Origin of the sequence: Dietzia sp. UCD-THP, from assembly GCF_000349585.1 — a bacterium.
GTDB lineage: Bacteria > Actinomycetota > Actinomycetes > Mycobacteriales > Mycobacteriaceae > Dietzia > Dietzia natronolimnaea_A.
This window is the reverse complement of the sequence record NZ_AOSR01000031.1, coordinates 1-54,722: the sequence shown is the minus strand read 5'-3', so window position 1 is coordinate 54,722 and position 54,722 is coordinate 1. Positions and strand designations below refer to the sequence as shown.

General features: G+C 63.8%; 45 protein-coding genes. 16 read left to right on the top strand and 29 right to left on the bottom strand.

What is annotated here, in order from left to right; translation table 11 throughout:
• Positions 1-91 precede the first annotated feature (91 nt).
• On the bottom strand, positions 92-430 hold the full coding sequence (locus H483_RS24375) for an Lsr2 family protein (protein WP_017835892.1): 339 nt from the start codon (positions 428-430) through the stop codon (positions 92-94).
• A gap of 295 nt (positions 431-725) precedes the next feature.
• Here H483_RS24375 and H483_RS24370 point away from each other — a divergent pair, with 295 nt between their 5' ends.
• From H483_RS24370 to H483_RS24355, 4 genes are all read left to right on the top strand, one after another.
• Positions 726-1,106, top strand: a complete 381-nt coding sequence (locus H483_RS24370; protein ID WP_017835891.1) for a hypothetical protein — start codon at positions 726-728, stop codon at positions 1,104-1,106.
• 101 nt (positions 1,107-1,207) lie between these two features.
• Positions 1,208-1,972 (top strand): RES domain-containing protein, encoded by a 765-nt coding sequence (locus H483_RS24365; protein WP_152427866.1) that lies wholly within the window; start codon positions 1,208-1,210, stop codon positions 1,970-1,972.
• A gap of 201 nt (positions 1,973-2,173) precedes the next feature.
• Entirely contained in the window at positions 2,174-2,743 is a 570-nt protein-coding gene (locus H483_RS24360) for a DNA-binding protein (RefSeq protein WP_017835889.1), read from the top strand.
• Positions 2,744-2,886: 143 nt separating this feature from the next.
• Entirely contained in the window at positions 2,887-3,210 is a 324-nt protein-coding gene (locus H483_RS24355) for a hypothetical protein (protein WP_017835888.1), read from the top strand.
• 80 nt (positions 3,211-3,290) lie between these two features.
• Here H483_RS24355 and H483_RS0119155 read toward each other — a convergent pair whose 3' ends face one another.
• Both H483_RS0119155 and H483_RS24350 read right to left on the bottom strand, forming a co-directional pair.
• Positions 3,291-3,707 carry a hypothetical protein gene (locus H483_RS0119155; RefSeq protein WP_017835887.1) on the bottom strand — a complete coding sequence of 139 codons (417 nt, stop codon included), beginning with the start codon at positions 3,705-3,707 and terminating at the stop codon, positions 3,291-3,293.
• Positions 3,708-3,861: 154 nt separating this feature from the next.
• A complete protein-coding gene (locus tag H483_RS24350; RefSeq protein WP_017835886.1) occupies positions 3,862-4,158 on the bottom strand; it encodes a hypothetical protein in 297 nt (98 codons plus the stop codon).
• Between the two features lie 306 nt (positions 4,159-4,464).
• Between H483_RS24350 and mobF the strand changes: the two genes are divergently transcribed.
• Entirely contained in the window at positions 4,465-8,001 is a 3,537-nt protein-coding gene (gene mobF, locus H483_RS24345) for a MobF family relaxase (protein ID WP_031264584.1), read from the top strand.
• Positions 8,002-8,029: 28 nt separating this feature from the next.
• Here the strand turns inward: mobF and H483_RS24340 are convergent, their stop codons facing one another.
• A complete protein-coding gene (locus H483_RS24340; RefSeq protein WP_152427865.1) occupies positions 8,030-9,331 on the bottom strand; it encodes a helix-turn-helix domain-containing protein in 1,302 nt (433 codons plus the stop codon).
• Between the two features lie 1,400 nt (positions 9,332-10,731).
• Here H483_RS24340 and H483_RS24335 point away from each other — a divergent pair.
• The gene (locus tag H483_RS24335) at positions 10,732-11,307 is read left to right on the top strand and encodes a ParA family protein (protein WP_007633959.1); all 576 of its coding nucleotides are present in this window, start codon (positions 10,732-10,734) and stop codon (positions 11,305-11,307) included.
• Between the two features lie 875 nt (positions 11,308-12,182).
• Here the strand turns inward: H483_RS24335 and H483_RS39090 are convergent.
• The 15 genes from H483_RS39090 to H483_RS24275 form a co-directional block, all read right to left on the bottom strand.
• Positions 12,183-12,689 carry a hypothetical protein gene (locus H483_RS39090; RefSeq protein ID WP_152427864.1) on the bottom strand — a complete coding sequence of 169 codons (507 nt, stop codon included), beginning with the start codon at positions 12,687-12,689 and terminating at the stop codon, positions 12,183-12,185.
• Positions 12,690-12,946: 257 nt separating this feature from the next.
• Complete coding sequence (locus H483_RS24330; RefSeq protein ID WP_071934950.1) at positions 12,947-13,588, bottom strand: helix-turn-helix domain-containing protein; 642 nt, start codon at positions 13,586-13,588, stop codon at positions 12,947-12,949.
• A gap of 125 nt (positions 13,589-13,713) precedes the next feature.
• The gene (locus H483_RS24325) at positions 13,714-14,145 is read right to left on the bottom strand and encodes a VOC family protein (RefSeq protein ID WP_042329013.1); all 432 of its coding nucleotides are present in this window, start codon (positions 14,143-14,145) and stop codon (positions 13,714-13,716) included.
• 8 nt (positions 14,146-14,153) lie between these two features.
• Positions 14,154-15,140 (bottom strand): isopenicillin N synthase family oxygenase, encoded by a 987-nt coding sequence (locus H483_RS24320; protein WP_017835881.1) that lies wholly within the window; start codon positions 15,138-15,140, stop codon positions 14,154-14,156.
• 36 nt (positions 15,141-15,176) lie between these two features.
• Complete coding sequence (locus H483_RS24315; protein ID WP_017835880.1) at positions 15,177-16,223, bottom strand: isopenicillin N synthase family oxygenase; 1,047 nt, start codon at positions 16,221-16,223, stop codon at positions 15,177-15,179.
• A 116-nt stretch (positions 16,224-16,339) separates the two neighbouring features.
• Positions 16,340-16,900: an isopenicillin N synthase family oxygenase gene (locus H483_RS0119150; RefSeq protein ID WP_017835879.1), complete on the bottom strand. Its 561-nt coding sequence runs from the start codon at positions 16,898-16,900 to the stop codon at positions 16,340-16,342.
• 335 nt (positions 16,901-17,235) lie between these two features.
• Positions 17,236-18,207 carry an exonuclease domain-containing protein gene (locus tag H483_RS0119145; RefSeq protein WP_031264575.1) on the bottom strand — a complete coding sequence of 324 codons (972 nt, stop codon included), beginning with the start codon at positions 18,205-18,207 and terminating at the stop codon, positions 17,236-17,238.
• Between the two features lie 8 nt (positions 18,208-18,215).
• Positions 18,216-18,824: a hypothetical protein gene (locus H483_RS24310; protein ID WP_017835877.1), complete on the bottom strand. Its 609-nt coding sequence runs from the start codon at positions 18,822-18,824 to the stop codon at positions 18,216-18,218.
• A gap of 72 nt (positions 18,825-18,896) precedes the next feature.
• Positions 18,897-19,817: a restriction endonuclease gene (locus H483_RS24305; RefSeq protein ID WP_017835876.1), complete on the bottom strand. Its 921-nt coding sequence runs from the start codon at positions 19,815-19,817 to the stop codon at positions 18,897-18,899.
• On the bottom strand, positions 19,814-24,694 hold the full coding sequence (locus H483_RS24300; RefSeq protein ID WP_031264574.1) for a DEAD/DEAH box helicase: 4,881 nt from the start codon (positions 24,692-24,694) through the stop codon (positions 19,814-19,816). The genes H483_RS24305 and H483_RS24300 overlap by 4 nt, the downstream gene beginning before the upstream one ends.
• Before the next feature lie 87 nt (positions 24,695-24,781).
• A complete protein-coding gene (locus tag H483_RS24295; RefSeq protein WP_017835874.1) occupies positions 24,782-25,396 on the bottom strand; it encodes a PIN domain-containing protein in 615 nt (204 codons plus the stop codon).
• A gap of 63 nt (positions 25,397-25,459) precedes the next feature.
• Positions 25,460-25,894 carry a helix-turn-helix domain-containing protein gene (locus H483_RS24290; RefSeq protein ID WP_017835873.1) on the bottom strand — a complete coding sequence of 145 codons (435 nt, stop codon included), beginning with the start codon at positions 25,892-25,894 and terminating at the stop codon, positions 25,460-25,462.
• A gap of 201 nt (positions 25,895-26,095) precedes the next feature.
• On the bottom strand, positions 26,096-26,872 hold the full coding sequence (locus tag H483_RS24285; RefSeq protein WP_017835872.1) for a DUF1883 domain-containing protein: 777 nt from the start codon (positions 26,870-26,872) through the stop codon (positions 26,096-26,098).
• 9 nt (positions 26,873-26,881) lie between these two features.
• The gene (locus tag H483_RS38445) at positions 26,882-27,127 is read right to left on the bottom strand and encodes a DUF2188 domain-containing protein (RefSeq protein WP_081615104.1); all 246 of its coding nucleotides are present in this window, start codon (positions 27,125-27,127) and stop codon (positions 26,882-26,884) included.
• Positions 27,128-27,531: 404 nt separating this feature from the next.
• The gene (locus tag H483_RS24275) at positions 27,532-27,945 is read right to left on the bottom strand and encodes a hypothetical protein (RefSeq protein ID WP_017835870.1); all 414 of its coding nucleotides are present in this window, start codon (positions 27,943-27,945) and stop codon (positions 27,532-27,534) included.
• A gap of 198 nt (positions 27,946-28,143) precedes the next feature.
• On the opposite strand from H483_RS24275, the gene H483_RS0119140 reads away from it, so the two are divergent.
• The 3 genes from H483_RS0119140 (at position 28,144) to H483_RS24265 (ending at position 29,935) form a co-directional block, all read left to right on the top strand.
• On the top strand, positions 28,144-28,905 hold the full coding sequence (locus H483_RS0119140) for a recombinase family protein (protein WP_017835869.1): 762 nt from the start codon (positions 28,144-28,146) through the stop codon (positions 28,903-28,905).
• A gap of 359 nt (positions 28,906-29,264) precedes the next feature.
• Positions 29,265-29,615, top strand: coding sequence for a multidrug efflux SMR transporter (locus H483_RS24270; RefSeq protein ID WP_017835868.1), 351 nt, complete (start codon positions 29,265-29,267; stop codon positions 29,613-29,615).
• A complete protein-coding gene (locus tag H483_RS24265) occupies positions 29,612-29,935 on the top strand; it encodes a multidrug efflux SMR transporter (RefSeq protein WP_017835867.1) in 324 nt (107 codons plus the stop codon). The genes H483_RS24270 and H483_RS24265 overlap by 4 nt, the downstream gene beginning before the upstream one ends.
• A gap of 178 nt (positions 29,936-30,113) precedes the next feature.
• Here the strand turns inward: H483_RS24265 and H483_RS38440 are convergent, their stop codons facing one another.
• The 7 genes from H483_RS38440 to H483_RS38420 form a co-directional block, all read right to left on the bottom strand.
• Positions 30,114-30,611 (bottom strand): Lrp/AsnC family transcriptional regulator, encoded by a 498-nt coding sequence (locus tag H483_RS38440; RefSeq protein ID WP_193746846.1) that lies wholly within the window; start codon positions 30,609-30,611, stop codon positions 30,114-30,116.
• 809 nt (positions 30,612-31,420) lie between these two features.
• A complete protein-coding gene (locus H483_RS38435; protein WP_152427862.1) occupies positions 31,421-32,875 on the bottom strand; it encodes an APC family permease in 1,455 nt (484 codons plus the stop codon).
• Positions 32,876-33,364: 489 nt separating this feature from the next.
• The gene (locus H483_RS39990) at positions 33,365-34,060 is read right to left on the bottom strand and encodes a PDR/VanB family oxidoreductase (protein ID WP_256378838.1); all 696 of its coding nucleotides are present in this window, start codon (positions 34,058-34,060) and stop codon (positions 33,365-33,367) included.
• 248 nt (positions 34,061-34,308) lie between these two features.
• The gene (locus tag H483_RS38425; protein ID WP_081615100.1) at positions 34,309-35,394 is read right to left on the bottom strand and encodes an aromatic ring-hydroxylating dioxygenase subunit alpha; all 1,086 of its coding nucleotides are present in this window, start codon (positions 35,392-35,394) and stop codon (positions 34,309-34,311) included.
• A gap of 1,353 nt (positions 35,395-36,747) precedes the next feature.
• Positions 36,748-38,073, bottom strand: coding sequence for an NAD(P)/FAD-dependent oxidoreductase (locus H483_RS24255; RefSeq protein WP_031264571.1), 1,326 nt, complete (start codon positions 38,071-38,073; stop codon positions 36,748-36,750).
• A 447-nt stretch (positions 38,074-38,520) separates the two neighbouring features.
• Positions 38,521-38,856: a cupin domain-containing protein gene (locus tag H483_RS24250; protein ID WP_017835864.1), complete on the bottom strand. Its 336-nt coding sequence runs from the start codon at positions 38,854-38,856 to the stop codon at positions 38,521-38,523.
• A gap of 404 nt (positions 38,857-39,260) precedes the next feature.
• On the bottom strand, positions 39,261-39,980 hold the full coding sequence (locus H483_RS38420; protein ID WP_202959094.1) for a TetR/AcrR family transcriptional regulator: 720 nt from the start codon (positions 39,978-39,980) through the stop codon (positions 39,261-39,263).
• Between the two features lie 719 nt (positions 39,981-40,699).
• Here H483_RS38420 and H483_RS24240 point away from each other — a divergent pair.
• The 3 genes from H483_RS24240 (at position 40,700) to H483_RS24230 (ending at position 45,837) form a co-directional block, all read left to right on the top strand.
• Complete coding sequence (locus tag H483_RS24240; RefSeq protein WP_017835862.1) at positions 40,700-42,217, top strand: helix-turn-helix domain-containing protein; 1,518 nt, start codon at positions 40,700-40,702, stop codon at positions 42,215-42,217.
• Between the two features lie 131 nt (positions 42,218-42,348).
• Positions 42,349-43,872 carry an aldehyde dehydrogenase family protein gene (locus H483_RS24235; protein WP_017835861.1) on the top strand — a complete coding sequence of 508 codons (1,524 nt, stop codon included), beginning with the start codon at positions 42,349-42,351 and terminating at the stop codon, positions 43,870-43,872.
• Positions 43,873-44,187: 315 nt separating this feature from the next.
• Positions 44,188-45,837: an AMP-binding protein gene (locus tag H483_RS24230; protein WP_017835859.1), complete on the top strand. Its 1,650-nt coding sequence runs from the start codon at positions 44,188-44,190 to the stop codon at positions 45,835-45,837.
• 269 nt (positions 45,838-46,106) lie between these two features.
• Here the strand turns inward: H483_RS24230 and H483_RS24225 are convergent, their stop codons facing one another.
• Together H483_RS24225 and H483_RS38095 are read right to left on the bottom strand one after the other, a co-directional pair.
• The gene (locus H483_RS24225) at positions 46,107-47,342 is read right to left on the bottom strand and encodes an MFS transporter (RefSeq protein WP_017835858.1); all 1,236 of its coding nucleotides are present in this window, start codon (positions 47,340-47,342) and stop codon (positions 46,107-46,109) included.
• Positions 47,343-47,556: 214 nt separating this feature from the next.
• Positions 47,557-48,426: a hypothetical protein gene (locus H483_RS38095; RefSeq protein ID WP_017835857.1), complete on the bottom strand. Its 870-nt coding sequence runs from the start codon at positions 48,424-48,426 to the stop codon at positions 47,557-47,559.
• 108 nt (positions 48,427-48,534) lie between these two features.
• Between H483_RS38095 and H483_RS24220 the strand changes: the two genes are divergently transcribed.
• Together H483_RS24220 and H483_RS39525 are read left to right on the top strand one after the other, a co-directional pair.
• Positions 48,535-49,242 carry a TetR/AcrR family transcriptional regulator gene (locus H483_RS24220; RefSeq protein ID WP_238556227.1) on the top strand — a complete coding sequence of 236 codons (708 nt, stop codon included), beginning with the start codon at positions 48,535-48,537 and terminating at the stop codon, positions 49,240-49,242.
• A gap of 72 nt (positions 49,243-49,314) precedes the next feature.
• On the top strand, positions 49,315-49,485 hold the full coding sequence (locus H483_RS39525) for a hypothetical protein (protein ID WP_017835855.1): 171 nt from the start codon (positions 49,315-49,317) through the stop codon (positions 49,483-49,485).
• 495 nt (positions 49,486-49,980) lie between these two features.
• Here the strand turns inward: H483_RS39525 and H483_RS24210 are convergent, their stop codons facing one another.
• Positions 49,981-51,132, bottom strand: a complete 1,152-nt coding sequence (locus H483_RS24210; RefSeq protein WP_017835854.1) for an acyl-CoA dehydrogenase family protein — start codon at positions 51,130-51,132, stop codon at positions 49,981-49,983.
• Between the two features lie 142 nt (positions 51,133-51,274).
• On the opposite strand from H483_RS24210, the gene H483_RS24205 reads away from it, so the two are divergent.
• Positions 51,275-52,924 (top strand): AMP-binding protein, encoded by a 1,650-nt coding sequence (locus tag H483_RS24205; RefSeq protein WP_017835853.1) that lies wholly within the window; start codon positions 51,275-51,277, stop codon positions 52,922-52,924.
• Between the two features lie 274 nt (positions 52,925-53,198).
• Positions 53,199-54,398: an acetyl-CoA C-acetyltransferase gene (locus H483_RS24200; protein ID WP_017835852.1), complete on the top strand. Its 1,200-nt coding sequence runs from the start codon at positions 53,199-53,201 to the stop codon at positions 54,396-54,398.
• The last annotated feature ends 324 nt before the right edge of the window (positions 54,399-54,722 follow it).

Below are 54,722 nucleotides of genomic sequence, written 5' to 3'. Positions count from 1 at the left end.
GCAGATTTTAGCTTGTCATAATCATTATTATCGGCGTTAACATGCCGCCAGTCAGGAGGCGGTTTTCGCGCCTGTGGTCGTTGTTGTGTGGCTAGTTGGCGGCTGCGTACGCGTCCATCACGTCGGCGGGAATGCGCCCGCGGTCGGAGACGTCGTAGCCATTCTCGCGAGCCCATTCGCGAATCGCCTTGGTGTCTGTAGGCGAGGTCTTTCCCGTGGTCTTGCGCGCAGCTTTGGTCTTAGCGCCGGTCACTCGGTGGCCAGCCTCGATGTACGGCGCAATGGTCTGGCGAAAAGCCTCGGCGTTGTCGTCGCTGAGATCGATGGAGTATTCCTTGCCCTCGAAGGCGAACGAGAGAGTGTTCGCGGTTTCGCCTAGGTCGGACCCGTCGATGTCGTCGGTGTATCTGACCTGGAAGTGCTGAGCCATAGATCTGTCCAATCTTGATGCGTCAACTGCTGGGGTGAATTATGCCCGCTGCGGCAAGTCGCGTCGGTGAACCCTGAAAGCCCCAACCGCCCAGTCCGAACGCAAAGAGGCGCGGTAAGCCGCCTACGAGCCGACCGCGGGTCGTGGCTGCTGGTGCGCTAGCAACCACGACGGCCGTCGGGGGTTGCTGAATGGTGGCATTTGAGTAGCATTGGTGGTGCTGGGCAGTGTGCCCGTAGTCGTCTACCGCCGTGATTGGCGGTACTTGCGAGTGCTGTTGGAGGAGGTTCGGGCGATGGCCGTGGTGGATCAGGCGATCTTGGCGCATACCGAGACCATGAAGCTGTCGAGCGCGGAGTTGGCGCGTCAGCTGGTGCAGCATCTCGGGCCGACGGTGGTGGCGGTGGCCGCGGGTGTGCGCGACAAGAAGCTGCCGTACAAATGGTCGGCCGACGGCGGTCCGGTGCCGCGGGATGGCGCGTTGCAGCGGCTCCAGGTGGCCCACCGGGCGTGGGTGGCGATCGCGACGTCCGAGGGCGCCGACGTCGCCCGGGCATGGTTCATCGGCGCGAACCCCAGGTTGGATGAGCAGCCGCCGTTCATGGCGATCGCGGCGGGCAAGTTCAAGCCGGTGATGAGTGCTGCCGCGGCGTTCGTCGACGGTACCGACAACTAAAACTCGCCCCGTGGCCCTGGCCTGCGGGCCGGCCCGACGAGCGGTGAAGGGCCACCTAAGGTGGTCCGGGTGAGTATGAGCACCGGTAGAGGATGCCGCCTGTGACAGGCGAGGTCACGGTCTGCGAGAACACGGGACTGGCGCTGCGCCCGGCCGGCGGCCAGTGCGTTTGTCGGTTGGCTAAACCTTCCTATGGGGTGCTCAATCCGCCGGCCAGGGGCGTGAGTAGCAGCGAGGACCGGGCGGGGTGGAACCGTTTCGATTTGCCCGGCGAGCAGACCATCTATTGCGCCAGTAGCGCCGAGGGCGCGTACGGCGAGTTGCTGGGCGCGTTGAAGGTCGGTGGCCCCTACCGGGCGCAGGAGTATCTCGATGATCCGGGCGCCGATGATCTCTACGCCTTGATCGCACGCGACTGGAACGATCTGGGGGTTCGGCCACCCGGCGTGGTCGACATCCACTGGTTGTACGCCCACCGCCTGTACACGGTGGCACTGCCGGCATCGGGATGGTTCGTGGAGATCGAACACGCACGCACCATCACCTACCTGGCCTCGCATATCCCGCTGTCACTGTGGGAGCGAGGGATCGACGAGATCACCGTCGCGCAGACGCGAAGCGGGGACCGTTATCTGACGACCGAACTGGCCGCCACGCTGGCAGCCGCCCCCCTCGCCGGCGGCGTACAGGCGCTGGGTATCCACTACTACTCCAAACACGGCACGCACTGGTCCTGCTGGGCGGTGTGGCTGCGCGAGGGCGTCGCCGGGGCTCTGGACGCAGGCCCGGGCCAGCCGGTCGCGCCGCCGGCCGACAATGCCGCATTGGCAGCCGTGCTGGACATCTACAACCTCACCGCCCGATAGCCTCAGCCCCACGCGCCGCCCGCCGCCCGCGGCCGCATCTGGCTCGTCGCCGCAGGCGTCCGCACCGACGGACACCCCTCCCCCACGGCCGCCGCGCCACCCCTCGTATGGACTACCCACCGAACGCGGGCTGCGGTAACGTCGGTAACTAGAAACGGTACCGGTTACCCGTTACCGTGTACCCGAACCGGAGGGACTGTCATGTCGACGTCGGAGAAGATTGCTCGCGCCTATGGGGTGCTCCTCGCGCGGGGCGAGAAGGTCACCGTGCGGGCCGTGCAGCGCGAAGCGGGGGTGCGGATCGGCGAGGTGGCCGCGTGGATGCGCGAGCATGCCGGCGGGGCGGCCGGGGATGTGCCGCCGGCGCCGGATTTGTCGGAGGCAATGTCGGCGATGGTGGCCTCGGTGTGGGCTGCGGCGTGGAAGCGGGCCGCGGAGCAGGCGGACGAGGCGACCGCGGTGGCGCTCGATGCTGCTCGCGCGGGCGAGGCCCACGCCCTAGAGGCAGCCGAGCAGGCTGCCGCAGAGCGTGACGAGGCAGTCGCATCCCGCGACCGCGCACTCGGCGAGCTCGAGGGAATGCGCGGCGAGCTCGAGCAGCTGCGCGGCCAGCTCGAGGAAACGCGCCAGGACGCCGCCGTCGCACGCACCAAGGCCGAGGAGTCCGACCGGGCACGGGTCCGGGCGGAGGCAACCTCAGACACACTGCGGGAGGTCCTGGACTCGCTGCGCGAGGCCGCCCGCACGCCGGACCGGCCGGGCGAGTCCTAGCGGAGCTCGCCAGGGCACGTGGGGCACTGACTGTCGGGGGGAGAAGTCACACTGACAGTAGGTCGACCGAAAACAGGTCGGCACGAGCCGCGCCCACGAATGGGTGCTCTGCTGCGAGCAGACGACGGCAAGGAGGAGTCCTGATGTGGGATCTGACCACGGCGCTGCAGGCTACCGCGGTGGTCGCTGGCGGCGCCTTGGCCGTGCCTCCGGTCGCGCGCGGGGCCGGTGGGTTCTGCGCATTGATTGGGCTGCTCGGTGTGCTGCAAGGCCGTACGTGGGCGCCGACGGTCGCGGCGCTGGGGCTGTTGGCGTGGTTCGTGGGTCATTGGTCGTTCGCGGTGCGACACGATGTGCGCTATCGGTCGGCGATGGCGCTGTGGGTGATCGATAGGACCCCGCTGCGGTGGACGATCCCGCGGTACTGGCAGCTGCGCCGGCAACGTCGAAAAACAGTGGCCTGCTGACACATCCTGACCGGTCCGCCAACGACATATGGCCCCGCCGCCTGCGAGGCCATCTCTGCGGACGACTGTACTTCCAAGCTCTAGAACAGCGGCGGCGTGTTGGGGGGCGCGGCGTTGCCACAGGCGCGGGAGTACGCGCGCGCGTCCCAGCCGGAGGCGAGTGCGTCTCGCACGGCTAGGGACCGGGCGTGGCGGTTGGTGTGTTGGTCGGGGTTGCGGATGGCTCCGGTGCGACCACACGCGACGGCGTAGCGCAGGTTTGCTGACTGGGTAGAGGCGACGACATGCCCCGGGTCGACACGCACGCACAGGGGTTCGTTGCAGCGGTGTTCGGCCACCACGCCATCGGCCAGTTGGCCGGCGAGCAGGAGTGCGAATCGGTGCCCGGACTCGGTGCGACTGACCCCACCCGACCTCCACGTCAGGCGGGTGTAGCCGTCGACGCCACTGATCGCTGCAATGTGAAACCAGCACCCGTCTCCGGGTGCTTTGACCACGCGGGACCAGAACGCGTCGATCGCTGCCTGAGTGGGTGGCAGGGTCGCGCTATAGGGACGCGACCGCCGCGCCGAGCCAGCCGGGACGGGAGCCGGCGCGATCAATTCCAGGCCCGGCAGAGGAATGTCCACGTCTGCGGGACTGGTGCGCGGGTCAGTGTGACTGGGCACCGTTGTGGTCCGAGGTCGTGTCCGACGGCTGCTCGTCAGTCGTCTCCGGCGTCTCGACCCCGGTGGCGGTGCGGTCCTTCGCGGCGCGGATCGCCGCGCCGACCTCACGGGCGGACAGTCCGGTCATCTCGGCCAAATCCGCCTGGGCAACGCCGAGGTCCTTCAGCTCGATCAGCGCCTCCCCCAGGGCGACCTCTGCATCCTGGCGGGCGTCGATCGCGGAGAACACCGCCACGAGCTTGGACTCGCGCTTGCGCGCCCGCTCCAACTCGTCCGCCATCGCCTGGCGGGCACGAGCCCGCGCGGACTGGGAACGCGAATCAGTCTTCGTAGCCATGGGCCAAACCCTAGAGCACCCCTACGACACCCGCGAGCACCAACCACTCCCCCATCCCACCACCTCGTCGCTCACACTGGCCCCCGTAGATCCGCCACCGTCGTGGCCAGACCCAACACTCGCTGGCGCTCGCTCAAACCGCCACACACAGTAGGCACTACGAGTGAACGACGGGAACCTGCTGGTCACAGCGCCGTGCGCTGTGACGCATAGACGCGCGGATTCGGTCCGCATACGCTGGTGGGTGTGATGAGCCTTCGAGCGGTGCACGCCGGTACTGGATACCAGTACCTGCTGCGCTCGGTCGCCACTCACGACGCCGACCCGCAAGGCATGGCCCTGTCGGACTACTACGCCGCCAAGGGCACCCCACCCGGCGCATGGATCGGGCGCGGGCTCGACGGATTGGAATCGGACAACGCGATCGCGGGGGCGGTCGTCACCGAAGCGCAGATGGCGGCTCTGTACGGCGAGGGCCTGCACCCAGATACCGACCAGATGATGGCCGACGGCCGCAGCCTGTCGGCCTGCAAGCTCGGCCGATCCTTCCCCATCTACACCGGTGGGGTCGACGTCCTGGAGGCCATCGCTGCCGCGGAAAAGACGTTCCTCGCTGTCGAAGGGCGGCGCCCCACCGCCGATGAACGAGGACAGATCGCCGAGGGGGTCGCGCGCCCGTTCTATACCGAGAAGTTCGGTTACGAACACGCCTCTGGCAAGGATGTCATCGCCTGGGTCAACCGGGAACGCGACCAGGTGCGCCAGGCGGTTGCAGGGTTCGATTTCACGTTCTCTCCGGTGAAAAGTGTCAGCGTCCTGTGGGCGCTGGCCGACGAGCAGACTGCCTCCCAAGTGGCCGCCCTGCATCACGAAGCCGTGGCCGAAGCACTGGCCTGGGCCGAGGACAACGCGATCTACACGCGCGTCGGGACCGGCGGTATCAAGCAGGTCACAACCGGCGGGATCATCGCCTCGGCGTTCACCCATTTTGATACCCGGTGCGGGGACCCGGACCTGCACTCCCACGTCCTTGTGGCCAACAAGGTCCAAGGCCCTGACGGGCGGTGGCTGTCGCTGGACTCTCGCGCGATCCATCAGATGCACCAAGCCATTTCCGCTCGGTATGACGCGATCCTGCACGACAAGCTCACCCGCCGAATGGGCGTGGAGTTCCAGGCCAACTACCCGCACCCGGACAAGGCGCCCATCTGGGAGATCTCTGGCATCGACCGCCGCCTGATCGACGCCTTCTCCTCCCGCCGAGCCCTGGCACGACCGGTCTATGACCGACTGGTGTCGGAGTACGTGGCGGCCAATGGCCGGCAGCCTTCCCAGCGGGCGTCCTACGCCCTGTGGCAGAAGGCCATCCTCGACACCCGCGACGCCAAGAAGCCCGCCCAATCTCTGGCCGAGCACCGCGCCACCTGGCGTGAGATGGCCGAGAAAGTCGTCGGCACGCACGCGGTGGACCGCGTGGTTGGCGAGGTCACCGGGCAGGGCCGGAGCCAGGTGTCGCGGGAACTATTCGACGCCCAGGTCCACTCCCGGCAGGTGGCCGAGCAGGCGGTGGCGGCAGTGACCGCACGCCGGGCTCAGTTCCGCCGTTCCCACATCGACACCGCCGTATCGACCGCGCTCAAGGGCTACCGATTCGAGGGCCCCGAGGCCCTGGACCGGGCGCACGAGGAGGTCATGTCCACCGCCATGGGAGAACTCGTCGTCGAGCTGACCCCGCCGGAGATTCTGGACCTTCCCAGCCCTCTTATCGGGCCAAACGGGGCTGGTGTGGACCGGCACGCCAACGCCGAGAAGTACACCACCCAGGCAGTGCTGGCCGCCGAGACCGCCACCCTGGAGGCGACTCGAACCCCGGTTGCTGTGATCGCCACCCGCGCCGACCTCGACCGAGCGCTGAAGACGCACGAGGACGCCGAGGGTTGGTCCCTCAATGCCGGCCAGACCGCTCTGGCGCAGCACCTCATCGGTGCCGGAACGCTCCTGGCCGCCGGGGTGGGGCCGGCCGGGACCGGCAAGACCGCATCTATGAAAGTCGTGGCCCGCACCTGGCAACAAACCGGCCGGTCGGTTATCGGCCTTGCTCCCTCCGCGGCAGCGGCCAGCGTCCTCGCAGGCGACATCGGCACCGACTGTCACACTATCGACTCTCTGACCTTCACCTGGATGGGCAAGCACCCCACCCTGCCCGGAAAGACTCTCGACGCGTTGCCCGTGATGATCCGCCCTGGCGACATGCTTCTGGTCGATGAAGCGGGCATGGCCAGCACCGAAAACCTGGCCGCGCTGACTGAGATCGCCGCCGAATCTGGGGCCATCCTCCGCCTGATCGGCGACCCCAAGCAGCTCGCTGCTGTCGAGACTGGCGGTCTGTTCGCCGACCTGGCCCGCACCCCAGGGACAGTCGAGCTCCGAGAGGTGATGCGCATGGGCTCAGACACCGACCAAGCCGACGCGACCCTCGCCCTTCGCGAAGGCGATCCCGGCGCGCTGGCCCTCTACAACGAGCGCGGATGGATCACCGGAGGACACCGGGAGCAGATGCTCACCGAAGCCGCTCAGGCGTTCCTGGCCGACACCAAGGCGGGCCGCCAGGCACTGATCATCGCCTCCACCAACGCCGACGTCGACACCCTCAACGAAGTGATCCGAGCCGATCGCATCGCCGACGGACTAGTCGACGACGCACACACCACCAGGGTCGCTCGCGGCGACACCGTTGGTGTCGGCGACACCGTCATCGCCCGCACCAACTCCACGCTGTATTCCGATGACCGCACCTACCTCGGACGGGTCATCAACGGACAGTTGTTCACCGTCACCGGCATCACCGATGATGGCTCACTGGCAGTACGGGACACCTCCACCGGCCAAGACATGCTCATCCCCGCCAGCTACGCCGACAAGAGCATCCACCTCGGCTACGCCGCCACCATCCACCGCGCCCAGGGCGCCACCGTCGATACCGTCCACGCCGTCATCGACGCTGGCGTGGACCGTGCCGGCCTGTATGTCGCCATGACCCGCGGCAGACGAGAAAACCGCGCCTACGCCGTGTGCGAACCCACCCTCGACACGGGCGCCGAAGACGCCCACATGCACTCCGCCGGCGACCACCAAGCCCCGACCGCTGCAGAGGTGCTGACTGGCGTTCTGGCCCGCGAGACGCACCAGGCCTCGGCCACCGAAACCCTGCGCCAGGAATACGCGGCCGCCACCAGCGACGAACGGCTCGCCCAGCTCTACCGCCACGGCGTGGACCTCGCCGCCCGCGATTTTGCCGCCGCCACCCTCCCGGCCTACATCGACGCGCTCCCCCGTGCCTACGCCCACCAGCTCGAGGCAGACCCCGACCAGTACCAGGCCCTGGAAGGCGCGTGGACCGAAGCAGCAACCAGGGGCCTCGACCCCCGCGAGGAATGGGACAACGCCACCGACACCCTCGACACTGCCGAGAAGCCCGGCTCTGTCATCGCCCACCGGATACGTCACGCGGCCCGCGAGTCCACCGACACCGCAGCGTTGCCCACTCCCCCACCGGCGACCCCGGGATGCGATACCGAACTGGCCATCTGGCTTGCAGAGACCCATCGCGTCCTCACCTCAGGTCCTGTGGCCACGGCGGTAGCCCGTGCAGCTTCCTTCACTGCCGAGGACTTTGTCGCCTCCTACCTCGCATCCCGGTCCGCAGAACACGAACCCGGCCCGGACACCCATCCCACGACGAGCTCGCCATGGCCATCTGCCGACTCCTCCCCCGACCTGTGGTGACTCGCCCCTGCTCGTTCGGCGCCAGTGGTCAGGCTGCGGTAGTGCGGGCCCATTGGTGGGGTGCGAGCAGCATGTCGGGGGCGGGCAGTGCCGCGCGGGCTGCGGCGACCAGTTCCCACCAGCTGTCGGGATCGGCCTCGCGATGGAGATCTTGGGCAGCCATCGCCGCGCCCCAGGTGGTGGCTGATACTGGCGGGCCGGTCGAGGTGGCGCCGTAGGCCAGGGCGATGTCGGTTGGGTGGGTCTGTTCAGCCTCAGCAGGATCGGGGAATTCGCCCCACTCGGCCAGCGCGTCGGAGCGCTGCGGTTGGTGTCGTGTGGTGAACCACCACACGAACACCGCCGAATGCAGTCGGTACAGGCGCACCCGATCGGCGTGCGCACCATCGACACCAGCAGCAACGGCCGCTCGCGCTAACCGCGACCGACTCCGGTACACGCGGCCATCAGCGGTGCACAGACCCAGAGAGCGCAGTGCGCGCAGTTTGCTGCGCACCGTCGCCGGGCAGATGCCGAGTCTGGCCGCCAGCTCACGCACCGACAGGCGGCCAGAGGCCAGTTGTGTCCACACGCGCATGCCCAACACCCCCAGGGGGCGGGCATGCCAGATGTCCTCTCGGGCGCATTCGAGCTCAGCGTCAAGCTTGCTCTGCATCTCTGGGGTAAATACTGCGCCACTTCTTCGCTCCCCACCCCCGGGTCTTACGATCTGCCACACTGCCGCCCAGGGGCCGGCTGCTCGCTGCACGCGGGCGACCCACCCCTGCTGGACAAGCGCTTTCAGCCGGTCGGCGACGGTGTCTCTGGTCAGACCTGCGGCCAGGGCCCAGTCGCGCTCGGACAGGTGCACCTCCGCTGTCGCGGCTGCGACGGTGCGGGCTGCCAGTGCCAGGAGCACGAGGCGGTCTTGGGCTCCGGTCTTGCCGGACCACCGGTGGGGTTGGGAGTCCATGCGGGTGAGCAGGTCGGCGACAGTGGTCTCGGCAGCGCGGCGGGCGGGCGAGGGTCCTGCAGTGCTGGACTGGGTGTAGCTGGCTGCGGTGACGGCTTTGGCCCACTGGCGGGCCAACTCGGCGGTCGCGTCTAACCGGGGGGTGCGCTCCCCTGCGTTGGTGCGGTGGGTGCGGACGAACTCCAACCCGGGCCAACGGTCAGTTAAGGCAGCCTCGTGCAGGTCGCGATACTGCATCCGGGCGTGGGCGCAGGCCAGCAGGATCGACCACCCCACCGCGGAGGCATCCGTGCGGTCGGTGATCGGGGCGCGGGCAAGGGCACGAATCTGTGGGTTCAGGGGTCGTTTGGGCCCGGCCAGGTATGGATGGCCTTGCACATCGACGTGCACAGGAACCGGGGCGATCCCAGCCTCGGTGGCTGAGGCGCCCTTGCTCTGAGGGGGTTGTGTCAGCTGCGTGAGAACTGTGCGCAAGGCCCGCAGGGACACCGGCCGGATATGGGGATCTGTCAGGGGCATCGATGTGCCGCCGGCGCGGTGGGGCGAGCCCGGGGCGCGGACACAACCCGTGCGCGAATTGGACAGCGGGCCCCGATCCAGCGAGGGCCACACGGCGCAGAAAGCGTCGAAGATCGGTGCCAGGCGCTGCGGGGAGACGGCGGTGCTCAGCCGGATCCACACGTGGTATCCCCCACCAGGTCCTGACGAGCACACCAGGTGCTCGATGCCCGCGGCAGTCAAGGCAGCCGTGCACGCTGCAAGGTCTTTGTCCGCGGTTGAGCCGGCATGGTGGGCGTCAAAATCCAGGGCGAGGAGCCGAAACTTGCCCGATTCATCGGCTAGGTGCAGCGCGAAAGGTGTCCCCTCCCCCGGCGCGCCGTCGGTGAGGCGCCTGGTGGCGGCGAAGGTATGCGCTTTGCGGGAGTCGACACGCACATACGGGCGCGGACTCCACGCGCACACCACAGAGTCCCACCACCAGGTGGGATCGAGAGGTATGAGGTTGTCGCGGTCAGAGCGAGACACGCCGACCGGATCGACTGGACCATCCGATGGGTATGACTTACTCTGAGAGGTGCCTGGAAGCACAGCTCTCCTAATTGGTGAGCAACACCGAGTTTGAGCGGTAACTCGAACTCTTGACTTTCGATCCCGGTCCACCTGCCAGTGGGCCGGGATCAGTCATTTCAGGGTTGCGGGGTGTTCAACTGTTGGCCGGGCGCGGGCCGGCCACCGCTTCACGCTGAAATTGCCTCCTCATCTGCAGGTGGAACTACGGCCTCGGGCAGGCCAAGATTGATGGCGGCGAGGTCAGCCAAGTATTGAGACATCGAGACGCCTCTAGACCTGGCTTCCACCCGAAGTGCCTCGTACACCTCAGGAGCCATGCGGACGGGCACGCGCATGCGCTCGCCGAATGACGGTCGCCCGGGGCCCCGCTGCTTCGTCGCCATGGGAGGAAAACTCCCACACTTGGCGCCACAAATCCTATCGACACGCCTAGGTGAGGTGGAGTTTTTGGCGCCGCCTACGGCTCTGTCGGCGGTCAGCGGCTGCGGCACACCAGCAGCGGTACATACCGCAAACCCGTGAGCGGTACATACCGCAACACCATTACCCGTCTAACGGTGACTACTGATGTACCGGTATCGGTTTAGAGGTATTTCGGGGTGGCCGGCGTGGCTGGCGGACTCCTGTGCTGCAGTTTTGGTATCAAGGTGATGACCACAATTGGTACAGCGGTATCGCGGTATAAAAGGATTGAGGTGTAGCGGGTTTTGAAGATTGCGGTAGTTAACACCAAGGGTGGCGTCGGTAAGACGACCACCGCCATTTACCTAGCGACGGTCGCGAGCGCGCAGGGCAAGTCGACTGAGTTGCTAGACGCGGACCCTCAGGGGTCGGCCACTAGTTGGGCTGAGATTGCGACGGAGGGGAGTGCGCCTTTGCCGTTTCAAGTCTCGCCCGCGAACAAGATCACGCTTTCGCGCGCATCTAGTAGCGACATCACAGTGATCGACACGCCTCCGGGTGCTGCTGACATCATTCAGGCCGCGATCGATGCGGCTGATGTTGTCGTGGTCCCCACTGCGCCGTCTGGGTTGGACCTCCAGCGCGTCTGGCCGACGTTGGAGGCTGCTGCACATAAGCCAGCTGGCGTCCTTCTCACGAGCGTTGAGCTCGGCACTAAGCTGCTCGAGCTCACAAAGGAGGCCCTTGAATCGGAAGGGGTGTTCGTATTCGAGAATGTGATTGGGAAGCGACAGGCGATACGCCAGTCATTCGGCACATGTCCAACAAGCTTCTTCGGCTATCGAGACTTGATGGACGAGATCGTTGAGGTGACTAAATGAGTGGTAAATCGGAACCGGTGAGCCGTAGTTTGCGCCCACGGGCCGCAGCTCCCATCCGGCCGGTCTCGGAAACGTTCTCTGCTTCTGAACCCGCACGTCCGGCCGGTCCTCGGCGTACGAAGACATCTTTAGCGCTTGATGTTGAGGTGTACCGGAGAGCGAAGATCGCGGCCATCCAACAAGGGGAGACCGTGTCTGAGTTTATCGAGGCAGCTATTCGAAACGCACTTCCTGAGTAGTTTCGCTAGAGGTAAACACCGTCGTCGGTTAATACGGATCGAGGTATATACCGCTGATGGTGTCGGGCGCCGAAGAGATCGTGCTTCTCAGGCTGGTAGGCAAGTCCGGTGCGAGCAACGAGCACGGGTGCCTAGCCGCGTGACGAGCCCGCCCTGTGATGAGGGGGGGCAATCAGCGTCTGAACTGCGAACTTTCCATGTTCGCGTTCGCCGGCACTTGTGGGTGGGTCCGATTGATGGTTGGCCGTGCTGCCGGTCGTGCCGGCCGGAGCTGCTCCTGTTGTCCTGGGTCGCCTCCCCGCTGACAGAACTCTTGGTGGCCGGGCTGCGTTGCTCCCACGGGTGTTCCCGCATATCGGCGCAGTCGGTGACTGGATGATTTTCATGCCGTTAGTGGGCCGCCCTGGGTGGCGTCGAGGCCCTGGGTAACGAGCAGCTCTAGCAGCTTCGGCTTGTCTGCTTAGGCGTTGGATCCTGCCATCGTGAGCCGTGCCGGCTGCGGATTGTCGGAACGCGACTTATCGGCGCTTTGGACCTGGCGGCGGTTAGCTACAAGGAGCGCGGAAACGAGACCGGCCAGGGGTTAACGCCTGTCGTCGGTTGTCTCAGCCATTCGCTCCGATCACCTGCGAACGGTCAAATAAGAGGGTGGCATCCCCGTTGGCCCCAGTTGAGCTGCCCGAAGTCGGTCGGGACGAGTCGCTTTCCGGTGAAGTTGGCGTTGAGTTCGGGATCAAGGACGCCGTCGAACTCCCACACGACTTGACTCTTGCCATCCGCCGGGTCGAGGGAAACCCAGCTATGGGCCCGGTACACCGCACGAACGACATCATGAGCCACGACGAAGATCGGCAAATCAGGGGTGGACCGGAGGTCAGCCCTAACTGACCAGGCGCGGCGGGCTACCTCATAGATCGTATCCGGGTCGTCGGTGGCGCCGGCGCCATTGACCTTGAGGACGAGACTGGGTCTCGGCAGCTCCGGAGCTGGCTCAGCGCCAAGCTGAAGTGCGATCTCCTCGGCTCGGGTGTCGGGGTGGTTGAACCCGGTAAAGGCGGGATCCCGGCAGCGGCCTATCTGCCGTCGATGTCGGAGTACGCGATCTGGCGCAGGCCGTGCCAGGCCGATGTCGTAGTGCTTCATGTGGACGCCGGGATAAGCGTTGCAATCAGTGGCCAGAAGCCGTGGTCACCGGCGAGTAGGCGTTCTCCCGCAAGACCGCCAGCTCGCCAGCACGTGGCGTGTCTGAGCCGGCCGCCGCCGGCGGCGAAGAAGCCCGGGACGAGCGGATAACGTGCAGGGCTGCGCACGGTGGGCAACAGACGGGCTGCGAGCCTCGGTGCCGCCGGTTACTCCAGCGTCCGACCGGCGCCGTCCGTCAACCGAGCACCGACCCTAGGTCAGGCCTGGCGTGGCCGGGTCACGATGTGGAGGACGCGGACGGTCTCGTCGCCCACGGCTTCCCACTTGGAGCGGATGCGGGCGGGGTAGAAAATCGTGTCTCGCGGCTTCAGGCGATGGATGGTGTCGCCCTCGATGATGACGTTGAGCTGTCCCTCGATGAGGTAGGTGGCCGCTGGTGAGGGGTAGTCGAACCACTCATTGTTGTTCTGGTCCTTGGTGAACTCCATCTCGGAGATCTCGAAGGAGTGCTGTTCGGAGCCGCCGACCAATCGAACCGGGACACTGGACTGCTCAGTGCCGGCGACGATGCGGCCCTCCTCGGCTCGGATGACGGTCGCGCCAGGCTGCGGGGCGACGGCTGGGAGGAGGTCGCCGGGGGTGATGTTCAGGGCGGTGGCGATCCGGTAGAGGCTCAGCATGGAGGGTGAGGCGTTGCCGCTCTCGATCTTGCTGAGGAAGGGCTGCTTCATGCCGGCGGCGTCGGCGAGCTCGCGCATCAGGAGACCGCGCTCGGTTCGCCAGTACTTCACGCGCTCGCCGACGGCCTGAGCAACGGCGTCGGAGACGGCTTCCTCGGATTCCATGAGAACGAACTCCCGGGCTCGGGCGGGGACGACGGGCGACGGTGCCTGCAACATCGACTTCTCTCTACGGACTGCGGTGCCCAGCGGGCGTCAGAAGTCTACCGACCTGTCTCACTGCCACGGTGCGCGCGAGGGCTCTGGCGTCGTTGACAGAGGCCTCGCCCGCACCGTGGGCTGACTCAGGCGGACTTGTTGATCCGGAAGACGTTCTTCTCGGGGTCGAGCAGCACCGCCTGCCAGGCGTCGTAGTAGGTCCGGAAAGGTTCCTTGCGGTAGGTCGCGCCCGCTGCGACGGCGGCTGCGGCGAGGGTGTCGACGGCCTCCTCGGAGTCGACCTCGAAGGTCCAGAACGACGGCGCGGAGGCCGACAGGTCGCTCTCGGGCAGGTTGAGCAGCTCGTAGGCGACGGGGGTGTTGAAGCCGAGGATGGTTCCTCCGAGCTGGAGGGCCCGGAAGTAGTCGCCCTCGAGGTAGGTGACGTGGTCCAGGCCGAAGAGCTCGGCGTAGAAGTTGGAGACCTCGTCGACGTCTTGGCAGACCAGGGTCACGAACGAGAGCGCGACACCGGCCTTGGTGTCGGGGTTGGCGTCGGGGACTGTCTCGGTGTTCACGTCGGTGCTCACTTCACGGTCGCCTGGATGGCGCGCTGACGCAGGTACTCCCCGGCCAGGACGGCGTCGTAAGTGGTGCCGCTGCCGATCGGGGCGGGCATCGTCTCAACGATGGCGTCGACGTTGGCGTCGCAGAACTGGATCAAGGAGATCAGCTCCTCGGCCGGCCGAGACTCCTGCGGTGGCAGGACGCGGTGGCGGGTGGAGCGCCACCGGTCGCCGGTCCAGCGGGCGAGGAGGTCGCCGATGTTGACCAGCAGGGTTCCCTCGACGAAGGGCGCGTCGAGCCACTCGCCGTCGTCGCTGAGCTGGACCTGGAAGCCGCCGTAGCCGGGCTGGCGGTCCAGGAGGGTGAAGATGCTCCAGTCGGTGTGCGCGCCGACGCGGAACTGGCCGGGCTTGGGGACGCCGGTCTCCTCCAGGGAGGGGTAGCGGTTGATGTTGAGGGTCCGGGTGCCGTTGGCGCAGCGCTCGATGAACCACTCGCGGCCGAGCCCGAGGGCCTCGCCGCACATGCGAAGCAGCTCGTCGTAGAGCCCGTACATGGCCTCCATGTAGGTGGTGGCGAGGAGCTCGAGCTCGGGCACCTCGTCGGGCCACACGTTCGGGGCGAAGGCGGTGCTGTCGAGAGTGGGGTTGCCCGTGGCGTACGGGCGGCCCATCGTCAGGCTCTCCTTCATGTCGGGGGTGGCCTTGTCAGCCTCCTCGCCGGCGAAGGAGTTCGCCTCCTTCCCGCTGGGCAGCCAGCCGCGGCCACCGACGGTGGTCTCATAGCGAGCCTTGGTCTCTCGCGGCAGGGAGAAGAAGGCCTTGGCGGCGCTGCGGAGGTCGGCCGCGAGCTGCGGGTCGACGTCGTGGTTGGCGAGCATGAGGAAGCCGGAGTCACGCAGGGCCTGGTCGACCTTCGCGGCGGCGGCGGCCTGGACGCCGGCGTCGCCGGTGCGCCAGTCGGCGAGGTCGATCAGGGGGATGACGTCGGTCAGTGTGTTCGACATGGGCTGGGTCTCTTTCCGGGTGGGCGTGGGCTGGGTTCAGGCGTTCTTGGCGGCGAGGACGCGGGAGGCCTCGCGGACGGCGGCGGTGTTGGCCTTGCCGTACTGGGAGCCGTTGAGCTTGGCGGCGATGTGGTCCTTGACCAGGATGGGCTCGTAGGCCAGTCCGCCGTCGGCGTCGAGACGGCTGGGCAGGGTGGAGATGGTGGCGTCGATGTTGCCGTCGTGGAAGAAGGCCACCGACCGGCGGCGCTGGACGGTGCCGTCGATGACCGGGGGCTTCACGCGGTGCAGGGTGGAGAGCCACTGGTCGTTGGTGAGGCGGGCGGTGAGGTCGCCGAGGTTGACCAGGAGCGCTCCCTCGATGGGCTGGACGTCGTGCCAGGTGCCGTCCTTGGCGAGGACCTGGAGGCCGGCGACCTGGTCGGCCCACAGCACAGTGACGATTCCGAAGTCGGTGTGCTCGCCCATCCCGGTCAGGTCGCCGTCCAGGGAGACGTCGGTGCCCTCGGGGAGGGCGTAGTTGTTCATCCGGAGCACGTCGACGGAGTGGTCGGTGAGGTAGTCGAAGAAGCCGGAGTCCTCGCCCAGGGCGTCGGCGAAGATGGTGGTGAGCGTGCGCGCGACGCGTGCGGCGTGGTCGTAGTAGGCCTCGACCTTGGTGCGGAACCCGTCGACGTTGGGCCAGGTGTTGACGCCGTAGTCGTCGTCGGAAAGGTCGAGGCGGTCGAACCAGCCGGCCTCGGCGCCGACGTTGAAGGCCTCGAAGAAGTCGTTCATGCGGGTCGCGGACTCGACTCCCAGGCTGAGGCTGAGCGACTCGCTCTTGGGCGGGCTGTAGCCACGGTTGCCCGGCACGACGTAGTCCTTCTTCTCCTCCAGGGGGAGGACGAAGAAGTCGTCGACCGCCTCCTTGAGGCCGGTGACGACGGAGTCGGGGACCTGGTGGCCGAGGATCTGGATGAATCCCACGGCGGCGCAGGCCTTGTCCATGGCGCGGGCGACGGCGGCACGCTCTTCGGCGGTGCCGGCGCTGGTGTAGGCCGAGATGTCCACGACGGGGACCTCGAAGGCGGGGGTGTTCATGTGCTCCTCCATTTCAGTTCGGTAGTCCCAAGTCTTGTCGGAATGTGTATTCATCAAGGGAATGTAGAGTTACGTTTCTGTGACACCGGACGTCGTCTCTTCGGCGCGTGTCTGGCTCAACTGGCTGCGTAGGTGCGACGCAGCATTTCGGCGAGGTGGTCGCCGGTCGTGATGCCCGGGCCGGGCTGCTCGTTCTCGTCGAGGACCGTAGGGACTGCGGTGACGACGTAGTCGTAGTCGAGGTCGAAGAACGTCGGCACCGAGTACCGGCGGACACCGGTGGTGTTGAGCACGCGGTGGGTGTTGGACAGGTAGAGCCCGTTGGTGAGCTTCGGGACGAGGTCACCGAGGTTGACCACGAAGGTGCCGGGGATGTGTGGGGCCCGGACCCACTCGCCATCGGCGTTGAGGACCTCCAGTCCGCCGACCTCGTCCTGGTACAACATGGTGATCAGGCCCCAGTCGGTGTGAGCGCCGGCGCCGAGCTCGTTCCCCTCGCCGACGCCGTCCTGCGGGGGGTAGTGCAGCAGGCGGGTGGTGATGACGTGGTCCTGGAAGCCTTCGTCGAAGTAGTCCTCGTCGAGCTCGAGGGACAGCGCAACCAAACGGACCAGGTGCTGCCCGAGGACCGCCATGCGGTCGCGGTAGGCCTCAAGCGTGGCACGGAGCTCTGGCATGGCCGAGGGCCAAAGGTTCGGACCGTGGTTGACCAGACCCCGCTGGACCTTGGGGTGTTCCGCCGGGAGGTCCCGTCCGATCTGGAAGCCTTCCTTATTGTCGGGCCGGGAGCCGGCGTCCGTTCCTTTGGGGTACAGCCCACGAAACGGCGGTGGCCGATCATTTGCCGCATCAGTCCCTACGGTAGATCCTGGGCTTGACGAGCAGTAATGATGAGACAGTGCCGTACTTTTGACCTGCACACTTGACGGAATCTGACATTATCGGCACTTCAAGACGGGGCCGTAGGGAACCGCTTGGCTGCGCCCGCGTGGTCAAGCCAGGCGAGTCCTGGTCATACAACCCGAATTGATTCTGCGATGGTGCGCTCGGTGGTCAGGAGTTCGAGCAGTTCGTCCTCGGTCACGACTTCGATCGGCTGTCCCTTGGCTCGCAGTTCGAGGGCTTTGCGGGCTTTGCCGGTCTGGAATTCTGCGAGGTCGTCGCCGCGGAATCCATCGCCGATCACCAACACGGTGGTCTTTCGCGTCAGGCCCTTGGCGGGTGTGGCTCCGACGTTTGCGACCGCGTCACAGGCGTCTTGCCTTGTCATGCTGCCCAGACCTCCAGTGAAGACCACAACCTGACCGTAGAGAGGATGATCGGGATCGGCGTCGATAGACGCCTCGGGAATGACTAATGGGCCGCGAGCAGCGTGACTGGGGGATCGGAGAGCGCGAGTCTGCCTGCATGGGTCCCAGCCGCCGGCAAAGAGACGACCGAGGTTCACCGTCAGCGCGGCGGTCAAGTGCGTCAGGTCTGCACACTCGTTGCGGTCGGCGAGCGCGAGGAGGATACCGGCGCACGCGCGGGCATCTGCCGCGGCGTCGTGATGGCGCTCAAGCGGTACGTCCAGGTGAGAGGCCACGATCGGCAGTCGGTAGGACACCAGGTCCAAGGCCTGCCGGGCCATGACGAGTGTGCAGCCGTAGGTCCACTCCGGCCACGGGTGTCCAGAGGTCTCGCATGCGTAGCGCACCACGCTGGTGTCGAAGGAGGCGTTGTGCGCCACGACGGTGTGCCCGTCGAGGTACTGCGAGATTTCGGGCCACAGTTCACCGAACCGGGGCTTGTGCTGGACCATCTCCGGGGTGATGCCGTGGATGGAAACATTGCGGGCAAAGAACTCGTCGTGTCCCTCGGGGGGACGGATCAGCCAGCTACGTTCGTCGGTGACGACGCCGTTGGTGACCACTGTCGCGCCAAGCGAGCAGATGCTGGCGCGGCTGGAGTTGGCAGTTTCGGTGTCGAAGGCGACGAATGTCATCTCGGAGCTCATCGGCCACCCACCGGCAGAGGCCGAGCAGTCGGACTGGAATCATCGTTGAGGTAGTACCTGAACTGTCGAGGATGACTCTTCGGCGATCCTGGGTCTCGAGGCAGTGGGTAGGCCGCGGTGAGACGAATCGATTCCAGCTTGCCCCACCCGGTGGCCAGGTCTTTGACGGTGACTCCGAGAGCGAAAGCTGCGCGCCCTTGGCCTTCCCGTGAGGCCTGGGGGTTGGGGGTCCGGGTGGTGAGCGATGCCAGGTCGGGCCAGCGTGGTTCGGTCAGGGCGCCCAGTCCTTGCCGCTCGGGCGATTCGAGAACCGTGTTGAACCGGTTCTTCAGCTCGGCGATCTCAGCCTCAACCCTGCCGATTGCGTCTTCTACGGTGAAGTACCCGGCGATCTCTGCCTGGTCCACTTCGGGCATCGGGTCGTCCGTCGTCTTGACGACGAGCCGGCCCCCAAGAAGCGTCCGGAGAAGCTCGCGGTCGTCACGTTCGACCGTCCAGCCGCCGAGCTGGCGGGGCAAGTCAGCGGCGCCGTTGACGTCGATGAGGCAGATGAAGAAACGGTCTGCCGTCAGCTCGACACATGCGACGGGCGGGAGGTAGTCCATGCGTCCCCTTGAGGTTCCGGAGGGGTGTTCACATGGGAATTTACCGCTCAGTGCATCCGCGATGGCGGGCTTCTAAATTTCTTCGAAGAAATCCTCGTCGATGCGATGCAGCACCACGGTGTGCAATTCCTGGACCCCGACGCCGTACTGGACCAGGAGGCGGGCCAGTCGAGCTCCGTCGATGAGTTCGATGCGGGCATTGATTCGCTCGGCTTCCAGTAGGGCGCCGCGGGTGAACGACGAGGTTGTGATGAAGACGCCTCGGTCGCCCTGTTTGCCCAGGAGGGCGCCGGCGAATTCGTGGATGCGTGGGCGGTCGACGGTGCGGTCGAGGGCGTAGCGCTTGGCTTGGACGTAAATGCGGTCCAGTCCGAGGGGGTCTTGACTGATGATGCCATCGACGCCGGCGTCTCCGCTGGCGCTGGTGCGCTCCACGTTGCCCGCCCGGCCGTAGCCCATCTTCTCCAGCAGGCGGATCACGAGGTCTTCAAACCCGGTGGGGGACAGGGTGAGCGCTCGGTCGAGGAGTTCGGTTTCCAGGGTGGCCTGGTTTTCCAGGACCGCGGCGTCAATGAGGTCCTGTGGGGTGGCGATCGAATCGTCCAGGTCCACCGGGGGTTGCGGTGTCTTCTTGTCGTCTCGGTTCCGGGCTCGGTCGCGGAAGGCGCGGAAGGGCTCGAACTGTTCGAGCACGGTCAGGTCGACACGGTCGGGGTGCTCTGCGAGGACACGGCGCCCCTCGACGGTGATGACCGAGTAGCCGCGCCGTGGGCGGTGAATGAGCCCTGCCTGGGCCAGATAGGAGGTGGCCCAGCCAACCCGGTTGTAGATCAGACGTGAGCGCCCCGACGGGGTCATCTGGGCCCGCTCTTCGGCGGTCAGGTTGAACTGGTCCGCCATCGCTTCTTTGAGGTCGCGCAACCGATGCTCGCCTCCGTCGGCGAGGTACTCAAGGACCGGGCGCATCAGAGTCTGATAGTCCGGGATCGTCACTGGGAGTCCTCGGCGGTGAGACTGGCGACGAGCTTGTTGGTTTCGGTGGCGACGGTGGTGACTCGGGCGATCAAGTCGACGATGTACTTAGGATCGCCGACCTCGTCGCACCAGTCGTTGGGGTCGTTGACGATCCCGGAGGGTTTGTCGGTCTTGACCTGCCACCGATCGATGACCCAGCCAAGCGCGGAGCGGGAGCCGAGCATGTAATCGTCGGCCTCGGGTGGGATGCCGGTGATCGTCACCTTCGAGTTGTAGATGATCGTGGTCGGGTCGTTGACGAGCTTGCCCGTCTCGTCATCGCGGATGCGGCCCCACTTCATCTTCGACACCCGCCATGTCTCGCGGTCCTCGGCAGGAGCGCCCTTCTTGAGCTCAACCTTCACGGGGTACGGCTCGACCTTCTGATAGTTCATATGGAGGTCGGCGAGCCACCGGCCCACGCGAGTGACCGTCTCGAACCGGTCCTGGGTCTCCGGGGTCGGGATGTGCGGCAGCATCTTCTTCAAGTCAGCGGCATAGGAGATCCGGTAGTACGGGTCATGCAACTGGCCGTAGACGTAGTAGAAGATGTCGTCCTTGCTCACCTGAGGGCCGACAGCCTCGCGGTAGCTCGCGAGGATCTCGTCGGTGATGTTGTCGACCCGGCGATACCCGTACTCATCGACTTCGGTGATGTCGGCGAAGTCGAACCCGCCATCAGTCGCATCGGACTTCTCGTATGACCACCGGGGGAAGAACTGACCGCTGCTTGACCCCCAGAGCGCGAGGTCGGGAAGGCTGTCGGTCATCAGAACGGAGAAAGGCTTGTCCGACCCTGCGCCGACAACGTAAAAGCCAATGTTGGCGTGGTGGGCGGTCGGGAAGACGTGGCGTAGAAGCCCTGGGGTACCAAGCATCGAGTCCATGTAAACAGTCTGTTTACTGAAAGGCCGGTAAATAGTTGACCGGAAACCATCTAGTTCGATGCGTAGATTCTTTCCCGATCGCACATCGTTCATGAGCGAGTAGTGCCAGTTCATCTGGGTCGGGTCGGTGTTGAGCTCGCTTTCCGAATCGCTCTCGAGACGCTTTTTGTCTTCGGCGTAAGCCGCTTCTATTCTCTCGATGTTGCGCTTTACTTTGGTTGGCGAGTAATTGACGCTCCAGGCATCTCGATTTGTCTTCATCCCGCCTGAATAGGTTCGGAAAATCTTGGTCCCTTTGTAGGACTTTTTCTTTGAACCGATTACAGGCCAGGTGGTAAAGGTATCGTCCCGTTGACCGATCCAGTCGCCGTGGCTGTTGGGTGCAACGGGAAGCCAACTTATGGTGGCCAGGTCTGAGTCGGCGATGATTCGGAGCTTGTCTTCGCGGGTGAGGTAGTCGCCGATGTCTCGGTAGAAGATCTCACAGGGGCCGGCGTGGGCCGGACTCTTGACGCCGATGAAGATGGCAACAGTGTTGCGGCTTCCTCCTCCGAAGACCTTGCCGCCTTCTTTGCGGGAGATCTCGCCAGCTGTCCGCTGGTTTCCGCGGAGGTTGAAGACGTAGATGTGGCTGTATTCGTCGGCGAGGCTTAGGCGGATGCCGTCGGCGGTGTTGCCGTCGATCCAGCCGCCGTTGGAAACGAACGCGACGACGCCAGTGTCTCCGATGCGGTCGGTGGCCCAGCGGAAGGCTCGCAGGTAGGAGTCGTAGAGGCTGTTCTTTAGCTGTGCGGTGGAGCGGGCCGCGTAGGTTTCGGCGATGCGCGCATCCAGGTGCGGGTACTTGACGTTGGCGTTGAGGTCGTTCGCCGACCCTTGGCCGACGGAGTACGGGGGGTTGCCGATGATGACGTTGATCGGGGTCGCTAGCTGGCGGGTGATGCGGTCGTTGTTGGCGGGGAAAACCTTGAGGTCGAGCTCATCGCCGTGTTCGTGAATCTGGAAAGTGTCAGCGAGCACGATGCCGGGGAACGGCTCGTAGTCGGCGGTGTCGGTGTGGCCGGCGATGGCGTGGTAGGTGGTCTCGATGTTGACCGCGGCGATGTAGTACGCGAGCAGCATGATCTCGTTCGCGTGGATCTCTGATGCGTACTTACGGGCTAGATCCGCCGGTTGGATCAGTCCGGACTGGAGCAGGCGGGTGATGAAGGTGCCGGTGCCGGTGAACCCGTCGAGGATGTGCACGTCTCCATCGGTCAGGCCTCGGCCGAAGGAGTCGCGCAGGGCTTGGTCGGTGGCGCGGAGGATGAAGTCCACGACCTCTACTGGTGTGTAGACAATGCCGAGGGCGTCGGCTTGTTTGGCGAATCCGAGCTTGAAGAACTTCTCGTACAACTCGGCGATGACCTGTTGTTTGCCTTCGGCGGAGGTGACCTCGGAGGCGCGGACGCGGACGGAATCGTAGAAGGAGTCGAGTTTCGCGGTCTCGGCGTCGAGGTTGGCACCAGAGAGTTGGTCGACCATGGTCTGCATGACCTTGGACACCGGGTTCTGAGCGGCGAAGTCATGGCCCTCAAACAGGGCGTCGAAGACGGGCTTGGTGATCAAGTGCTGGGAGAGCATGCTGACCGCGTCCTCGCGGCTGATCGACTCGTTCAGGTTTGCCCGCAGTCCGTCGACGAAGTCGTCGAACCCCTGCGCCAGTTCGGGACTCGCAGCGGCAAGGGTCGCGTTGATGCGGGTGATCTGCGCGGCGGCAATGTCGGCGACATCGGCAGCCCAGTCCTCCCAGTAGGTGCGGGTGCCGACCTTGTCGACGATCTTGGTGTAGATCGCCTCAGTCCACTCAGACAGAGAGAACAGCGCCATCTGCTTGGTCTGCTCAGCATCGACCGAGCCGTCAGAGCCTGCATCGGACCCGGTGCCACCACTGCTGGTGGAATCCTCCGCGGGACCGACGTGACCGCCGAGGAGCTGGTCGACGCCCTGGCCGGTCTTGTCCCGGGTCTTGGAGTTCAGGGCGATGGAGTTGACCATCGCGTTGAACCGATCGTCATGCGCCCGCAGGGCGTTGAGAACCTGCCACACGGTCTTGAACCGCCGGTTGTCATTCAGTGCCTCCGACGGCTTGACGCCCTCGGGCACGGCGACGGGCAGGATGATGTAGCCGTAGTCCTTGCCTGGTGATTTGCGCATCACGCGACCGACAGACTGCACCACGTCGACCACGGAGTTGCGGGGATGCAGGAACAGCACCGCGTCCAGGGCGGGTACGTCCACGCCCTCGGACAGGCAGCGGGCGTTGGTCAGGATGCGGCACTCATTGGCATCTGGTTCGGCCTTGAGCCAGGTCAACTCCTCGTTGCGCTTGAGGGCGTTGAAGGTGCCGTCGACGTGGTGCACCGAGCAGTTCAGGGACCGATTGGTGTCCGCGACGTCCACGCCGTCGACCTCGGCGTCGCGCAGCAGGTCTTGGTAGGACTCCACGACCCGGGGAAGCATCTCGGCGACCTGCTTGGAGGACTTGATGTCGCGGGCAAAGGCGACGGCTCGGCGCATCGGCGGCTCACCGGGGGCGAAGCCCTCACCTGTCGGGGAAGTGCCGGCCCGTTTGGCCAGTCCGTTCCAGCAGCCCACCAGTTTGGATGCATCATCGAGCTTAAGCTCGCCGGCATCGGCCAGATCTGATTGAAGCCGGCTGGCCATGACCGATTCGTCCACAGTCAGGACCAGGACCTTGTAGTCAGTGAGCAGTCCGCGGTCGACGGCCTCGCCGAACGAGAGCCGATGAAACTCGGGACCGTACGTCTCGAGGTCATCCATGGAGGCGATCTCCGCGGAGTGCTCCTCTGCCTTGTCCTTGGTCTCGTCGTTGAACAGGCGCGGGGTGGCGGTCATGTACAGTCGCCGGCTGGCCTTGAGGAAGTCCGGGTCGTGCACTGCCACGAAGTTCGACGCATCCTCGCCTACGAGGGTGATGCCGGTCGTGCGGTGGGCTTCGTCGCAGATCACCAGATCGAACGGGTCCACACCAAGGCTTTGGGCCTTCGAGACCGTGGGCAGTGATTGGTAGGTGGTAAAGACCACCGTCATCCCCGCTGCCCGCTTGCGGTGACTCATCTTCTCCGCGAGCTGTTCCGGGTTCGTGGTGACTGGAATGGCGACGTCAGAGGTGTCGTAGTCCTCCGCTGCAAGGGAGACCTTGGTGTCCGAGCAGACTGCGAACGCTCGAATATCCAGCTCGGCACGGGCAGTCCACTCCCGCAGAGTCTGTGACAACAGGGCGATTGAGGGGACCGCGAACAGGATTCGGGCGCGCCCGCCGTTGTCGAGGGCGGTCTGCTCGGCGATCTTCAGCGACGTGAAGGTCTTACCAGTGCCGCAGGCCATGATGAGCTTGCCCCGTTCGTTGCCCTCGGCAAACCCGCGGAACACCGCATCCAGTGCTTCCTGCTGGTGGGGGCGCAGGGTGTAGGGGGCTGACGGGGCCAGGTCCACCTGAAGCTCGCCTTGGGGCCAGGCGATGTCCCAATCGATCGCCGACTCGGCGAGATCCTCGAGCGAGATCCGCTGGACCGGGATGGTCTGACCATCGAGGGCGTCCTCGGCGTGCTTGCCCCACCTGTTGGTCGTGGAGATGATGACCCGGTTGGTGAACGGGGCCTTGCCCGAAGCAGTGAAAAACGAGTCCAGATCGACCTTCTGCAGATAATGCTCGGGCTCGTAGAACTTGCACTGGACGGCCGTGTACTCACCGGTGTCGCGTTCCCGGGCGACCAGGTCGATCCCGGTGTCGGGCTTGCCGTCCCGGCCTGGCCAGTCGATCCACCGCCACACCTTGTCGTACTGCTGCGACAACATCGGATCGAGCTCGAAGTAGCGCACCATGAGCTGCTCGAACTTCGTTCCCCGCTCCACATTCGTCGGAGCCTGACGAAACGCCTCGATCACCTCATGCACAGATGCCATGTGGACAGTCTTACAAGACGATGTTCACTGGTATCCGTCGGATGGGACTCTTGAAGAACTGGATCTCCGCTCAGCCATCTATCCAGCTCAACTCTGCTTCGAGGCCGAGCTGGGCAGGGGGATCGTTTGTAGTCGGGCTCTGACGTACTCGGCGAAGTGGGGCGCCTGGGCCTGCCTGAGCTTGTCGGGCAGGGAGAAGCTGTGGCCTTTGCTTGTCCAGTGAATGAGCTGGGCGGTGATGACGGCGTCGACGACCTGGGGGGCACTGTCGGCGACGAGGGTGAGGAACTCGTCAGCGGTGTGCACCTCGTAGGGGCATTCGTCAGGGTCGGGGTACAGGCCAGTGAAACCTGTGCGGTCGTTCGAGACGATGATGGCGATGCCTTCATGGATGGCGGCGCTGTGGACGTGCGCGTCGTACTCGTCCGGGTAGGTGACCGACTCGTCGATAGGGAAACCGCTAATGCGGTTCTCGCCCATGGAGGCCATCAATCGATCCCGGAGCGCTTCGATCTGCTTGGACGAGGCTCGGGGGAATCGTTTTCGGCGGTGGTACACCGCTTCGGCGAGGATGTCCTCGGTCCAGTGAAAGGTCCATGAGCCGATGGTTTCAGTAGCGATGAGGCCGAACCAGGTGTGAAGTGTGGCGGAGCACCAGATGTTCGCGTCGGGAAGAACAGAGTGTGGTCGCACGATCGCCATGGCCGCCACCCTATAAGTGCCCAGCGACACCGAGGGTGCCCCCAGGGTGTCGCTGGGCAGGGGTCAGGGATTGTCGTTGGCGAGCTCGTCTTCCAGGTCCATGACGTCGAAGACGGCCTGCTGGCGTTCCCGGCGTAGCTCATCCTTCAATTCCAGAACGTCGGCGCTACGCAGTCGATGGTGCGAGCCCACTTTGTGGGCGGGGATGCGTCCTTCGCGGACGAGTTTCATCAGCGTCGGTCGCGAAAGACCCAGCAGGCCGGCGGCGGCGGTGGTGGTGAGGTTCTCGGGCATGGCCGCGATCGAGACCGGGCGGCCCTCTGCCATCGCTTCGAGCACCAACTCCAACACTCTGGCCACCTCGACAGGAAGTTCGGCGTCCTGACCGGTTCCAATCTGGACGGGCTGCCCACCGAGTGATTGCACAAAGTCGCGAGCGGCGGACTGTTCGTCCGCAGAGAGCAAGACCTCGTTGGTGGCTGCAATCGTGATCGTCATGGCGTTTCTCCTCGACGACTCTGAGTCGTGTGCCGGATGTGTGCTCCACGGTACGCCGTTGCACTTATAAGTGCAATATTGCGCGTGGGGGGCGAAAATTGCGGGCAGCTGTAACTAGGCAACGAGCCCTCGGCTATATGGCTGAGGGCTTGTCTAGGGGGCCGGCGCGCGGTTCGACCCCTGACTGTTCGATTGCGTCGTCTACTTGTCGAGGACGGCATCCGCGATCTGCTCGGCTATCTCGCTGATGCTCACTTCAGCCGTGTTCAGAGCCAGTTTGTCGGCCAATGAGGCGCTGTAACCGCGCACGTCATCGGGGTTGACCTCGTGCCAAATCGGAAGCATCGTCTGTTCGCCGGCCACCGTGCGTGAGATCAGTCCGTCTAACTCGTGGTTTGTCCATCCCTTGGCGAAGAACGCCGGAGACAGTACAACCACGCTGAAGCGGCTCGACCTGATTCCCTCGTCAATTTTCCGGCGCAGGCTCTGGCCGAGTTTGATCTCGGTCTTGTCGAGCCATACCTGCACGCCGCGGGCTTCGAGAGCATCATGAAGTGGTACGGCGACTGAATCTTTGTCTTCTGAGGCGTGCGATAGAAACACATCCCAGGTCCGACCGTCGAGGGCGTCGCCGACGGGCGCGACAGGCTCTCGGAGCTGGACATCCCGGGCCGGATTTGACGATTCCCGCAGGGTGGGCAGGTTGCCTCGCGGAGGTGGCATCACCTGGACGCCGACCCGTACCTTCCCTGCGCGACCGCCGAGGTCGATCACCACGAACCAATGGCCCGCCCGGGGAATCGCGAGTCTAACCGGCGACTTCTTGGCGAGGCCTCCGGAGTATCGGTACTGCCGGCCCGCTTTGTACGAGCGGTAGTCCGAGGCGGTCATGAGCTGGACGTTGGCCTGCTTGTCTAACTTGACGACCGCGGTTGCGCCCTTTTCCTGCCGACCTAGGTCGTAAAACTGGTGCTGCATCGTCCGCCCTTACCGCTTGTCCCGCGGAGGGAACGGGTCGTTGCCCGGCGCCACGGTATCCGAGTTCCGGATCCTCCCGTCGCGACCATGCGTACGAACTTCCCCGCCGCCCGCATTCTTCACGATCTCCTTAGCCCGGCTGATCGCCTCGGCCTGAGTCTTAGAGTGCCCACTCGCCCTGCTTGCACCGGGCTTCTTGATGTCCCAGCCCCCGCTCGCGCCCGGGACCACATGTCGTCGGTTGTCGCTACCCATTTCCGCCTCCCCGGCATCTGGACGATCTTCACTGGGGACACTAGCGGCGACATACGACAGCGGGGACATCGCGAAGAGCTCTGCGCTGGGGAATTGGCCGAGTCGCGATGCGGTGTTGGTATCGCCTCTACGAAGCGACACCGTCAGTGAGGGGCCACCGTCGGCAGGAGCGTACTTACCACGATGTCTAGGAGCCGCTGGGCATGCGCCTCCCCGTACAGGCCCACCCACCAGGCGACGTAGGTGGGAGCGAGCAAACACATGAATATGAGCAACAGCTTGAGGGGCCTTCTCCAGCGGGCCGGCATCATCATCCGCGCGAATTCCACAAAATCGATCCACTTCATAGACCGGATACTGACAAACCAGTCCGACACGACTGGGTCCTTCGCTGCTGGGACCAGCTACGCAGCGACCGAAAGCATATTTGCGACGTATCCAGCGAAGATGCCTCCGACCAGCAAGCCGACGCCGAGCCACGCGAACTTACGGTCGCCGGGGAACTGCCCTTCGAGGAACTTCCGCAGCGCCGCCCGTTCGGCCGCGGCGCCGGGGCCCAGCTGCTCCACTATTCCCTCACGCGCCTCCGCTGAGATAGTTGGAAGCGAGATTCGACCACCGCCGATCCCTGACACCGAGGTCGGGATCTTTCGCAGAGACTCTCGGTGCTCTTGCTTGGCAGTCTCGGCGGCCTTCAGGCCGTCGCGAAGTGCATGAACGTTACGCAGTGTCGTCACAGTCTCGCGTACGACCAGGTAGCCGCCGACGACTTGCGCGAAGAACGCCAGGCTGTGGAGTACGTAGAGCGTGATCGGCATGGGCTAACCCTAGAAGTCGACTCCGACACGACTGTCGAAAGAACGAGGCGTCCCCTGTCCCTCTGGGGTACACCCGTGCGGGACGATTAAGAGCCCGCCGTTCCCGCTGTGTCGCAGGGCGGTTATTGCGGTCTATGACACAGCGTCCCATTGGGTCTAGAGTGTATTGATACACAGGTTCGGTGGAGGGACTTTTCGATGGCTGATCGGATCGGGACGTTGCTCAACCGGTTGGATGACGGTGGCGAAGAGGTGCTCATCGTCAGCCGCGGGAAGGTCCAGACTCGATTCCGTCGCCGGGACGAGCTGGATTGGAGTCTGCGAGTGGAGACAACAGACTCCGAGAACGTTATCGAGGGGGAGGGGAAGCCGGCACGCCGATCCTCACGGCCACGCGGGCAGCGGGTGGCGTACGTGCGGGTGTCTGCTGCCGACCAGAACGAAGCGCGCCAGCTCGACGCGGTGGGGGAGTGCGACCGGGTCTACGTAGAAAAGGAGTCCGGGCGCTCGCGTGCCGACCGCGCGAAGCTCGCCGAGTGCATCGGGTACCTCCGAGACGGTGACGAGCTTGTTGTCGCTTCGATGGACCGACTCGCGCGATCCCTGGTCGACCTCAAGCAGATCGTCAACGAGATCACTGTCAAAGGCGCAAGCGTGGAGTTCGTCCACGAACGGGCCACCTACGCCGCCGGCGCCCAGGATCCTCGAGCGGACCTCATGCTTTCTCTGCTTGGGGCGTTCGCCGAGTTCGAGCGGGCGATCATCCGTGAACGCCAGGCCGAAGGTATCGCCATTGCCAAGGCGAGAGGCAAGTACAAGGGTCGCAAACGCGTCTTGACCGCCGAGCAGGTCGACAAGGCTCGCGACCGTATTGCGGCAGGGGAGGGGCCGTCGGCAATCGCCCAAGATCTCGGAGTTGGCCGTTCCACGCTCTACCGCGCACTCCGGAGGGAGAAATAGACGGGGCGGTACCTCACCTTAGCCCCGATACGTACAATGGATCTGGGAGAGACCGAAATCCCCAGATCAATGCAGCAGGCAAGATCTAGAGTTCGTCAGCTTCGATGACGGTGCGGTTGAAGGTGGGCCGGTCGACGATCGCAGCACATATTCGGGCGTTATGAAAGTATTTGATCGGCCGCAGAATGGCTGATTAGGATAGCTACTTAGCATTCGGCGAGAAGTCGAAAGAGCAGTGCAGCGCCACGGCGGTTGAGTTCCATGTATCAGAGCTCGTCGATAGCGAGTACGTCAATGCGACGCTCGTCACACAAGCAGAATGCAAGAAGCCCGAGTTGAAACGATCACTAAGGTGAAGCATGAAGAAGTGGTTACTCTTGGCCGGGGCCATCATCACCGAAGTGATGGCAACACTGTCCCTGCGCGCGATGGTCGACCAGCCTGAGTGGATCGTATTGGTCGTGGTCGGGTATCTGTGTGCGTTTGGCCTGTTAGGCCTAACTCTCCGCACAGGAGTGTCGGTCGGTGTCGCCTACGGCATCTGGGGTGCTTCCGGCGTGGCGCTGGTGGCGCTGTGCGGTGCGGTGCTGTTCGGGGAGGCGCTGACCCTTGGGCAGATCGTCGGCATCGGCATAGTCATTATCGGTGTGGTCGTGGTCGAGCTTGGTTCCCATGACGACTCCTCCGAGCTGAAGGAGGTCATCGCATGAGCTGGGTCTGGCTCATCTTGGCCATCCTGTTGGAAGTTGTTGGCACGCTCAGCTTGCGTGCCTCCGATGGATTGCGTAAACGGCTTTGGCTGATCCCGGTAATCGTCAGCTATTCAATCGCTTTCAGTTTCCTCGGACTCTCGCTCAGTGCCGGGATGGCTGTCGGCGTCGCCTACGGCATATGGATCTCAGTAGGGATCATCCTTGTCGCCGTCCTCGCCCGCTTAATCTGGAAAGAACCCCTCACGAAACGCATGCTACTCGGCATGGGCATCATCATCGCTGGCGTTCTATCCATTGAACTCGCTAGCACCCACTGACCCCATTTTACCTGGACTGTTGGGGTGCACTGCTACTTCCGCCAAAACGTCCGGAATGGCCTCATTGACGGCGCAATAGATTTCACGCACCATAGCCCGTTAAGCGTTGGAGGCCTTCCGGGAAGTCGCCCCTGTTCCATTGGGATTCCCAAGGCTAACCCTCCAACCGGAAGGGTCACTATAGTTCAGGATAAATGTACTCTGCTTTGTGGACTCGAGTTTCAGTAAGGACCTCTATCTCGATGATGCCGTCCAGCGGGGATATTTTGCCTGCGATTAATCCCTGGAGTGAATGGGTAGACTCGCAGATCACCTGAACTTGCAAGTTTGCTCGCCCGAGGCACGTAGAAACATACATAACTTCGGGCCAGGAGCATATTTCGGATATTGTGTCCTCTTGGGCGTCCGGCCTTACTTTCAATAGAATAGTCGCCAGCAAGTCGGCGCCGAGGACACGCGGATCGACAAAACCAAGGATCCTTAACGACCGGCTCTCCCGCATTCTCTTTACCCTGGACCGGATAGTTGCTTCTGGTATTTCGAGATGCCTGCCGATATCCCGAAACGAACGACGTCCGTCAATCTGCAACTCGTGCACTATTTTGCGGTCTAGATCGTCGAACTGGATCGCACTTGACCCTATGTCTGGTCGCTTCCCGCTGTCGCTATCACCCATGCTCGCAATCATGGCATGCTAACGGCGGCCTTCACTGACGGGCGCGTGGAGCTGCCGGTCGTCTCGGGAGGTCGGGGTGCCCTGAGGCTGATGGAGCTATCGATTGCCCAGAAAGATCATTGGACTCGAGTGGGACCGTTCTGGTGCCCGAGGCCGCCGCCGTTCCCGACGCCTCCCATCTGGTCAACCTGGCCCCCGGGGGTCGAAGACGTGCGCCGCGTCCGACAACAACAGATCAGAGGCCATCGGATCAAGAGGGGACCCCGGCCCCGGGGCACGCACCATCATCCGCTGCGGCGTCGGGATCGTCCGTTCGACCGAGCGACAGGAGAATCGCTTCGCAGCCCCCTGCCGCCGGCGCCCGCCACGAGGAGCTGACCGTTGCCCGGCAGGTCGCCCCACGCTCTGCTGCGGCAGACAAGACCGCAGACGCAGGGTAGGGCTCCGTGGAGCCGAGTTCGCGTGCGTGCCTGATGCCTTCCGTGTTCGATTCCGAAGATCGCTCGGCTCGGCCGCACACACGTCAAGTGGAAAGGACGCTTTCCTCACCCACTGGACCACCGACCGTTTCAGCAGCGGCGCAGCCGAATCAATCGATCGCCTCATCAAGCTCTAGCGGAGCCTCTCCCACGGCCACCGTGACCGCGACAACTACCGCCGTAGGATGCCGTTCATCGCCGGCGAATTGAACTAGAAACCCACACTCAGACCTGAGTTCCCCGCAAAGAGGATAGAACGCTGTCAAGCCTTGAAACTCAGGCCAGGTACGAAGAAGCCTCTACCTTCATTCCGTCCTAAAATCCTGGAATCTATCGAGGCATACTTGACAGTCTGCGCTCCTGAACTAATTTGCGGTAGCCGTACAGCGCCAATGAGCTAAGTATTATGACAATACCCGTGAGCTGCTCAACCGGTCCGCCGTATCCACCAGCTTCTGGGTATAAGAAGCCAACCGCGAGTGTGGCTGTATTGATGACAATTATTACCGCGGCAATTGGGAGCATGAATCGAGGAACTCTGAACGATCGGGGAGTCTGAGGTTGATCTTTGCGTAGCAAAAAGAAGCCGATAAGAGCAATGATAGTTGCCACAAAGTAGCCAATGTTGGCGGCGAAAATTAATGCAAGTACGTTGCCGAGGAGTAAGACGGTGGCAAGGTTCAACACGAGTCCTATCAGCATTGCTCGAGAGGGTACGTCCCTTTTATTCAAGCGGTCAAGATGCATGATGGTGAGTCCATCAGCCGAAATTCCGTATAGTGCACGCCCGGCGGTTGCTGTCGTTGAATTCATTACAAGCAAGAGGGATAACACAATGAGAATTGTGACTATTCCACTAGCGGGACCGAGGATTAAAGAGAAGGCGGTCGCGTAGACCCCGGCAGGGTCAGCTGCGATGTTCGCGTCGCCAACAGTTCCTCCCAAGCCCAACGGCATCAGAACGGCGACTACAAGAGTGAATAATCCGGCTGATAACAGCCCTTTAGGGAGGTCAGACTTCGGTTTTTTATACTCCGGTCCGAATGCTGCCACCGTTTCAGTCCCATACGAGGACCACCCGCAGACAAAGAGGAACGCCATTGCGAGTTGCCAGCCGCCCCATTCCTGGCCTTCCAGGCCCAACCCCCATGTAACGTTCTCAGACCTAAAATCGCCGGTCACAAACGGAACTACTGCGAGTAGTAGAATGAGCGCGACTGCAAGTACCCCGATTACCTTATTCAAAAATACAGCCTGCTTGACGCCGAAAGCGTTTAATGTCCAGACTAAGACTAGTGAGCCAGCGGCTATCAGGTGTGCAACGGTGATTTCGATCGGGCCAGTTGAAATGGCCCAATCATTATCCGAAAAAAATTGGGCGTGAAGCATATCGCCTGCGGTCAAAGCGAAAACGGCGTTCCCCAATGACCATGCTGCCCAATAACTAAAAGCGGCCACTACGCTCAAGGGCGTACAGTACTTCTTCCAGGCTTCATGTGCGTACAGAATTATCCCGCCCGGCTTGTCGGGGAACATCGAGGCCATCTCGGCATAAATGAAGTTTTGTATGATAGCAATCAAGCAGGCAATCCCGAAAACCGCTGCCAAAGCGCCCGAGCCGATTCCACCGATTGCTGGTCCAATAGTTGCGAAAATTGCAACAGGGACAACGAGTGCCAGGCTGAATCCGTCACGCCACGTCATTGTCCTGACGTAACCGCGTGATTCCGGCCCGGCTTGACTCGGTGGGCGACCTTCCGATTCACGAGACATTTCTATCGCCACGTTCTTAGACCTTTCCTAGTGTCCGCCTTGCGGAGATCCCCGTTCTGAAGAGCGCGGATGCTACGGGTATATCGTGACCCCTAATGGCAGGTGCCCTAGTAGCTGCTGAGCGGTAGATGCTTATGTATGTGAAACTCACAGGTTGATGCTTCATGGAATGAACGGGAGATCTGGATTTATGAGGTACGTGAAGGTATCTCCTTCGCCGGGCCTCTCGGCTTGATGAACGTCAGCAGGGGTTTCTGGACCGTAAAGATAGGTATCAAGTACAAGATCCACGCGATGAGCTATAGAGCGCGAGGTGTTCGACCTGTATGTGAAGTAGTTCATTGCTCCGGTCCGACGAGGATTGTCGAATCGCAGATCGTTAGCAGTTCTCCCGGGCAGCAGTGCGTCGCAGTTGGGACTAGTCGGCGGGGGCCTGCCAGCTTCAGAACGTTCTTGAGTGGGCTGCCGAGTCGTCGGAAAAGACTGGTCCTGTCAGTCGATTCAGACATCCAGGGTAATCGAGGGAGACAACGCTCTTCCAACGCAAATCATCATTGTCTCGTTCTCTTCCCGCTCCGCATCTGTGAGAAGTGTGTCTCTGTGCTCGGGAGTGCCCCGCAACACAGCGGTTTCACAAGTGCCACATGTCCCAGATCTACACGAAGTATCAACAAACACCCCGTGTTGTTCAAGGACATCAACTATCGACTGGCCTGGCGCGACGAGCGCCCGAACGCCACTCCGCTCGGCGATAACCTCGAAGGGTTGGCTGTTCTGAGCCGTGTGTAGATCGGCAGAGAATCGTTCTATATGGAGTTCTCTTTCCGCCGATAGGCAATGCTCTTCACAGGCATCTAGAAGCGGAGCTGGGCCACACGCGTAGATTGCAGCTTCGGGCGCAGTTTGGCCGAGCGCTAGTTTGAGATCCAGCAGTCCGCTCTCATCTTGCGGAGCAACCTCCACCTTGTCTCCATAGTCTTGGAGAACGTCGAGGAACGCCATGCTGTTGCGCGACCGGCCACCGTATAGTAATCGCCACTCTGCGCCCGCCTTGTCGACCTCCTCGATCATGGAAATGAAAGGAGTAATGCCGATTCCTCCTGCTATGAAGAGGTAGCTTTCCCGCCGAACTAATGGGAAGTTGTTGCGTGGTAAACTAACAGACAACTCCGAACCGGCTCTGAGTTCGGAATGCACGTTGACCGATCCGCCCCGACCACCGGGTTGGCTGAGGACGGTAATACGCCACTCGGCTGATCTGGTCGGTGACGACGACAGTGAGTACTGCCTCGTCAAGCCATTAGGCAGGTCTACATCTATATGTGAACCCGGTTCCCATAACGGGAGATGCGAACCGTTGGCCGGGGCTAGTGTGATCGAGACTACGTCGGAAGCCTCGGGGATAACCCCATTCACTCTTACCGGCACCCGTTCACGGAGTTCGGTCACAGAGCCAGTGCCTTCCTCCAGAGGTTCTGGAAATGCTCAACCTGGCCCTCGTCCGGCAAGAGAAGGCCTTTGTCTAGCGTTCCAGACTCCATGCCCCTGTGGACCGATTCAACGAGGCCGACATCTTCGGTTCCTACTCGATCCAGGAATTCTGTCAGCCCATTGGCCGCTTCCGGGTCGCAGTCAGGTTCAAAGAAATAGTCAAAATGGCCTACCGTCTTCCCGACTTCTGTCGGCATAAAGGTGTACACAAGCAGGCAGTTTTGTCCAGGCCACGTTGTGGGGCCAAAGTTTGGCCAAAGGAAATCGTTCTGGTTGACCCCGACGGGCCCCTCCATCTGATATGGGGATGTGGCGTTCCCGTTGGTCGAAGCCTTTGGTGCCGTGCAGGAGGAAAAGGCATGTCCCGAGAATGAGAACGGGTACCCCTCGGACGAGTCGACCGTGAAGGTCCTCGCGTACTCAGGGTGAGCAACTTGGCAGTGGTAGCACTCGAGATAATTTTCGGCGATAAGCTTCCAGTTCCCGTTGATGTCGAAGGTGGTGCGCTTGAAGTGGGCGAGGCGCTCAACCTGCACGCCAGCGTCTGTAAATGACTCCGACACAGGCTTGATCCAGTCCTCGAAAGTGACAGCGGGATTCGGGTCAAGGTTGACGAAGACCATCGGCCCCCATGTTCCAGTCGAGAGCTTGCCTAGAGCTATGGTGGATTTGTCGAAGCTATCCAGATTCTCCGTGCGTGGAGCCCCGCACAGCTGTCCGTCCATATCGTATGACCATGCGTGATACGGACACGTCAAACGTCGCGCGTGACCGCTACCGGAGGCCACTTCGTGGAATCGGTGGCGGCATACATTGACGAACGCGTTGATTCCCGACTTGGAACGCGTGAGCACAATCGGCACGTCTCCGACTTTCGTCGCGAAGTAGCTGCCGACTCGCTCGAATTGATCGACTGTGGCGACCAGCTGCCAAGTCTTCGAGAAGATCTGCTTGCGTTCGACTTCCAACAGGTCCGGGTCCATGTACCACGACGCGGAAACTGTCTCGTGTGCTGCATTGACGCCTTCGATGGTGGTCACCGTTACCTCCTACTAGTGCCTGGACAGATCATGTGGGTGATGCAGATCACCTTCTTTGGAAGTGTGCCCTATGGGTGCGCGTTGCGCAAGACGGTGTCTTGAGAGGAACGGAATGCGCAGCTACTAGCCCTGTGTAGTACCGGACGCGTTGGTGTGATGCGGGTAGGCGAAAGGGCTTCTCAGTTGCGCGGGAGCCGAACTGGACAACCGGCACAGGTAACTGGTAGATGGCCGCGTAGGCGGCGGGTGGAACTGTACCCGCTGGTAGGCGGGCTGTGCGGTCATGAGGTGTTCATGAGCGAGGACCGCTCGGCACGCGTGGGAGCCTCGGCGTGGTGGACGGGCTGCGTTGACCGCAGCTGCCAGGGGGGGCCAGCAAGAACATCGCCGGGTGAGGATTGGAATGAGCCGGCGGCGTTTGGCAGCCGTGGACAGACGGGTGATCCCCCGGGCACCGTCCGCAGGTGGGCGTGATGCAATGGTGCCGACGCGAGCGATCGCGGCTGCACCATCGGCAGAATCGGACAGACTGGACGACCACTACGTGGCTGTGGCTGTGGGCTACCTAGAGCTTTCAGCTTCGAGCAGCCACCGTGGACAAGCCCTCGTTACCGCAGCAGCAGTTCGTCGACTGTTTGAACCGGGGCAGTGTATAGACAAGTCAGAGGGGGCCGAGGTCGCGTGATTGATAACTCGGCAACGTCAAACCTTCAAAGTTCTTCGGATTCCGTACCGCGGGTTTCGGCTGCGGCCCCTGAAACCGTATCCGGCCAGCACGGCCCGGCCGCGGACACGCTGGTCCGATTCGATCGCCAAACGTTGCAGAAGCTGCCGCGTGTGCCGCCGGGTGGTCGTGGTCCGCGGCTCCGCCAGCGGCGGCAAGCGTTGCTGAATGATCCTCGTCTTATGCTCGGCGCTGTCACAGCTGAATTGCAGTACCCGAACTTGCAGCCTGGTGGGGTGGCCGACGGTAGGCAGATTGGTCACCTTGAGCTCGACGTTGCCCCGAAGTCGCCCGGCAGTCCCACACTCGACGCAGACCGGGTCCGGGGTCACGGGTGCGCAGAACAGGTGCGTTAGATCGCCGACCATGGCGGCATCGTGATCGTCGCCCCGGATTCGACGGTGCGGCAGATGGAGCCAGCGAGGAGGTTGGCGGCGGGGTTCTGGACGGGTCCTGGGGTGTTCGATGCGAGGGGCAAAAGCCTGCATCTTCACACGCCCCAGGACCCCTTCATTCCCCGGTCCACCAGTTCCGTCACCGAACCCCCGCTACGCGCTCCGGATCCGGGAGAGCCAGTTAACGGCAGATTGGATTCAAGTTGCGGGGCCCCCTTCCGAGGGGCGCTTCAATCAGGGCAGGTACTCGTTGACTTGACGAGCGATTGTGTGCGCGGATTCGATTGCCCCATCGATGAAGCCATTCCAGCCGCTAGCGATATCTCCGCCAGCGAGGAATACCGGCGGCGTCGGATCCTGTAGCGCAGCGAGAGATTCGGTGAGCTGGCCGGGTCGATATACAGACCACGCACCCTTCGCAAACTCGTCGTCGTGCCAGTTCTTGCCGGAGGTCGCCACTACATCAATACAGTCTCCTAGAAGGCGTCGAATATGGGGCTGTACATCCTCGGGAGATTCAACGTCAGCGAGCTTTTCCGGATCGGGGCCAAAGACGACTAGCAACTGACCGTCATCGTAGATGTCTTCGGTGTGTGCGTAGTGAAACACTTCGTCGTCCGGTGCCATCGCGAAAAGTGGCCGGGGAAGGTCGCCTTTGACTCGGACCCACAGTTTCAGCCCCTTGCTGGCTTGTTTGCGATTCGCAGCGTTGCGCATGCCCTCGCTCAGGGGCGGGGTGAATTCGATGTCGGCGAGAACATTGAGAGGGACCGTCACAACCACGGCCGAACAGGGAATTCGCTCGCCGTCACGCAGGACGATGGTGGTGCCGTCGTCGGTGGTAGAGACGGCGGAAACCGGAGCGTTGAGGCGAATCTCGGCGTTGCTGTCAGCGTTGATTTCCTCAAGCAGTCTCTTGGTTCCGCCATTTATCTTGAATCGAGTGCATGTGTCGAAGATGCCGCTTGGCGTGTACCCCGACAAGGCGTACCACCGAAGCATGGTCACGAAACCACCGTCACTGGCGGCACCTCCGCAGCACAGCGACCACATTGCATTGAGAAGGTCCTTCTGCTCATCAGAAACGCCGAGGACGTCAATGCGGTCCTGGCACGAGTAGCCATCGAACTCCTTGATCTTCTCGGCGGCGAACAGCGGATCAAACGGCCGGGGCAAAGCGGTTTGGGCATGGTCGGCGAAGAACTTAGTGATCGCGCTCTCGAGGATTGGCCAAGCATCGTCGATTTCAGCAAGCTTTCGTTCACCGTTGGTGCGGTAAATGACCTGCTCCGGGGCTGCTGCGCCAATGCTCTCGACCAGGTCGACTCCGTACCGGTTGAGTTCGGACCACAGGTGCGGCTGGAACCAGTGCACCCACGTTCCGCCCATTTCGACGCTGCGGCCAAGTTGTGGCACTTCTTCGTAGTGGGTTCGACCACCGAGTCGGTCCCGGGCCTCAAGGATGAGCACCGATTTTCCGGTCCTGCTCAGTTCTCGAGCGGCCGTGACGCCTGCGAAGCCACCGCCGATAATTACGACGTCATACCTGTTGTTAGTCATGACGGGTCCTTTCATGGTTGAGAAAGTGCAGGACAGAACCCAGACACTTTCGAAGTGATGCGCGGAGATGAGCACCAACAATGCCGTCGGTGAACGCGCTCTTAGCCAGAGAATTTGATGTGGGGATCTCTTATATGCGCTTCATGCCCAGTTTTAGGCCACCGGAAACTAGAGATGGCGAGAAACCTATGTCCTCTTCGGCATAATCCGTCGTATCCGCCCGTAAACCAACTGGAGCTATCGCCAGTTCGACGGTCTCGACCATGAGAATTAGAACCGTGAGCGAAATGGTTGCTGTCGGCCCGCTAAGGGGGATACCGAGTCGGGCTTTACTTCCTCCTGGCATTGAAGCCAATTAGGGGCGGCACCAAGGCGGAGTGTTGGGCATCCAACCCGAGGTCGCCGATATCAGAGTTCGCTACTGAAACGCCGACCCTGCCCATTCCTTTAGGAGCAAACGAAGAACTTGCGGAAGGGAGCCTGAACAGTCCAAGTAGATACTGTTCCCTTGGTGAACGACGCAATGTCGCCCTCGGTCAGAAACAAGGGTTCCGCACCCGGGACATCTATGGTCACTGAGCCCTCTAGGACGTGAATGGTCTCTTCAGTCTCGAAGGGATACTCGAACGACTCCGGAGCCTCTTCTGGGCTGATACGCCAGACCCCGGCCAGATGAACGACCTCGGCGCCTGAGGACTGTCGGAGCCAATGGACCTCTCCGAGCTGCTGCCCATCCTCCAGGAACGGTTCGTATTCGGTTGCGTCAATCTGGGATTTGCGCATTGCCTTCTCCTCACTACGTGGTGTCCTGCACTCGCGGGACTCGGGCCACCCCCGAAGGAGTGATGCACATCACTATGCACTACCGACGCAAATTGCACAAGTGGAGAATTTGACAAGTCGGTGGAACGAGGTTCAGCGAGGCAGAAGAAGCGAGAGGGCCCTATGGCTAGGGGCATAGAGGTTTGGTTGAAGCTTCGAACGGCCGGGGCCAATAGCGATCGCCCATCCGTCTGGGGGAACCTAGCGTCGGGTTGCCACAGGGGACAGCCTCTCGACCAGCGCCCGTCAGCAGGCGTTTCGAGAGCCCCGAGTGGCGACGCGGACGCGCCAGCTCGCCCTCGACCGCCCCGGCCCTCTCCTTTGGTCCGGACGTGGACGGATCCGCCCTTTCCGAAAAAATCGAGTCAGGAGACAGTCTCGGCGCCCCCGGCGTTGCGGTCGCTCAGACCCACCGAACCGGGGCGGGAGAGGTCTCGCTCGGCGGAGCGAAGCAAAGAGATCACCCGGCGCAACTGACTTACGGCCTGATCGGTCGCAGGGCTTACGCCTTGCACTGTCTCCTGGAGCGCGATCCCCTCAAGACACGCGTAGACAAACTCTACGAGCACGGAATCATCGGCCAGACCCATTCGGCTCAGGCCCTGCCGCACGATCCCCTTGTACAGACTGAGCATGTCTGCGACTGGCTTGCGCAGCGACTCAGTTCTGCGGGATTCGAGCATTACCTCGTACTGAAACAACTGCGTCTCGGAATCGGACTGCAACGATTCGATCAGGCCCTGTAGAAAGTCCTCCACGTCACCGCTGGGCGGATCGAGCTGAATGGTTGCGAGAGTGACATCGCAGCAATGCTTGAGGGCTTCCACGATGAGCGTGTCAATGGTGCCAAAATGATGGCGGACCAGCCCATGAGCTACACCAGCTTCTTCTGCAATGGATCGATAGGTCAATCTCCGGAAACCGCGCTTGGCTACGACTTGAACCGCCGCCGCAATCAACGCTTCGCGCCGTTCTCCGTGGACCAGGCCCGGACGGCCATTCGGCCCGTCGTAACTGGCCGAACTCTCGGCCGAAGGTGTGCTCCCCATCGTGTCAGCGTCGCGATTCCCTCCGCTGGTGATCATCCCCCCATGTTAGGCGCCAGAGCTGGGCGCCTACCGGCGATGTCGGGCCGCGCGAGTCCATACCCGGCGCGGCAGTTCGTCAGAATCCGGAGTGGGACGACACGGTCGTCGGCCAGTTCACGCGCGACGTACTGGCCTGCTCGATGATCAAGCGCGCACGAGGCGTCGAGCGCCAAGCCGACCCTGCGATGGAGCATCGACGGGGATCAGAAAAGTGGCTGACTGGAGGAGGTGGCGATCCAGCGAATGGGCCCTCGCTCCACCGGCCGGAGAAGTTCGCTCCTATCTGTTGTTGGCGTGCCTCGGCAGGCATAGTCGCCCTGCTTGACGCCGCAGAGTTCGTAGTCGCTTAGGGGAGGGGAGTACGGCGGCTACGAACGGACGGTTGACCGCATGTGACTGTATGGTGCAGACCACACTCTCGCCCCTCCGAAGGTGACCCAATGACACGGACTACCGGACCTGTCGCCCTCCACAGTGACGGCCCCTCGCAAGGCAGCCCAAGGCAGAATCAAAACACGCACCAGGATCCGAGTAGAAGCAGCACTCTGAACGCGGAGCGAAATGAGTCCCCGAGCCACTCCCCACCGGAGGATCAGCTGGGCACATCCTGGCGTAGATCAGCCGCGTTCGGGCTGACCCCTCAGAGCGCGCGGCCCGGCTCTCCCGACCCCGCAGGGATCCGCTCGCACCGACTCGCGGAAGCTGCGCGACCGGTAATGGACGGACTCGACGCCATACTCAAGGGCACGGGGGCGCTGATCCTGCTCGGCGACAGGGACGGGCGAATCATCCGGACGGCCAGGGATGATGCCCCAGTTTCACGCAGACTTCGCAGAATCGGCATTGACGAGGGGGCATTACTCGCCGAAGATCTGGTTGGCAACAACGGTATCGGCACCGCGCTCGAAACTCGCCGAGGCGTGTCAATTTACGGTAACCAGCACTTCGCGGAAACCCTCAAAGATTTCGTTTGCTACGGCCACCCGATCGTCGATCCGCTCACGCGCCGGCTGGTCGGGGCCGTGGATCTCACGGGACTGGACGTGGACGCATCGCGGATGTTCGCACCGTTCGTGCGCAAGATCGTGGCCGACATTGAGGCCCGCTACGTGGACACAGCCCGCGCCGACGATCGGGAGCTTTGGCACCGCTTCGTCGAACGCACCCGCAACTCAGACACGGCCACCTGCGCGTTCGGTGACGAAGTGGTGCTGGCCTCGCGTTCGAGTCTCGAGCGGCTGGATTTTCGCGACATAACTACGCTCCGGCGCCTAGTCGAGCGCGATGAGATGGGCGACAGCGTCGAACTCTCCTCTGGCACGGTGCGGCTGACAGCGAGTCGGGTCGGCGGCCGCGGGTATCTTCTCGACCTGGCGTTTCCCGACGATCTCACAGAGCCCGGGTCTCAAGCGCCCGCTATGCGACGCAGGCAGGTGCCCGCGGTCGACCGAGAGCGGGAGGCGAGTGCCCGCGTACAGGCGATGGCCCAACACGAGAACGCGACGGCCGCCCGTGTGCATGCGGTGACCGGTCCGGCGGGATCGGGGAAATCGACTACGGCAAGGTCAATCGCAGGCGCGGACGCCATGAACGTACGGTTGGCCGAGGCAGACGACTCGGCCACGGCGTGGAACGACCTCGCTGTGCCAGCATTACGCAGCGCAACCGGGCCACTGATCTTAGACGACGTGGATCTGCTCGACGACGCAGATCTGCGCAGACTCGCCGCGAAGCTGGCCGGAAGGGGGTCGACGCGGGCGGGCATTGTCGTCGTCACCTCCCGTGAATATCCACGGACCGCGGTGACAGAAGTACTGGACACGTGCGGTGCGCGGACGGAGTTGCGGCCCCTGCACGAGCGTAGTGACAGCACAGCGATCGTTGAACGGGTGGTGGCCGACCTTTGCGCTGAATGCGGCATCGACCCACCCCCGGTAAGCGCTCGGTTCGCGGACGCGGCGTGCACAGCGGACCTGCCCAACGGCCTGACCTCTCTACGGTCGATCCTCGCCGAATGCCTGGGCAAGGGCAGTGCGCGCCTCGACGTGGACTCCTTGCCTGCCCGCGCCCGATCCGCCCGACCGCCCCGCTCCGGGGAGCTCGCGCGTGGGGAGTACGACGTGATCGTCGCGGCGCTGGCCGAGTGCGATGGTGTGCGCTCCCACGCGGCCAAACGACTGGGCATCTCGCGAACCACCCTCTACTCCCGTATGAGGGAGTTTGGGTTGCTCTAGGTCGGCCACTGCCGTCCAGGCCGCAACCCAGTGGTGTTCAGAAACTGGACACTCCAACCGCCTTGCGCGCCACCATTATGAGTTGTGACTGGACTCACAGCGAGACTGTCAGAACGCACATGGAGGTAAAAATGACCGACACACTCAACCGTGACACCGCCCCCACGGTCGACGAGCGGCTCTGCGCCGAGGCCCGTGAGTTCCTCGCCCGACCACACCGTTTGCTGATCGACGGCCAGTGGGTCGACGCCGCGGACGGACGCACGTTCGGCACCTACGATCCCGCCACCGGCAATGAGATCACCCAGGTCGCCCACGGCGGACCCGAGGACGTCGACCGCGCCGTGGCCGCCGCCCGCCGCGCGTTCGACGACGGCAAGTGGGCCAACATGAAGCCCAACCAGCGCGAGCAGATCCTGTGGCGGATCGGCGACATGCTCGACGCCAGGGCCGAGATGATCGGGCAGATAGAGGCGCTCGACAACGGCAAGGCCGCCACCATCGCTACCGCCGTGGACGTGGCCTGGGCCGCCGACGTGTTCCGCTACTACGCCGGCTGGGCCACCAAGATCGAGGGCACCACCGTGGACGTGTCCATGCCGTTCGCCGGCGACAAGCAGTTCCACGCCTACACCACCCGCGTGCCCGTCGGCGTGTGTGGACAGATCGTCCCGTGGAACTTCCCGCTGGTCATGGCCTCCTGGAAGCTCGCGCCCGCCCTGGCCACCGGCAACACGCTGGTGCTCAAGCCCGCCGAGCAGACTCCGCTCAGCGCGCTGATCCTCGGCGAAATCTGCGGCGAGGCCGGGGTGCCGGACGGCGTGGTCAACGTCGTGACCGGTTTCGGGGACGCCGGCGCGGCCATCTCCGGCCACGACGACGTGGACAAGGTGGCCTTCACCGGCTCCACCGAGGTGGGCAAAATGATCGTCGACGCCGCGAAGGGCAACCTCAAGAAGGTCTCCCTGGAGCTGGGTGGCAAGAGCGCCAACATCGTCTTTGCCGACTGCGACTGGGACGCCGCCGTGGCCGGTTCCGTGGCCGCGTGGATGTTCAACCACGGGCAGGCCTGCACCGCCGGCACCCGCCTGTACGTGGAGGACTCGATCTACGAGGAGTTCACGCAGGCCGTGGCCGATGCCGCCGCCCAAGCCACGATCGGCCACGGCCTCGACCCCGCCACCGAGCTCGGCCCGCTGGTCGACCAGGACCAGTTCGACAAGGTCTCCTACTACCTGCGCGCCGGCATCGAGGACGGCGGCCGGGCCCTAACCGGCGGCGCACGCCACGGCGACGTGGGCTACTTCGTCCAGCCGACCGTCTTCGTGGACGTCGAACCCGACCACCGGGTGGTGCGCGAGGAGATCTTCGGCCCCGTCGTCTCCGCGCTGCGGTTCTCCGACGTCGACGACGCCGTCCGCCAGGCCAACGACTCGATGTACGGACTGGCCGCCGGCATCTGGACCAAGGACATCTCCAAGGCCCATCAGGTGGCCAGCCGACTGCAGGCCGGCTCGGTGTGGGTCAACCAGTACAACGGCTTCGACACCGCGATGCCGTTCGGCGGTTTCAAGCAGTCCGGTTGGGGCCGGGAGCTGGGCAAGGGCGCGCTCGACCTCTACACCCAGACCCGCTCGGTCAACATCCAGCTCTGATCTGGAGCTGTACAGAGAACTGCCCTGCGCCCCGCTCCCCAACCAGGGAGCGGGGCGCAGGGCGGTCTACGAGGTGCGCGCTGGGCTCTACTATTGTGCCCGTCTCCGGCACTCGGCCCACGAAATTGGGCAGGCCATGGAACCGCAGCGTCGTCGCCGCCGCAGGACACAACCAGGGCATGTTTCAGCTGGAGGGTCGCATGGTCGACGGTCCCGCGTTCCGTCAGGCCGAGGCGGCGATGCGTCGCGCAGGAGCCACCACCGAAGTGATAACCCCCCGGGCCTGATCCGGCCCCGCCCCCGAGGAGCTCCGAGATGACCACCACCGATCTCGATTCCACCACTGCAGGATCCGCACCGTCCCACACGCGCGGGGGCACCGACGTCCCCCTGCTCACGCAGACGATCCCCGACAACCTGGCGGCCACGGTCGAGCGGTTCGGGGACCGGGACGCCCTCGTCGACGTTCAGGCCGGACGGCGGTGGACCTACAGCGAGTTCCTGGCCGACGTCCGCCGGCTGGCCTCGGGCCTGCACCGCCTCGGCATCCGCCCCGGCGACAGGGTGGGCATCTGGTCGCCCAACCGGTGGGAGTGGGTGATGATCCAGTACGCCACCGCCGAGATCGGCGCGGTGCTGGTCAACATCAACCCGTCCTACCGCGTCCACGAGTTGGAGTACGTGCTCACCCAGTCCGGGGTGAAGGCCGTCGTGGCGGCGCCGCAGTTCAAGGACTCCGACTACGCCGGGATGCTTTCGCAGGTCCAGCCGAACTGCCCGGACCTGGAGGTGGTAGTGCTCTTCGGCGACGAGGAGTGGGAGTCGATGATGTCGGGACCCACCGACGCCGAGGAGCTGGCCACCATCCGTTCGGGCCTCGAGTCCACCGACGCGATCAACATCCAGTACACCTCCGGCACGACCGGTTTCCCCAAGGGTGCCACCCTGTCGCACTCCAACATCCTCAACAACGGGTTCTTCGTGGGCGAGACAGTCAGCTACACCGAGGCTGACCGGGTGTGTATCCCGGTGCCCTTCTACCACTGCTTCGGCATGGTGATGGGCAACCTGGCGTGCACCACGCACGGCTCGTGCATGGTCATCCCCGCACCGGCGTTCGACCCCGCCGCTTCGCTACGGGCCGTGGTCGAGGAGAAGTGCACCAGCCTGTACGGCGTGCCGACGATGTTCATCGCCGAGCTCGCCCTGGAGGACTTCGACTCCTACGACCTGTCGAGCCTGCGCACCGGGATCATGGCCGGCTCGCCGTGCCCGGAGGCCACCATGCGTCAGGTGATCGACCGGATGAACATGGACGAGGTGTCGATCTGTTACGGCATGACCGAGACCTCCCCGGTGTCCACCCAGACCCGGGCCGACGACTCGCTGGACCGGCGGGTGTCCACCGTCGGCCGGGTCGGTCGGCACCTGGAGATCAAAATCGTCGATCCCTCCACCGGCGAAACCCTCCCACGCGGCGAGGCGGGCGAGTTCTGTACCAGGGGATACAGCGTCATGATCGGGTACTGGAATGAGCCCGACAAGACCGCCGAGGCGATCGACTCCGACGGGTGGATGCACACCGGCGACATCGGCGAGATGGATGCCGATGGTTACGTCAAGATCACCGGTCGAATCAAGGACATGGTGATCCGCGGCGGGGAGAACATCTACCCGCGCGAGGTCGAGGAGTTTCTCTACACCCACCCCGACATCCTCGACGCCCAGGTGATCGGGGTCCCGGACGCCAAGTACGGCGAGGAGCTCATGGCGTGGATCCGGCTCAAGCCGGGCCGGGCCGACCTCACGGCCGAGGACGTCCGCGACTTCGCCACCGGCAAGCTCGCCCGCCACAAGATCCCCAAGTACGTCCACGTGGTGGACGAATTCCCCATGACCGTCACGGGCAAGGTGCGCAAGGTCGACATGCGCAGAACGGCGATCGAGGTCCTAGGCATAGCGTAGCAATGCTGAACCCCGCCCAATTTCCATCGAGTTGAGGATTGGTCGGTGATCTCGGGCATGCTCTGCTGCTGCCCAATCATCAGAAGGCGCGATATCTGAAGTCTCCCCACCATCTATATTCGATGCGAGCGGGGCGACTTCCCTCGCTGCCCTCCGTAATTGTGCTTCTCTGACTCATCTATCGTTAGTGGGCATGAGGCTCTCCAACAGCTCGAGTTGCGTGCCGCTGGAGAGCCCCATGCCCTCGCTGCAAGTATCACATGGGCAGGCTAGACCTGCTCGGTCACCAGCCCCTCTGGCTGTGTGGGGATTCTCTGGACCTTGTAAGCCAGCAGCATCGACGTAAGCATCAGAATGATCGAAACTGTCAGCAGCACTACGTAGTGCCCCGACCAACTGATGATAAATCCGCCGAACAATGGCCCTAGGGAGAACCCTCCTGCTGCAACCAGATTAATTGTTCCGGTCAAGTAACCGCGTGTGTCACGCTGAGCGACGGATGCCACAATGTAGGGGCAGATGAAGGTATAGGTGAATTTGAACAATGCAGCCGCAATGATGAATTGCGCGGCCGAGATTGTCCCGAAAAGGAGAGCCATGGAGCCAGCTAGGCCTACGTAACTCACCAGGACCAGCAGGTTACTGCGCCTATGTTCGCCTAATGCGGTAGCGGCCAAGGCTGCGACGATCCCGGTAATGGTGGCGGCCGACAGTCCCAGACTGATCGATGTCATGTCTACCTGGGAGGCGGCACCGATCTCGGCCATGAAGGCCCACACACCGCTGAGGGAAATGTAGAAAAGAAGGATGGTTGCCAAGCCCATGGCGCCCGTCAGATCCAGCCGCTTAGAGGTGCGGGCTGACACCGGAGATCGCTCAGCTTTCTCTGCGGCCGCTTCGCGCTTATATGCGTTGGGATCGATCAGCCCGGCCAAGGGAAGACACACAAGCGCAAGGAGAGCTAGGGCGTAGTAAATTGCTGAGACCGATCGATTTTCGAACAAGACCGGATAGGCGGCAAGGAAAATAGCGGCCATGCCTAGCTGCGAAGCCAGGAACAGGGCATAGCTGCGGCTCGGATTGTTTGTCTTCCGTGCCATGGTCAGGATGATCACGGTGACCGACCCCGCCGCCAAGGCCGCCACTACCCGAAATACAATTAACAGTTCGTAGCTACCCACCAAACCTGAAAGCACGTTACCCACCACAGCAGTAGTACCAAAGATCCAGGTGGCACGCGTCAGATTCACTCGGCGAAGCCAGAAGTATGACGGAATTGTCGCGAAACTGAAGGCCCCGATCTCGATGAACAACAAAGTCCCGACGGCTGATGCACTCAAACTATACTGCTCGACAAGCTTGGTTGTAATCATGGGAGTTATTAGCAGCACCATGTAAAGGCTGGAGCTGAAACCAATGATGTAGGCATTTGTCTTGAAGTCTGTGTACTTCGCAGGCGCGCCTAATGGCGGCGTCGCCGTCGCAGGCAGGGTCTTGCTTACCATTAGTATATGTCCGTTTCATTTAATGCATCTGACTACTCGATGGCAAGAGCCCATTGATGCACGTGGGGTGGATTCGGAGGCCGACGAGGCGCAGCATCGGTGGTCTTCGGCACTGACACTCAGCGGCGTTCGGTTCGTGGTGGCTGCGGAGGGGGAGTCCGTCCGGGGCTCAGTTCGGCTGGTAGGTATCCGGCCATTGAGCTGCGACGAGCCCTCAGGCGTGTGCGGGCTGCTTCACAGATGCAGCGGGAATGCCCGGTGAGTGCTCTGCGGGGACGAGCAGGCCAAGTGCTTCATCGACCGAAACTCTGCGATACGTCTGCGTGAAGTCGCCCTGTGCGACCTTTTCCTTGCGGGCAGCTTCCATGCTTCGTCGCAATGCTGAGGGCACCTCACCGCTGCGAGCGACGAACATGCGCAGCCAGCCGTGAAGGTCTGCCGGCGTAGACGGGCCCAGTTCAAGGTCCAGTAGATCCTGGTCGCTAGAACGCTCAAACTGCTCGATCATCGCCTCGACCTGGAGAACGTCGGTGACCATGGCCTCGACCTGCTTTTTATCTGTGCTCAACTGCACATCATGCCCGCCTAAACGTCCAGATTCGGAGTAGACGAATGCGGAGGCCGTTTGCTCACGGGCGGAGTGAATATCTGTCCAGCCACTGGGCGCGGCATAGGCATAGTCCAAACCGGTGGCGACCCCTTCCGGCACCAGCAACCGGGTAATGCCGCGGTCTCGGAGAGCACCGAGAACCTCATAGGGATTGTCGGGATCATCGAAGAACACCTCCCGGCGAGGAGGCCAAAAGTCCATGGGACTGTGGTCTCCGAACCGCCCTCCGACATGGAACATAAATATTGGGGGGTACTGCGCAGCGTGATCCCGCCGCTGGGGGTCGAAGGCGTAAAAACGGGAGATTGCTGCCTGGATCAGCAGACTCGCACCCAAAGCCCCCAACGGCTCGTGGACGACGACACCAACCCGGTCGGCAACCGTCCACTCGGGCAACAGATCAGCGACAGAGGCACTTTCGCTTTCGATCTGAACACTGAAGTGGCTCTCGCGAAGACGCTGTGAGGCATGCATGAACTCTCCTGTCCTGGCAGGGATGCAGCTACTAGGCGCATCCACTTGCCGATAGGTGCAGCACCATCCCAGAAGTGTGGTGCTCATCACACTGGCATTAGTCTGCACGTGCAGAAGTTCGGCGTCAAGGGGGACCGTGATTTTGCTGGCAGTACGGTGGGTAGTGGCAAAGTGCTTGTGGGGGGGTCGGGCATGAAGTATGGAAACGGGCGCGAGGCCCTGTTGGCTGCCGTCGTCAAGGTGGTGGGCGAAAGCGGCTTGGTCGGACTGACCAACCGCAAAGTGGGATCGGCCGCGGGCGTGGACAACAGCCTGATCACGTACTATTTCGGCTCCCGAGATGGACTGCTAGAGGCTGCAACGGAATGGGCTACCAACCGTTCTCTAGAGCAGCTCTCGATTCTTGCCGAAGCACGCCTCGGCACGTCGTTTGCCGAAGCAGTAGTGGACCTCGTGCGCGCTGATCCCGACCTGCAGCTGTTTCAGTTCGAGATGATCATCGCTTCACGACGACAGCCGCAATTGCGTCCTACTGTCGAGCGGCTCTACGACCGGTACATAGACACGTTCCAGAAGATGTTGAGCCTCTACGGCTATCCAGATCGCCGCCCGCTGGCCCGAGCGATCTTCTCATCGCTGGAAAGCCTGTCCCTCCAGCAACTCACCGTCGCATCGCCAGAGGAGGTCAAGGCCGCCATCGCCGATCTCGACGAGTTGCTAGCGCTACGCGCGGGTTCTCCCGCGGGGGCTGGCACTTCAAACGAGGATTTAGCGGATGGCTATCGCGGTGCGTGGGTCCGCTCGCCGGGACGTTAGTGGCCCTTCCGGACCCGGAGTGGCTTTGGCTGGGTTCTGGTCAATGACCTGGAGGTATCGAAAATCCGCAGTATGGTCTACGACCAGCCCGGGCACTTCGAGGCCGTTCGTGTCCTCGGGGTGGATGAGCACAAGTCGCAGTACGTCTGTGGCGACCGGCCGAGCTCTTTGGTGACCGTCCTGGTGGACCTCACCCCCATTGTCGATGGCGCCGGCTCGGCCCGGCTGCTGGAGCTGGTTTAAGGCTGCCGTGGCGAATGCGGTCCCCGCGGAGCGGGCAGTCATGGACCATTTGCTCGTGATGCACCTGGCCGCAGACAGGCGCACTCTGTGTCGAGTTGCTCCCCGACAAGCAGAAGGTCCGCCTCGCGAAGGTGTTCGTCGCCGACGCACCTACGGCGTCAATCAGGAAATGATTGACGCTTACAAGCAACCCTGGCGGCAGGACGGCAAGATCGCGACGTGCGAGTCCGTGCGCTCCATCCACACCGGAGTGCACACCGAGTTACCTGAGCGCGCGCGCCTCGGTCGCTCGTTGCGGAGGAGCCACCGCAAAATCTCGGCGTACTTCGATGTGGGCGCCTCCAACGGGCCCATCAACCGAGGCCTCGAGCACCCGAAACCTCGGTCACTACATCCTGCGGTCACAGACCGCTCCGGCCAACTCTAGACCCGAATCAACGCACTCTGGATCCGGAAGATCCGCAATTCTGCAAGCCAGGGCGCTGCGCTGGACGCTCAATCGGCGAGGCTGCGGGCGATCACCAGGCGCTGGATCTGGTTGGTGCCCTCGAAGATCTGGGTGATTTTGGCCTCGCGCATGTAGCGCTCCGCCGGGAACTCGCGGGTGTAGCCGACGCCGCCGAGCACCTGGACGGCGTCGGTGGTGACCTTCATGGCCGCGTCGGTGGCGGTGAGCTTGGCGATCGAGGCCTCGCGCGAGTACGGGCGGCTGGCGTCCTTGCGGCGGGCGGCGTCCAGGTAGGTGGCGCGGGCGGAGCCGACGGCGGCGGCCATGTCGGCGAGCAGGAAGCCCAGGCCCTGGTGGCCGATGATGGTCTTGCCGAACGCCTCGCGCTCGTTGGCGTAGGCCACGGCGTCGTCGAGGGCCCGCTGGGCGATGCCGGTCGCGACGGCGGCGATGCCCAGCCGGCCCGAGTCGAGCGCGGAGAAGGCGATCAGTAGACCGTCGCCCTCGGCGCCGATCAGCCGATCGGCGTCCACGCGGGCGCCCTCGTAGGAGGCGGTGGTGGTGGGCACACCGTTGAGGCCCATTTTATCCTCGGGCTTGCCGAAGTGCAGGCCTGGCGTCTCGCGGGGCACGAGCAGGCACGAGATGCCGCGCGAGCCCTCGCCGGTGCGGAGGAAGGTGTTGTAGACGTCGGCGATCCCGCCGTGCGTGATCCACGACTTGGTGCCGGTGACCACGTACACCGAACCCGGGCCCTCGCCCTCCCGGACGGCCCGGCAGCGCAGGGCGGCGGCGTCGGAGCCGGCCTGCGGCTCGGACAGCGAGTACGCACCGATCTGCTCACCCGCGAGCATCCCGGGCAGCCACTGCGCCTTCTGCTCGTCGGTGCCGGCGGTGGCCAGCGGGAAGCAGGACAGGCCGTGCACGCTGGTGGCCACCGCCACGGCGGCCCAGCGCGCGCCGAGCTCCTCGAGCACCTGCAGGTACACCTCGTACGGCTGGTCGCCGCCGCCGAACTCCTCCGGGTAGGGCAGGCCGAGAAGGCCGACCTCACCGAGCTGGGCGAACAGGCCCTCCGGGTAGGTGTGGTTCCGCTCATGCTCGGCGGCGATCGGCTCGAGCAGCTTGTCCGCGACGTCGCGCGTCATCTCGAGCAGCTCGTACGCCTCGTCGGTGGGGAGCAGTCGGTCCACGGCCATGGGAGTCCTTCCGGATACGTGGGGGCATCGTCGGGTAATCCCTTCAGAGTGCACCCCTCCGGCGCGGCGGTGCCAGCCCCAAAAGCGGGGGTGCCCGTTAGAGGGTAGTGCGCGTCATGCCCTTGCACGAAACTCTGCAGACATGTCTGCAGATACGACCGAGATCGCCCCGCCCACCGACGTACCCCTGTCGCCGGAGGAGTTGCTGGCGATCTACGACGTCCCCGGTGCCAGCGCCGCGGAGTTCCTCTGCGACCGGCACGGCGCGGAGGCCGTGGCCTTCACGGTGATCGACGCCGACCTCTCCGGTCGCGACATCACCTATGGCGAGCTGCGGACCGAGGGCGAGAAGGTCGCGGCCGCCCTGGCCGACCTCGGGGTGTCCGAGGGCGACCGTGTGGCCACCCTGATGTCCAAGTCGTCCGACCTGGTCTTCACCCTCATGGGCATCTGGCGTCTGGGCGCCGTTCATATGCCGCTGTTCACCGCGTTCGCGTGGCCCGCGATCGAGATGCGGATCACCGGTGGAGACGCCAAGGTGATCATCGCCGACGCCGACCAGCGCGGGAAGATCGAGGAGGCCTCCGTCCCGGTGGTCGTGGCGGGACTCGGCGAGTGCCCCGATGCCCGCGAGGGCGACCTGGACCTGGCGACCATCACCGCGGCGCAGGAGCCGGGCCGGCCCGCCGCGGTCACCGGCCCGGACGCCGGAATGGTCCTGCTGTTCACCTCCGGGACCACCGGAACCCCCAAGGGCGTCGTGGTGCCGGTCCGCGCGCTGGCCGCGTTCCACCAGTACATCGAGACCGGCCTGGACGTGCGCGCCGAGGACGTGTTCTGGAACGGCGCCGACCCGGGCTGGGCCTACGGCCTCTACTACGGCATCCTCGGCCCGATGGCCGTCGGTCGCCGCAGCCTGCTGCTGCATGCCCGCTACTCGCCGGAGCTGGCGTATGCCGTACTGCAGTTCTTCCACGTCACGAACTTCGCCGCCGCGCCGACGGTGTACCGGACGATGCGCGCCAAGAAGGAGATCGCCCCGGCCGACGTGCGCCTGCGCCGCGCCTCGGCCGCCGGTGAGCCGCTGACGCCCGAGGTGATCGAGTGGTCGATCGAGCAGTTCGGAGTGGAGGTCCGCGACCAGTACGGGCAGACCGAGCACGGCATGTTCATCATCAACCCGTGGCACGACTCGCTGCGTGAGGACGTCCGTCCCGGTTCGATGGGCGTGCCGCTGCCGGGGTGGTCCTGCACGGTGCTGGCCGCCGACGAGGACATGCCGGCCCCGGCCGGCGAGCTCGGCCGTGTGGCGATCGACGTCCCCGCGAGCCCGCTCATGTGGTTCACCGGGTACCACGAGGCGCCCGAGAAGACCGCCGAGCGGTTCAGCCCGGACGGACGTTGGTACTACACCGGTGACGCCGCCAAGCTCGACGCCGACGGCCATTTCTACTTCTCCAGCCGCGACGACGACGTGATCATCATGTCCGGCTACCGCATCGGGCCCTTTGACGTGGAGTCCGTCCTGGCCAAGCACCCGGACGTGCTCGAGTCGGCCGTCATCGGCGTGCCCGACGACCTGGCCGGCGAGGTCCTCGAGGCCTACATCGTCTTGCGCGAGGGCCTCGACGGTGGCGCCGAGAAGGAGGCCGAGCTGCAGAAGTGGGTCAAGACCGAGTTCGCCGCGCACGCCTTCCCGCGCAGGATCCACTTCGTGCGCGAGCTGCCCAAGACCCCGTCGGGCAAGATCCAGCGCTTCCTGCTGCGCAAGGAGCGCGCCGGCCAGGCCTGACCTACGGGTGCGCCGGCGGAACTACCATCTGCCCATGAGCTCCGCAGCCACCGGGCGAGCGCTTGGAGCAGGACGCCGCCCTCGGAGCATCCGGGGAGCCGAGCACGGCATCGCGCACGCACTGCTCCTCGTTGACCACTTCGTGGAAGTTATTCATGTTCAGGTTGTCGCGGTACCAGGCCGGTTGGGGTAGTGGTCATAAGGCCCCGTCGTCCGTGCCCCGGGAAAATAGTTTGGTCAGCACAGTCGTTTCCCCTCGATCGGAAGGTGTCCCATGACCGCCGACCCCACCCGCACCGTCATCGTCTCCGGTGCCCGCACCCCGTTCGGCCGCCTGCAGGGAGGTCTGTCTTCCCTGTCCGCACCCGAGCTGGGCGGCATCGCGATCCGCGCCGCTCTCGAGCGTGGGAACGTCCCCGCGGAGGCCGTCGACCAGGTGATCATGGGTCAGGTGCTGTCCGCCGGTAACGGTCAGATGCCCGCACGCCAGGCGTCGCTGGCCGCGGGTATCCCCAAGCGCGTCGACGCCCTGAGCATCAACAAGATGTGCCTGTCCGGGCTCACCGCGATCGCGCTCGCCGACCAGGCGATCCGCTCGGGTCATTCCGAGGTCGTCGTCGCGGGCGGCCAGGAGTCCATGTCGCAGGCCCCGCACCTGCTGCCCAAGAGCCGCGCCGGCTACAAGTACGGCTCGATCGAGGTCCTGGACCACATGGCCTTCGACGGTCTGCACGACGTGCCGACCGACCAGCCGATGGGCGCGCTCACCGAGGCCCGCAACGTCGAGCTCGAGATCACCCGTGAGCACCAGGACGAGTTCGCGGCCATCTCCCACCAGCGCGCCGCCGCCGCGTGGGCAGAGGGGCGCTTCGCCGATGAGGTCGTCCCGGTCACCATCAAGGGCCGCAAGGGCGACACGGTCGTGGCGAGCGACGAGGGCATCCGCGCCGAGTCGACGCCCGAGTCGATGGCCAAGTTGAAGCCGGCGTTCTCCGCGGACGGCACCATCACCGCCGGTTCGTCGTCGCAGATCTCCGACGGCGCCTCGGCGGTCATCGTCACCAGCGCCGCGCGCGCCGAGGCCGAGGGCTGGACCGTCCTGGCCGAGATCGTCGGGTACGGCACCGTGGCCGGCCCGGACTCGACGCTGCAGCACCAGCCCGCCGACGCGATCCTCGACGCCTGCAAGCGCGCGGACGTCGACGTCAAGGACATCGACCTGTTCGAGTTCAACGAGGCGTTCGCCTCCGTCGGCCTGCACTCCACCCGGATGCTCGAGTTGAGTCCGGACGCGGTCAACGTCAACGGTGGCGCCATCTCGATCGGTCACCCGATCGGTGTGTCCGGGAACCGCGTGGTGCTCACGCTGGCGCTCGAGCTCGCCCGCCGTGGCGGCGGACTCGGTGCGGCCGCGCTGTGCGGCGGTGGTGGTCAGGGTGATGCCCTGCTCATTCGGGTGCCCGTGGTCGGCTGAGACCGGCGGGCGACTCGGCCCACCCGGCTGAGTCTCCGACGTCGTCGGGCCATGCGCCGTAGGTCGATCAATCAGTCCAGGTGGCGGCCGGTGGAGCCGGGTCAGCGGACTGTCGGCAAAGGGCCGCAGGTAGCGGCGTTGTCCGCCCTTGCGTAATCGGCCAGTGGTCAAGGTCCAACAAACGGCGGAGCGCCGCGGTCCGGCACCTGTCCGAGCGCACGTCATGCGAGGTGGCGGGCAATACGAACGTGGGAGCTGTCCGGGGAGGGGTCGAGTTCGCACAATCTAAAACTCGGCACCCTTAGGTGGAAGGTCTGCGTATTA

Excerpts from the sequence above, each read along its gene's own strand:
- H483_RS24375 (WP_017835892.1), bottom strand. The coding sequence starts at position 430 with ATGGCTCAGCACTTCCAGGTCAGATACACCGACGACATCGACGGGTCC.
- H483_RS24370 (WP_017835891.1), top strand. The coding sequence starts at position 726 with ATGGCCGTGGTGGATCAGGCGATCTTGGCGCATACCGAGACCATGAAG.
- H483_RS24360 (WP_017835889.1), top strand. The coding sequence starts at position 2,174 with ATGTCGACGTCGGAGAAGATTGCTCGCGCCTATGGGGTGCTCCTCGCG.
- H483_RS24355 (WP_017835888.1), top strand. The coding sequence starts at position 2,887 with ATGTGGGATCTGACCACGGCGCTGCAGGCTACCGCGGTGGTCGCTGGC.
- H483_RS24350 (WP_017835886.1), bottom strand. The coding sequence starts at position 4,158 with ATGGCGGACGAGTTGGAGCGGGCGCGCAAGCGCGAGTCCAAGCTCGTG.
- mobF (WP_031264584.1), top strand. The coding sequence starts at position 4,465 with ATGAGCCTTCGAGCGGTGCACGCCGGTACTGGATACCAGTACCTGCTG.
- H483_RS39090 (WP_152427864.1), bottom strand. The coding sequence starts at position 12,689 with ATGAAGCACTACGACATCGGCCTGGCACGGCCTGCGCCAGATCGCGTA.
- H483_RS24330 (WP_071934950.1), bottom strand. The coding sequence starts at position 13,588 with ATGTTGCAGGCACCGTCGCCCGTCGTCCCCGCCCGAGCCCGGGAGTTC.
- H483_RS24320 (WP_017835881.1), bottom strand. The coding sequence starts at position 15,140 with ATGTCGAACACACTGACCGACGTCATCCCCCTGATCGACCTCGCCGAC.
- H483_RS24315 (WP_017835880.1), bottom strand. The coding sequence starts at position 16,223 with ATGAACACCCCCGCCTTCGAGGTCCCCGTCGTGGACATCTCGGCCTAC.
- H483_RS0119150 (WP_017835879.1), bottom strand. The coding sequence starts at position 16,900 with ATGCCAGAGCTCCGTGCCACGCTTGAGGCCTACCGCGACCGCATGGCG.
- H483_RS0119145 (WP_031264575.1), bottom strand. The coding sequence starts at position 18,207 with ATGACATTCGTCGCCTTCGACACCGAAACTGCCAACTCCAGCCGCGCC.
- H483_RS24310 (WP_017835877.1), bottom strand. The coding sequence starts at position 18,824 with ATGGACTACCTCCCGCCCGTCGCATGTGTCGAGCTGACGGCAGACCGT.
- H483_RS24300 (WP_031264574.1), bottom strand. The coding sequence starts at position 24,694 with ATGGCATCTGTGCATGAGGTGATCGAGGCGTTTCGTCAGGCTCCGACG.
- H483_RS24295 (WP_017835874.1), bottom strand. The coding sequence starts at position 25,396 with ATGGCGATCGTGCGACCACACTCTGTTCTTCCCGACGCGAACATCTGG.
- H483_RS24290 (WP_017835873.1), bottom strand. The coding sequence starts at position 25,894 with ATGACGATCACGATTGCAGCCACCAACGAGGTCTTGCTCTCTGCGGAC.
- H483_RS24285 (WP_017835872.1), bottom strand. The coding sequence starts at position 26,872 with ATGCAGCACCAGTTTTACGACCTAGGTCGGCAGGAAAAGGGCGCAACC.
- H483_RS38445 (WP_081615104.1), bottom strand. The coding sequence starts at position 27,127 with ATGGGTAGCGACAACCGACGACATGTGGTCCCGGGCGCGAGCGGGGGC.
- H483_RS24275 (WP_017835870.1), bottom strand. The coding sequence starts at position 27,945 with ATGCCGATCACGCTCTACGTACTCCACAGCCTGGCGTTCTTCGCGCAA.
- H483_RS0119140 (WP_017835869.1), top strand. The coding sequence starts at position 28,144 with ATGGCTGATCGGATCGGGACGTTGCTCAACCGGTTGGATGACGGTGGC.
- H483_RS24270 (WP_017835868.1), top strand. The coding sequence starts at position 29,265 with ATGAAGAAGTGGTTACTCTTGGCCGGGGCCATCATCACCGAAGTGATG.
- H483_RS24265 (WP_017835867.1), top strand. The coding sequence starts at position 29,612 with ATGAGCTGGGTCTGGCTCATCTTGGCCATCCTGTTGGAAGTTGTTGGC.
- H483_RS38440 (WP_193746846.1), bottom strand. The coding sequence starts at position 30,611 with ATGGGTGATAGCGACAGCGGGAAGCGACCAGACATAGGGTCAAGTGCG.
- H483_RS24255 (WP_031264571.1), bottom strand. The coding sequence starts at position 38,073 with ATGACTAACAACAGGTATGACGTCGTAATTATCGGCGGTGGCTTCGCA.
- H483_RS24250 (WP_017835864.1), bottom strand. The coding sequence starts at position 38,856 with ATGCGCAAATCCCAGATTGACGCAACCGAATACGAACCGTTCCTGGAG.
- H483_RS38420 (WP_202959094.1), bottom strand. The coding sequence starts at position 39,980 with ATGATCACCAGCGGAGGGAATCGCGACGCTGACACGATGGGGAGCACA.
- H483_RS24240 (WP_017835862.1), top strand. The coding sequence starts at position 40,700 with ATGGACGGACTCGACGCCATACTCAAGGGCACGGGGGCGCTGATCCTG.
- H483_RS24235 (WP_017835861.1), top strand. The coding sequence starts at position 42,349 with ATGACCGACACACTCAACCGTGACACCGCCCCCACGGTCGACGAGCGG.
- H483_RS24230 (WP_017835859.1), top strand. The coding sequence starts at position 44,188 with ATGACCACCACCGATCTCGATTCCACCACTGCAGGATCCGCACCGTCC.
- H483_RS24225 (WP_017835858.1), bottom strand. The coding sequence starts at position 47,342 with ATGGTAAGCAAGACCCTGCCTGCGACGGCGACGCCGCCATTAGGCGCG.
- H483_RS38095 (WP_017835857.1), bottom strand. The coding sequence starts at position 48,426 with ATGCATGCCTCACAGCGTCTTCGCGAGAGCCACTTCAGTGTTCAGATC.
- H483_RS39525 (WP_017835855.1), top strand. The coding sequence starts at position 49,315 with ATGGTCTACGACCAGCCCGGGCACTTCGAGGCCGTTCGTGTCCTCGGG.
- H483_RS24210 (WP_017835854.1), bottom strand. The coding sequence starts at position 51,132 with ATGGCCGTGGACCGACTGCTCCCCACCGACGAGGCGTACGAGCTGCTC.
- H483_RS24205 (WP_017835853.1), top strand. The coding sequence starts at position 51,275 with ATGTCTGCAGATACGACCGAGATCGCCCCGCCCACCGACGTACCCCTG.
- H483_RS24200 (WP_017835852.1), top strand. The coding sequence starts at position 53,199 with ATGACCGCCGACCCCACCCGCACCGTCATCGTCTCCGGTGCCCGCACC.